This is a genomic window from Nitrososphaera sp. (genome assembly GCF_013388945.1).
Classification (GTDB): Archaea; Thermoproteota; Nitrososphaeria; order Nitrososphaerales; family Nitrososphaeraceae; genus Nitrososphaera.
In genome coordinates this window covers 1-50,502 of the sequence record NZ_JACAEH010000031.1, presented here as the reverse complement: position 1 = coordinate 50,502, position 50,502 = coordinate 1, and the positions used below count along the sequence as shown (strand labels likewise).

The following is a 50,502-nucleotide window of genomic DNA, read 5'->3' as shown; positions in this document are numbered from 1 at the left end:
GTGCAGGATAGTCTCGTACGACCACAGCAAGCCGGGCAAGCACGGCTCTGCAAAGGCCAGGATCAACGCCGTCGGCGTCTTTGACGGCAGCACCCACCCGTTCGTAGGGCCTGTCACCACGAGGGTCGAGGTCCCGCTCATTGACAAGCGCAACGGCCAGATAATCTCAAAGCAGGGCGACACGCTGCAGATAATGGACCTCGAGACCTTTGAGACATTCGAGACGTCGTCTGTAGAGGACGAGATCCGAGAAAAGCTGCAGGACAACGTCCAGGGCCAGGAAGTCGAGTACTGGAAGGTGCTTGACAGGGTAAAAATAGTCCGCGTCAAGGGCTAGCGCGCTACGTTCAATACCCTTGCAAATTGATTATCGCCAGCGGATGCTGATGACGTGAAGGAAGAGCCGTCTGATTTGTGACGAGGATTATGAGTCCTGAGGCATCCGCTACACCTTCTTTGACCGCGGGTTGACAATTGCATCAAGCGCGTTGCCGACAAGCGCAAACGCAAGGCCCGTTATGGCTATCATAAGGCCCGGCGGGACAATCCACCACCACAGCCCCCGGACGGCCGCGCCGGCGGAATTTGCGTCGTGCAGTATCTGGCCCCAGGTCGGAATCGACGGGTCGCCAAGGCCAAGGAAAGACAGCGCGGCTTCTCCAAGGATTGCGGACGGAACAGCAATGGCGATGCTTGCAAAAGTCAGCGGCAGCAGTTGCGGGATTATGTGCCTGAATATTATCCGCACGTCTGACTGGCCCATCAGCTTTGCGGCCTCGACGTACTGCAGGTTCTTTATCTGGAGCGCAAGGCTCCTGCTTATCTTTGCCATGCCCACCCAGCCGAATATCACCAAAAACCCTGTGATGAGAAAGATGCTCCTTCCGACTGTGACTGAGAGAATGACAAGCAGCGGGAGCGTCGGGAGCGAGTAGAAAATGTCGTTTATCCTCATGAGCCCCTCGTCGGTCCTGCGGCCCTTGTAGCCGGCCACTACTCCATAGACAAGGCCTATCAGTATGGACACGATTGACACTGTCAGCCCGATGAAAAGCGCGACCGGCGCCGCCCACAGTATGCCTGTTGCAAGGTCGCGCCTGAGCTCGTCCGTGCCCATAACACCGTACACCTTGCCGCCGAGGATTACGCCGGAATCCTCCACAGAGTCGGCAGGGTCGAAAAGGTAGAACGTCTCCCTGAACACGTACGTGCCTTTGAGCACCTTGCTCTGGGTAGCGTCTGAAAAGATCATCACATGCGGCCTTGCAGGGTCCTGGGGGTACGAAAACGCGCCGGTGTCTCCCCGGAGCGACTCGGCAATAGCCCTGTCTGTCGAAAACACGCGAGACGAGAAGACGTTCTGCCCTCCCTGCGACGGCGGGAGCGACGCAAAGTACACCCTGAACTCCTTGCCGTCGGGCCTGACCACGTCGACCTGCAGGGCAGGCTGCGTCGAGCCATAGCGCGCAGAGTATAGCAGCATGAAATCTGCGGGGTACTGGTCGTAGTTGAACCGCACCGTATAGGAATGAGTCACCGTCCTTACTCCGCCGTCACCTGACTCTGCCACCTGCGCGCTCGGCGAGTGCATGACGATGTGCTCGGGCGCCCTTGCGCCAAAGGCGTTGGTCCAAGCCGGCGCCGCCGACTTGGGCAGGTCTATCCAAAAGTTGGGGTTGTTCCACTGCCTGTACGATTCAAGCGGTATTGCGACCACAGAGTAGATAGTCATGACGATGAGCCCAAGCAGTATCGCTACGCCGGCAAGGCCACTTTTTGAGCGCCTAAACTCGCGGACTATCTCGGACCTTGAGAGGACTGTCGAACTCGCGCTCAGGCCACCTTCACCCTCGGGTCAAAGTAGGCGTAGATGATGTCAGTCAAAAACACGGTGATTACAAAGATGACCGTGGAAACGTAGGTGAGCCCGATGATGACCGGTATGTCAAACATGCCGATTGCGTGGTAGTACAGCTGACCCATGCCGGGCCAGTCAAACACGGCCTCGACTGTGATTGCGCCGCCAAACGAGCCAGCAAGGCTGAGCGCGACCACCGTCACTATGGGCGGCGCGGCGTTTTTGAGCGCGTGCGAGTAGACTATTCTTCTTTCAGGAATTCCGGCCGCCCTTTTGGCCGCGATATAGTCCTCGCCCAGAATCCCGACGACGAAATACCTCACGATGTAGGCCCATGCACCAAACCCGACCAGGACTATCGTGATGAGTGGAAGCAGCATGTGGTACAGCAGGTCGAGCGCATAAGCCGGGTCGTCGGGCGGCGTCAGCGGTGTCGCGCGGGCCGGAAAGATGTGGTAGGCAAACGCAAACGCAAAGATCATGAGCATGCCGACCCACCAGGTGGGAAAAGAGCCCGAGAACACGGCAAAGGCAGAGTTGAGCCTGTCCCACACAGAACCGGCCTTGTTTGCGACAAAAGCCCCCAGGTACAGGCCGATGACGGTCACCACAAGAGTCGACGTGGTGAACAGAAGCACCGTCTTGGGCACCTTTTCCAGGATTATGTCCCGGACGTTTGACGAGCCGCTCTCGCTTGTCAGAAAGTTGGACTTGCCAAGGTCAAGCACCATCACCCTGAGCACAGTGTTGAAGAAGCGCTTGGGCGAGTACCACGGCTCGTCAAGCCCTATGGTCTTGACCTGCTGCTCCACCCGCTCATCGATGAACTGCTGGCGCTCCTGCGCGTTGTCAAATTTCAACTCGCGCAGGTTTATCTCCTCTACGACGTAGAATTTTATCCCGTCAAGCAGTATCCTGTCCATCGTTGGGCCGAGGAGCGCTATTGTAAGCACGAGCGTCGCAAAGAGCACGACCAGCGTGTTTATGGAGCGGACCAGCACAAAGCGGTAGAATCCACCCAACTCGCTAGACCAGAGGGGCTGGCTTTCTTTTAATATTATCTGACTTTGCGCCCGATTGCCCTGCCGACAAGCCTGCCTGCGGCCATGGCCGAGGCGCCTGCCGCAGAGAGCACGAACAGCGAGGTGCCTGCAACAAGCGCCGGCGTGTTTGCGGTGGCAATACCAATTGCTATCGCGATTGCAGACGCTGCAAGCACCGCAAGGGCCATCTTTATCGCAAGCGACGAACGTTTTTGCACGGGCCTTGCAAGGCCTGCGGGCCAGAGGTATACCGCGCCGATGAGCGAGCTTGCCACCGCGCCGGCCGCCACCGCGCCTGCCTCCCCGCCGGCAGCAATCGCATGGACCCTTTCAGCCGCCCCAAGGATGCCAAAGAGCGGGTAGATTGCAGCCTTTACCGTGGCCTGAAGCCATGGCTGATCTCTTTCATAGTCTGCAACCTGCGGGCTGAACGAGTAATAGACTGCATTGAACGCATTCATGAAGGCCGAGCCCGACGCAGTCGAGAGGATATAGTCCTGCCTGAAGCTGCGCAAATACTGCACCTGAGGAGTCAGCTCCGACCCGAACGCCGCGGTCGCTATCAGGCATCCTGACGGCGCCGTTTCAGGCGTGGTGCCGCCTGTCTGGTTGCCTCCGGTCTGCCCGCCGGTCGAGCCCGTAGAGGATGCGAGGATGGTTGTAGTCGAGATGTCGGGGCTGAACGCAAAGTCACTGTTTGCAAATATCTTTAGCTGGTTGGGGCCTGCAGACAGTTTCGATGTCTCTTCTGCCGGTATGTCTATGACAAACCTGCCGGTGTCAGTCGCCTGCGCGCTGCCCCTGACGACTACCCTGCCGTCCTTGTTTGAAATGAAATAGTCCACCTGGGCCTCGCTGCTAGGCTCGCCACCCACCTCTATGTTAAGAGTGGCCTGCGCCGGCTGGCCTATAGTTATGGTCCTTGCAATGTTGGAGCTTGCTATCTTGGCAAGCCGCGGGGTTTCGTAGCCTGACCAGTGGCCCACCTCAAACGGGTACGTCGGGTCGCGGAACGCCTTTACAGTTATGGTCCTGCCTGCCACGTTGTAGCTGTCAAAGTAGAACGCGCCGTTGCCGATGACTGCGTGGTCGTGCTCGTCAATCCAGTCGATGCTTGCATTGTAGCGCGAAATGGCCTCGCTCTCGCTCACCATCCCTTGCAGCGGCGCGGGGACGAACCTCTCGTTTCTCATTTTTACAAGCTCGTCGCGTATAAGCTTGGCGTGGTCAGGTACTACCATGTCCAGCCAGTCCACGTTCTTGACTGTGGCCTCCGCCCTCGAGTACGCTATCTTGCCCGACGTCACAAGCCTTTCAGTCGCCGCCGTTATCTCCCACGGCTCTGTAGCCCACGCGGTAGCAAAGTCGGCTATCTCGCTTGGGTCATAATGCCAAAAGTCAACGTACGAGACCGCGGTGTCGCTGTCGATGAACCTGAGGCCCTTTATGCGCTCAAGCGCTGGCCCTGCAAGCGACGTGAACTCGGGGTCGACTGTCATGTCGCCGGGCCCGAGGTCCGTGCCCCACTCAAACGTGAAATACTGGGCGTACATGACGTCGGCCGCACTCATGGGCTGGCCGTTGTGCCAGTTGGAAAACACGAGGTCAAACGTGACGGCGCTGGTCGCCTCGCCAGCCGGGTTGGCCCACTCCTGGGTTGCAGGGTCCCACGTCACGGCCTCCTCAGGCACCGCAAGCTTGCCGTCGGGGCCTTCAGTCTTGATGTCAGTCCAGTCCGTCCTTATGGGCACTATCTCGCCCGTGTACGGGTCGCGGAATGTGCCGCTGTCAATCACTAGGAAGTAAATGTCGCGGCTGTAAATGTCAGACAGCCCGCCGACGCTGTTCCAGGGCCCCTGGTGGATCTGCTTGACGCCCACGTCAAGCGAGCTCCCCTGCGCTGGCCTTGCGTTTATGAGCGAGTACTTGCTCGTAATCCCTGCGCCAAAGTCGTTGACCAACCCTTGCAGGTCGGCCTTTGCCACGTGCGGGTCGGTCTTTTGGTTGACAAACACCCTGACAGCCTCCTGCATGCCCATGGTGACTGCCTCGTTGACTAGCTCGTTGCGCTCCTCCTCGGATTTAAAGTCTGCAAAGAATATGCGCTGAGTCACCTCGTCAAGCGTCGCGTTCTCGTACTGCCAAAAGCTCGGGTTCTGGAAGCCCGGCATCCTGCCGTACCACGGCGCGTACATCTGCGCCGGTATCACCGGGTTGTATTTCACAAACACGGACGTGCCTGCAAAGCCTTCGGTGTAGGCGTCCCACTGGTGGTCCTGCGGGTCCGTGCCATAAACTACCGTGTTTGCCTTGCTCAGGTCGCCATAGTCCTTCTGGACAGAAAACCCGACGCTCTCGAGTTTTGCCGCAAAGTCGTCGCCTATCAGCCTGCGAACCGTGTCGTCGGACCTTATCAGCACCTTCACCTCTACCTGCTTGCCGCCGTACATCCACCTGCCGTCTTCTTTGGCCGCGCCGGCCTGCGTGAGCGCCTTTGTTATCATGCTGTCTGCCAGCTGCGGGTTGTAGCGCAGCCCCATCGACTCGACTGTCTCGATGATGTTGAGGTACTCTGGCGAGTAGATGCCAAACGGCTCCACCAGCGGGCTGCCGTAGCCCTTGTGGAACTCGTTTACCACAAGGTCGCGGTCTATCAGGTAGTTCATTGCATACCTGACGTCCCTGAACTGGAACGGGTTGAGCCTGTCGTCCTTGTACGGGGCGGGATTGAGCATCATCACGTTAGAGCCGGAAAGCCTGTCATAGATCTTTATCCTCGGGTCGTCCTTGGCGTCGGCAGCCGCTTCGAGTGGTATCTTGAAGTAGTAGGCGTCAAGGCCGCCAGACCTGACCTGCTCCAATGCTACATTTTCATCTTCGTAGTGGATAAAGCGCACCTGGTCGACGTAAGGTCCCTTTGCGGGCTGCGCAAACGCCGGGGCAAAACCTGAAACAAGCAATACAGCCACTGCAATCGAGAGCGCAGCCGCCTTTCGCATTACCTCTTGCATGCGGGGTTCACTAATATATTTTTCAAGCACTCTTTAGACGGGAGTCTGGATCGGGGATCGCCGATATAAGCGCCTGCGTGTAGGGGTGGGCAGGCGACGAGAGCACGCGGTCTATGGGGCCCATCTCGACTATCCTGCCGGCGTTCATGACGGCAAGGTCGTCGCCCACGTACCGTGCAGTGGAAAGGTCGTGGGTGATGTAGATGTAGGCGATGCCGAACTTTTGGCGCAGCTCGTGCATCAGCCCCAGTATCTCGCCCCTCACCGACACGTCGAGCATCGATACCGGCTCGTCGGCGACGATGAGCGCCGGCCTCATCACAAGCGCCCTTGCAAGCGCAACCCTCTGGCGCTGGCCGCCGGAGAGCATGTGCGGAAGCCGCATGGCAATGTCGGAAGGGAGCCGGACTTCTTCAAGCGCCTTTAGCACCTTCTCCTCTTTTTGCTCGCGCGAGCTTGTTCTGTCGTGGATTGAAAGAGGCTCCATGACAATGTCGCGGATCTTCATACGCGGGTTCAAAGATGCGTAGGGGTCCTGGTAGACCATGTGAACCTGCGTGCGGAACTTTTTCAGCTGGCTGCCTGTATAGCGCGTGATGTCCTCGCCGTCAAATATTATCGAGCCCTCGTCAGGGTCTTCGGCTCTGAGCACCAGCCTTGCAACTGTGGTCTTGCCCGAGCCGGACTCGCCGGCCAGCACAAGCACCTTTGCGCGCTCGAGGGAGAAGCTGACGCCGTCTACTGCCTTGACAAACTGCTGGCCCTTCTGGAACATCTGCCTGATGCCCTTTTTCACCGCAAAGTACTTGACCAGCCCCCGTGCCTCAAGCAGAGCGCCCAAAACATGTGCGCTTGCCACCCTTTCAGATATAAACAATTGCGGACGGTTGATATTTGCCGGCGCCGTCGCTAGCCTGTGAGACTGGGGGCGCTCTTTTCTGGCGGCAAGGACAGCACCTACGCCATCTACCTGGCAAAAAAGGCCGGCCACAGGATAGAGTGCCTGATATCGATGTGGCCCGGAGCAGACGACAGCCTGCTCTTCCATTACCCCAACAGCGCCATGACGGAATACCTTGCCGAGGCAATGCAGACGCCGCTTGTAAGCGTGCCTGCCCCGGGCAGGAGTAAAGAAGAGGAGGCAGAGGCGCTCGACCTGGCAGTGTCAGAGGCAAAGAAGCGCTACAGGATAGAGGGCATTGTCCACGGTGGCATTGCAAGCAACTTTCAAAAGCAGGCCTTTGAAGCGGTGTGCAAAAAGCACAACTTGAAAGTCTTTGCGCCGCTGTGGGGCGTTGACCAAGAAAAGTACATGCGCGAGCTTTTGGACAGCAATTTTTCGGTAATGATAGTGGGCATTTCCGCGATGGGGCTTGAAAAAGAGTGGCTCGGCAGGATGATAGACAGGGAGTCGCTTGCGCGCCTTTCAGCGCTTTCAAGAAAGCACGGGTTCAACCTCGCGTTTGAAGGGGGCGAGGCAGAGACACTCGTTTTGGATTGCCCCCTCTACTCAAAGAGGCTGAGCGTGAGAAAGGCAAGGACGCACTGGGACGGCCAGCGGGGAATATTTGAAATACTGGATGCGGAGCTAGTACACCGGGATGTTTGACAACCTCCGTGACGGCCTGCGTAGCGCGCTCAAAAAAATAGTGGGCGCCTCGGACATCAACGAGGAGCTCATTGATTCATTGTGCAAGGACATCCAGCGCTCGCTCTTGCTGTCAGACGTAAAGGCAGCGCTTGTCAAGACGATTACCGACAACCTGAAGCAGCGCGCAATGAACGAGCAGCCGCCAAAAGGCCTCTCGCGAAAGGATCACATCGTCACCATCCTGTACGGAGAGCTGGCAAGGATGCTTGGCTATTCTGGCGAGGTGATAACTACCGTAGACAAAAAGGGCATAGACGACGACCCCGGCGTGACAGCATTTTTCAAGCCCGGCAAACAGAACATCGTGCTACTTCTCGGCATCCAGGGCTCCGGGAAGACCACCGTCACTGCCAAGCTTGCAAGGTGGCTCACAAAGCACGGCTACAGGGTCGGAGTCATTGGCACTGACACCTGGCGCCCCGGCGCGCTGACGCAGCTGAAAATGAACTGCGCCAAGATAAACGTCGAAGTCTACGGCGAAGAGGAAAGCAAGGACGCGGTCGGCATAGCAAGGCACGGCCTCGAGCATTTCAAGCCCCAGAATCTTGACGTGATAATCATAGACACTGCCGGCAGGCACAAGGAAGAGGCGGGCCTCCTGCAGGAAATGGCCGAGATGCACAAGGTGTCGACGCCAGACCTTGCGCTGCTCGTCCTGGACGGCACCATCGGCCAGCAGGCGTACAGCCAGGCCGAGGCGTTCCACAAGACAGCGCCGCTTGGCGGCATAATAGTCACAAAGCTTGACGGCACCGCAAAGGGAGGCGGCGCGCTTGCGGCGTCTGCAGCTACCGGCGCCAAGGTGATGTTCATCGGGACCGGCGAGCGCATCGACGACCTGGAGCAGTTCTCGCCGACGCGCTTTGTTGGCCGGCTGCTTGGCATGGGCGACATCAAGGCGCTTTTGGAGATGGCAAAGGGTCTCGAGATGCAGGCTGACGAGAACCAGGCAAAGCGCGTATTGTCAGGCAAGATGACAATCGAAGATTTCTACGCCCAGATGGAACAGGTGGGCAAGATGGGCTTCCGAAACGTCATAGAGAACATGCCAGGGCTTTCCGGCATGGTAAAGGAGGACCAGCTGGACGCCATGCAGGAGCGCATGGAAAAGTGGCGCTTTATCATCCAGTCCATGACGGCTGACGAAAAGAAGGACCCGGACCTTGTAAACGAGTCAAGGCGCAAGCGCATAGCGCGGGGCTCTGGCATGCCAGAGAGCGAGATAAAGCACATGATACAGCAGTACAACAACTCCAAGGCCATGATGAAGCAGTCAAAGGGCCGGCAGATGCAGGGCCTCATGAGGAGGTTCGGACTTGGTTGATTCTCGCAAAAGCGCCCTTGTCCAGCTGAAAGAATACGGGCTGTGCAGGTACTGCCTTGCAAGGCAGACGGGCCAGGCAAGCAAGAAACATGTGGAAAAATGCCACATCTGCCGCGGGCTGTTTGACAACCTTGACCCGATAGCGGAAAAGGCGCTTGCAGCTGCAGAGCAATACCAATTCGACACATTCCTTGTGGGCGCGACCCTTGCCACGCAGTTCTTTGAGCGGGAAGACTCGCTGAGGGCGCGGCTCAAGATTCGCGGAAAAGAGAGCGTCAAGGGCCAGCTAACACGGGAGCTCGGGCAGAGGCTTGCCAGGATGACTGGCAGGCGCGTCGATTTTTCAAGGCCAGACTTGGCCGTGAACGTGATGATAGACAAGGACGGCAACGCCGAGGCTACAGCGCATGCAAGGCCCATCGCGCTTGAAGGGCGGTACACGAAAAAGGCAAGGGGCTTGCCGCAAAAGCAGGAACGCTGCCCGATGTGTCAGGGCAAGGGCTGCAACCTGTGCGACAACACCGGGTTTTACGGCGACGGAAGCGTCGAGGCCATCCTGGCAAGGCACATCGCCAAGGCAACAGGCGGCCAGGCCCCGCGCTTTTCGTGGGTTGGAAGCGAGGACCAGAGCAGCCTCGTGCTTGGAAAGGGCAGGCCTTTCTACGTCAAGGTGTCAGACCCGCACGTGAGAAAGCCCAAAAAGAGGCGGTTTTCAGAGGCCGGCATTACTGCCACGATAACAGGCGTCCTTGACGACGTGCCTGACACGCAGGCGCGCTTTACAGTCAGGACGAAAATTGCGTGCACCTGTGAGCGCCCTGTAACGGGCGAGGACATTTCCAAGCTAAAGTCGCTTGCAGGAGCAGAGGTGAAATTTGAAAGCAGGGCAAAGGTCGCTTCAAAGAAGGTCTACTCTGCGCAGGCAAAAAAGACCGGCGACAGGGAATTCGAGCTGACAATAAAAGCCGACGGGGGTTTGCCGATAAAGCAGTTTGTTGGAGGCGTCGAGTACATGGAGCCAAACGTGTCCGGCCTGCTCGGCGCAAAGTGCGAGTGCGCGACCTTTGACATTTTATCTGTACAATTTCAGTAATGTTTTTTGCCCACACTACCTTTTCGATGCTGGATGAGCTTTGACCCGCTCTACAAGGTCCACGATGCGCTAGCCGCAGGGCAGATACCTCAAAAGATGCACGACCTTGTTGCAGAAAGGTTCCCGCTCGTCACCGAGGGAATAAGCCGGGTCGAGCAGGCGTCGGGCCTGAGCTACCCGTACTACTACGTCGAGCCCTCGATGGTCGTCTCCACGTCTGCAGTAGAGTTTACGCAGTTTGGAATATTCTTTGCCCGCACCATCCCGGTGGTGGGCGACGACAACTTGCTCCGTGTTGTTGTTCAATTAACGGCGCCGCTAGTCGCGTTCGGGCTGAAGGGAACCATACATGCGATCCTGGCGCACGAGTTCATGCACTACCTGGAACTTGTGAGCAGGATAGTCAAGATGAACGTCGTATCTGATGAACTGTCAGGCACGCTTTTTGAGGGCACCTACGCGGACGCCGGCAGGCTTCTCGAAGAGCGGGCAGTCTTCAAATCCGACCAGACGCTTATTCGACACATCACGAGCCGCTTCCCAGAGGGATTCCGTGATTTAAAACTGGAGGACAAGGCGATAAAGCTGTGGATGGACAAGGGGCTCCCCATGACAAAGGTCCCCATAGACTCTAACGTCATCAAGATACCCGTCGAGGCAATGGCCCGCCTGCAGGTCGAGCAGGTGGTAAAGGACAAGATAGCGCAGTACGAGAGCGTAAAGCTGCGCAAGAGAAAGGGCCAGCCCGGCTATGTCTAGCCTGCCTGACAGGGAAAGACAGGTCCTTCAAGACTGCATGCAAAAGGCGGCTAAAGGTCGCAAGATTTCAGCGGCCTGCGTCTATGGCTCAAAAGTCGCAGGCTATGCAAGGCCTGACAGCGACATCGATCTTTTACTCGTGCTTGAAAACTACCCGTACAAGGTAAAGTACGCCTACATGCAAGAATCCGGCTTGCAAGTCTCAGCGCTTGTAGTCGACAAAGAGGCGCTAGAGCGCGACGCCAGAGGCGCTTACCTGGGCGAGTTCGTGGCAGGCAGGCTCTTGCACGTCTACGAGCCTGTGGAAAATCCCGAGTTTTTGCGAGAGGTCGAGAAAACCTACAAGCGCCGGGTGGTGCTTGAAGAGCTGCAAGAGCTGGTCAGGTCCGCCGGGTTCCTTGCGCCTGACATTTCGTTTCCGCTGGAATACATCGCGTTTTCAAAGATACGGCGCAGGATGTCGCTCTACCCAAATGCGACATACAGCTATTACAGGACGTACGCCGCAGGCGGCAGGAACCTAGAGCTTGCCATGCAGGGCTACAGGGACGCGCTTGCCGACATCGTGGCCCACGACCCTGAGCTGCTTGTCAGCGACAACGGCATGCTCCGGGTGTCTGAAAAGCGCCTGCGGTTTGCAAGGGGCGAGCCGTCGCTCAGGCTTGCAAGGAGGCTTCACGAGTTTGAATCCTATTTCGTCCACTCGTACGCTGGCCGCAAGATGTACCACCTCGCAGTCAACGAGGCGCAGTCAAAGATACGGCGCCACCTGAGGCAGCCGGTCGAGCTGCCACTGTTCATGTCGTGCCCCGCATGCGCCTACTGGAAGCTGCCAGAGGGTTTGATTATAGCGGACAGCCGCAGGCAGGACTGGCTTGATAAAGTTGCAAGGCAGAACGGCATCAGCGACTATTCGGTGTCAAAGCGCAGGCTCGGGAACCAGAACAGCAGGACGATACTGTACGCGCTAGGCGACCTAAAGCTGGCAGTCAAGAAACTTGCCAAAACCAAGGGGATGAAGTGGGCCGCGCTCGGAGTCTGGACTGCTTACCTGAAAAAGTTCCAGACGGATCCGCTCCTCAGGCTCGGCACCGAATACAGGGCGCTGCGCCATCTGCGCGCGCTCGGGCTAAAGACGCCTGCAATAGAGACAGTCGTGCTTGACGAAAGGCTCCTTGTCACCAGATACGTGGAGGGTCCAAGCCTTGCCCAGATAATGAGGGGCGCCCTGAAAGGTCCGGACAGTCCGGAAATTCGCGAGGCGGGCCGGCAGATTGCTCGGGTCCACAAGACAGGCGCGTGCTTTGGCAACATCAAGCCCAAGAACGTCATAGCTGCAGACGGGCTCTGGTTCACCGACCTTGAGCAGTTTGTCTTTGAAAAAGGCGACCCCGCGTGGGACGTGGCGCAGTTTCTGTGCTGGGGTCTAAAGGGCACGGGCAACACGGAAGGTGCAGCCAGAATAACAAAAGAGTTCCTGGAAGGCTACGACAATCCTGATGTCGTGAAAAGGCTCGCAAAGTCAAGGCGCTACATCCAGACCTTTTACCCCGTGCTCTCGCCGCAGGTCGCGCAGGCGATAAGAAAAGAGATGGCCTGACTACTTTTTGCCTTTCTTTGCCGGCTCTTTGCGGGCAAACTCGGTGTAGCCGCACTTGCCGCAGGTGAACCTGTCCTTGTGCTCGGCCATGAACACGCCCTTGCCGCACTTCAGGCACTCGCGCCTGTTCCTCGTGACCTTGTCCTTCTCAACTTTATAGAACTTGTATACCTGGACCTCGCCTTTTGCCGGAGCCTTCTTGTCTGCCATTACTTCTTGCCTCCCTTTTCAGCTGTTGCTGCCTGTTTTGCCTTCAGCTTTTCTGCCTTCTCCTCGTCCAGCAGTTTCTTCCTGTCGGCTTTTGGCATCTTGCGGAGCAGCCTGTAGCGCGGAAGCTGCTTCTTTGCCTCTTCCTCGCTGTCATAGATGTAAAATGTTGCGTGCACGTCGACCATGCCGGTCTCGCACAGCAGGTTTATCGGTATGACGTTTTTCGCGTCGACCCCAAGCTGGCCCGCCAGCTGCTCTGCAGCCTCGGTCTTTTTCAGCTTGCCGGCCGCGCCCTTGAAGACTGCCTTTACCTCCCTCCTTCCAAGGAGCGAGTTCTTGCGGTCCTCGACCATTACTAGTTCTTGCGACAAAGCGGACTGTATCGCCCCCTGAAACCCATTTAAGTATTTGCTTGGAAGATACTGTTCGATTAAGGTACATGGCCCGTTCGTGAGACCTTCCCCGTTATTCATTTCCAAGCGCAAATGATAATAGCTACCCCATAAAGCTTGGAGCTGGCAAGTTGGTAGTATACACCAATGAGGGTAAGCCGGTAGATGGGCCAAATTCCCGAAGGCAGGCCTTTCTTAAGGCATTGGGTCTTGAAGATCTGACTCTGAAAGACCTTGGAATGATGGCTGTTGAAGTAACATATGCCCTCCTCGGTCTCATTATAGTAATCACCTTCGTTCTCACAGGATACACTATCCTGACAAATCCTCTTCCTACAGCACCCCAATTCTATCAAAGCCATCTTAACGAAATAGCCAATCCAGTGGATAGTACACAGATGTTGTCACTTACGATAAATCTCAATTCCACTACTCTGGCCGCAGGAAGTGGCATAACTGTTCTTGCCAGCATCAAACCTGATCCTGATGATGCACTATACAATGATGCAAACAACATTCCCTTGCCTGATTTCTATCGCTTATGGATGGATGGCACTTTTTGCCGTCGTGGTGCAGACTTGTACGAGCATATTCCATCTTGCTTTTTTGACTTGACAAAGAGTTCCGATAATGCGACTTGGACTGATGTCATGTATCGCGGAAATCATACGCTTACCTATGCAACTAGTGGCGTATTCGATATAGCCCTAGGAGCTGGTCCCACAGACGAAGAGGATAGAATCAAAATGGGTCAGCCTTTCATACATGTAGAGGGTATCGAAAGTACCAATAGTTTCATTCTTGGCAGGAATACTCTGTCTATGAGTCAAGCTACCTTGGGTATTGCGAGTCTTGCGTTTGCAACGAGTTTCCTTACCATATACATACCGGGTCTCAAGTACTTACGGAACAAAGGCTTCTACAAAGCGAAGAAACGCCAGCCCCGCCGCTAATCCTATTGCCATCATAATGAATGGCACTATGCTGTTCCTACCTGAAACTGCATCTTGAACAGCAAATAACATTCCAATGGGTCCGAGGAACATCAATACTATGCACGATAATATTACCAGTATATCCCGCGATTGCTTCTGCAAAATTTGTTGAGTTACTTTTTCTGATGAAGTTTTTTCTGAACGCGCTTTTCCCATTCGTTCTGGTCAAGCTGTCCATGCTCCTCTAGGATTTCTGCAAGCGCGGTTATCATGTTGTCGTGGATGTCAAGTTCACCAGCCACTTGATCAACCGTTCCAGTCTTGCTGATGTGTGTTTTTGGCTTTACCAGATATCCCCTTTCTGTCAGGTACGCGATAACGATGTTGCGAATAACCTCTGAGTCACCATCTCCGACCTGCCCCCTAAGCTCCTTGTCTATGACATTCCAGACCCCATCAGGTAGGGAAACAAGCGCCCGCCTCATGCCTTTACCTTTACCTGCATAGCGCTTGCTTCTATCTCTTTCTTTGTCTTTTGCTCGGTTGCCTTTTCGATAATCTGTTTCCAGCCCTTTATTTCCAAGCCCGCTGCCTGCGCGGGCGTCATTTTGATAGACTGGTGCTTTCTGCAAAAGTTGTAGTTGATGATATAGCCGTCAAGCAAGCTCTGCGCGCTTTCAAAGTTCTTTAGTCCGCGCATCGGATAAGTGCGGTCTTTCAGAGTGCCGTGTAAGCGCTCAACTATGTTGTTTGTTTCTCTTGCCCTTATGCCTACGCGCCTAACCCATTCTACCTGATCAACCTTGTAACGACTGTAAAAGACCTTGACTGCATCGTCGTATGCAAAGCTGCCATCGGTGAAAAAGGCGGTTGGCCTCTGCTTCTTGAGGGCCATCGTAAAGACCTTGCGAGCGTCTGCGCTTGTTCTGCCCTCACTCAACAGGCTTGCCACAATAAAGCGGGTATCTTCGTCTATCGTTTCCCAGAAGTATTTGCCGTCACCACCAACCTTGATTTCTGTTTCGTCGTGGTGGTACTTGCCTGAAAGCGCGGGCTTCAATGTTTCCACGTACTCTTTTGCAATTGTCGCGAAACGGTGGACCCAATAGTGTATCGTGGATTGCGATACTGATTCGCCAAAGATGTTTTCCAGCTGCTCTGCAGTCTTGCGCATGGAAAGACCGCCATAGTAAAGGTCGAGCGCGGTCACGATTGCGTGAGTGTTTATCCTCATTCTTGGAAGGCTGTCTGTCTCGTTAAAGTGGTGTTTGCAGTCCTTGCATTGCCAGCGCTGAAGCCCGAAGCGCTTGCCATGCTTGACTACTTGGCTTGAGTGACAAAACTTACACTCCATATCTATCATATATCATATGTATATCACCCTATATAGCTCTATCGGTTCTATATCAGAACTATATCAAATAGCCTTAAAAAAGGCCGGGCATAGCTAGAGGTGACTTTGCACGAGAAATTCGCATTGCTGCTTGCGGGAATCGTTCTTGTAGTCATTTCTTTCATTACCGCAGGTACTGCAGATTTCATCGGTCTTGAAAATGACCTAGGATTGCCGCAGACTGCCTTTATCGTTGGAATAATAGCCATCGTTGGATCAATCATCTGGATTATTCTTGACCGCTAATGCTTTCCTTAACCTGAATACCAAACCTGCTATTCCTGCCATTATTACTGCGCCGATGGTTATTCCAAGCACGATTCTTGTAATGGATTGGCTGCCAAATCCAAGCGCTACGACATAACCCAATGCAAATAGAGTCATTCCTAACGCTCCATAGATTATGGAATTTGGGAGGGAAGTCATCTACGAGAGCTGTTTGCCATGTACCTTAATCGAACAGTATCGCTTGGAAGGTGCGGGAAAATCAAATATACCTCACGCTCGCTTGCAATAGCGAACAAATGAAGACACCTTTCCAGAACTTTTGCGACAAAGCCGTATCGCTTGACCCTGCCATACGCTTTGTGGGGATTGCCGACGGCGACGGCAACCTGGTGGCGACTGCCGAGAGAAAGGGCCTCAAGCCCATCATGACGCCGGAAGAGCGCGCCCAGTACGCCATAACCGCCGCCACGCGCCAGTACACGCGCCTGCGCTGGGAATACCTCCTTGGCAAGATAGGCTACGCCTGCTCGTTCTATGCTAAACTTGTCCGCGCCACCATACCGATATCGCACGAAAACGGCCGGCTGGCATACGTCGTCCTGATGTCCTTTGACGTCAAGCACGGCGACAAGGTGCACGGCATCATCACGAAAAAGGTCCTGCCGCTCGTAAAGAAGAACAAGGCCAGCTTTATGAAGCGCGCCTAGGAACGCTTATCTAATGTCAAAGGCGACACTGCTCCATGCCTTTTGAGGACCTCGGCGAGTACGTTCAGGCGCTCGAGAAAGCAGGCGAGCTCAGGCGCGTCAGGGCAAAGGTAAGCGCCGACCTCGAAGTCGCCGAGATAATGCGCCGGCTCATGTACCAGAAAGACCAGCCGGCGGTGCTCTTTGAAAACGTCGAAGGCACAAGCATGCAGATCCTCGGCAACGCGTTTGGCACCATGAGGCGCCTGCAGATTGCGCTAGAATCCGACGACTTTACCGAGATAGGCACCCGCATCACGGAACTTACTCGCATGAAGATGCCGTCGGGGATGCTAAACAAGCTAAAGATGCTGCCCAAGCTGTCGGAGATCGGCGAGTACGGCCCCAAGTACGTCGACAGCGGGCCCGTCACAGAAATCGTGGAAACAGACAGGGCGTCCCTCAATTCTATGCCCGTGCTGAAATCGTTTGCAGGCGACGCCGGCAGGTTCATCACCTTTGGCATGACTGTCACAAAGCACCCCGAGACCGAGATACGCAACCTGGGCGTCTACAGAATCCAGATAATCGACGATAAACATGCGATAATGCACTGGCAGACCCACAAGCGCGGCGCCCAGCACTTCAAGATGCTAAAGGAGCAGAACAAGAAAATTGAAGTGGCAATTGTCATCGGCGCCGACCCTGCAACCGTGTTTTCTGCAGTCGCGCCGGTGCCGGAAGGCATGGACAAGTACCTTTTTGCCGGCATCGCCCGGAAAAAAGGAGTCAAGCTTGTGAAATGCAAGACCGTCGACCTGGAGGTGCCTGCAAACGCAGAGATTGTCCTTGAAGGATTCGTCGACCCAAACGACATGCGCATGGAAGGCCCCTTTGGCGACCACACCGGCTACTACACGCCGGCAGAGCCCTTCCCCACGTTCACGCTCACAGGCATCATGAGGCGCAAAAACCCCATCTACCTCACGACAGTCGTGGGCAAGCCGGTGCTCGAAGACGCGTACATCGGCAAGGTCATCGAGCGATCATTTCTGCCACTCATCCAGATGTTCCACCCGGAGGTTGTCGACTTTTCGATGCCGGGCGCCGGCTGGTTCCAGGGGCTTGCAATAATATCGATAAAAAAGACGTACCCCGGCCAGGCAAAGAAGGTGATGATGGGCCTGTGGGGCATGGGCCAGCTTGCGCTTACGAAAATGTTTGTCGTAGTCGACAGCGACGTGAACGTGCACGACATGGACGACGTTATCTGGGCGGTCACGACGCGCGCAGACCCGGCGCGGGACACGGTGATAATCGACAACGCGCCGACTGACACGCTTGACCCCGCGTCGCCCCTTGTCAACCTCGGCTCAAAGATGGGCATAGACGCGACCCAAAAGACGAGGGAGGAAGGCTACATGAGAGAGATCCAGCAGCTTGCAATAGTCGACGAAGAGACAAAGGCGCTTGTAGACAGGCGCTGGAAAGAATACTTTAGTGGTACCTGATTATCTGGTAGTTGTTGTCCCGCTCTGCAACCCTGTAGCCTGCCTGCTTGACAGCAGCGACTATCCTGTCTGACGTCAATTCGGTAGAGCGCGCGCCTGTTGCGCTCACCACCTCTTCTCCTATCAGGGTGCCTCCAAAGTCGTCGGCTCCGTGGTTCAATGCCAGCTGCGCCATGCCTATTCCGTTTGTCAGCCACGACGACTGCAAATGATCAATCAGCCCGCTGAGCATTATCCTTGAGATCGCAATCATCTTTAGCAGTTGCAGGCCGCCGGACGGGTATTTTATCAGACCGTCAGACTGCATCTCTGTTTTGTCAGGCTCAAAGCTCCACGGGATGAAGCACAAAAACCCGCCGGTCTTTTCCTGCAGCCTCATTATCTTGATTATGTGCCTTGCGCGCTCTTCCTCGGTCTCGACTGTTCCGTACATCATAGTCGCAACAGACTTCAGCCCGACCTGGTGGGCTTCTTCCATAATCCTGAGCCACTCGTCGCTCCTTATCTTGAGCGGGCTTATCACGTCCTTGACCCTGTCTTCAAGTATCTCGGCGCCTGCGCCGGCAAAGGTGTCCATGCCGGCTGCCTTTAGCCTTGACAATACTTCGCGTGTGCTGCTCCTTTCAACCTTGGCTATCATGTCGACTTCAGACGGCGACAGCCCGTGGATTGCGACTTGCGGCGTCTTTTGCTTTATGGCCCTGAACGCGTCTTCATAGTATTCTATCTTTAAGTTGGGGTTGTGGCCTCCCTGGAAGAGCACCTGCGTTATGCCAAACATCTCCCTCGAAGTCGCGACGCGCCTCACAATCTCTTCCTTTGGAACAGTGTACGATTCTTCGTGGCCGGGCGGCCTGTAAAAGGCGCAGAACTTGCAGTACGTGACGCAGACGTTGGTGTAGTTTAGTATGATGTTGTTGATAAAAGTCACAGTGTCGCCGAAAAGCCTCTGGCGCAGGATGCTTGCTGCAAGCCCCATGGAATACACGTCGTCCGATTTCACGAGCCGGATGCAGTCGTCAAGGCCAAGCCTCTTGCCGGCAAGTGCGCTGTCCAAGACATCTGATATGTCAGACTGTTTCATGAACTGCTGGAGCAGCCTTTCCTGCAAGCAAGGTTCGTGGGATTTTAATGATATTTAATCATTCTCGAGTTATCTTACTACCATGACGGTGCAGGACGCATAAGTGACTACGCCTTGGGCCACGCTCCCAAGCAGCATCTTTTTCAGCCTTGTCCTGCCCCTCGTGCCCATCACTATGAGGTCTGACTTTTTGTCTTCTGCGTAATTTACGATTGCTGCCGCAACCCCGTGCGAGCCGTTGAGCACCTCTGTGCTTATCTTGATGTCACTTTTGGCCGCCCTCTCCTTGACCTTCTCGAGCAGGTCCTTTGCCTCCTTCCTGCTTTCAGACACTATCTTGTCGAAGCCGCCCCCGCCAGGTCCGAGAGGAAGCGCGGTTGGCACCGTGCTGACGCTGACAGCTGTCAGTCTTGCCCTGTCGCTTTTTGCCATCTCTATTGCGACATCAAGCGCCCCTTGCGCCGACGCCGAGCCGTCGTACGCGACCAGGATATTTGAAAACGGCCTGCCTTGAGCCATGAACAAGAGTCCTGAAATTGCGATATAACCCTATTTCAGGTATATCTGCAACAGGTGCATATATCATAAAAATCAAGGACTGCAGATCCAAACCTAAATTTATAACACCATAGGGGGTAGTAACCCCGTTGCAGTCAGTAGACGCCGCCGGCAAAGAGGGCGGGACGGCCGCGCTTGAAAAGGCACTAACTGGAGAGGAGCTGACCTACGACGACGGCGTCCAGCTCATGAAGGAGGAGAACCTCTTTTTGCTGGGCGCAGCAGCAGACAAACTTAGGCGCGACCTGTGCGGCAACACAGTCACTTTTGTTTCATCATACTACCTGAATTACACAAACGTGTGCGCGGCAAGCTGTCCGCTGTGCGCGTTCTACCGCAAGGGCAACGAGGACGACGCGTACACACTCTCTACAGATCAAATAGTCGCAAGGGCAAAGATAGCGATTGAGCAGATGGGCGCGACAGAGCTCCACATAGTAGGAGGCTTTCACCCCAAGCTCGGACTTGACTATTACGAGGACATGATGAGGGCCATAAAATCAGCGTACCCGAAAGTGACGATAAAGGCGTTCACGCCGGCAGAGATATTTTTCATAGCACGCCTGACGCACAACTCTGTCAAGGAAGTTCTCATACGCCTGAAAAGCGCGGGCTTGGACGCGCTGCCGGGAGGCGGCGCCGAGATATTCCACCCAGAGACGCGCAAGAAGATAGTCGTTGGCAAGTGCTCCGGCGACGAGTGGCTCGACACCGCAAGGCAGGCGCACGAGCTTGGAATAAGGAGCAACTGCACGATGCTCTTTGGGCACGTCGAAAAGCCAGAGCACATAGTCGACCACGTCATCAGGATACGCGAGCTCCACAAAAAGACCGGCGGCTTTACCACCTTTATCCCGCTAAAGTTCAGCCTTGAAAACACAGAGCTGGAGCAGAAGGGGCTGATAACTGCAGAGAGCCCATCCACCTACGACCTCCGCGTGATTGCAGTGTCGCGCCTGCTTCTTGGCAACGTGCTCAAGAACCTGTCTGTGTACTGGGTGGCGCTTGGAAAAAAGATAGCGCAGGTCGCTCTCTCGTACGGCGGAAACGACATGGTTGGAACGGCGTATTCTGAGGAGATATTCAAGGCCGCAGGCAAGGAGTCCGGCACCTCGCTGCAGGAGCTGGCAAGCATGGTGAGGGAGATAAAGCGCGTGCCGGCCCAGCGTGACACGTTTTTCAACATCATCCGAAGGTTGGACTGAGCCCGGGATTTTCCGCGATTTTTAATATATGCAATTTTGCCCGTGCAATGTCAACTAAACTTAAAGCGCTCGGCGGCATCGCGTAGTCGTTGGTCCCGCGCAAGGGCAGACCAGTTCTGTGGGAGGAGCTTTCTTGGAAGGATGTCGACAAGCTTACAAAGACCATGAAGATGGCGATAATCCCGACAGCAGCATGCGAGCAGCACGGGCCCCACCTGCCGCTTGCCGTCGACACGATTGACTTCTACGAAGTTGCCAAGCGCGTGTCTGCAAGGACCGGGGTGCCAGTTGTGCCGCCTCTCATTTACGGATGTTCGCAGAGCCACGGCGACTTTCCCGGCACGCTTTCAATCAGGCCCGACACCATGATGTGCATGATATGCGAGATTGCCGAGTGGCTGTACCGGAGCAGGATAAGGAAGGTCCTGATACTGAACGGCCACATGTGGAACTGGGGCCCGATATACTCTGCTAGGGAGAACCTGCGCTACGACCTGCCAGACATGCAGGTGCGCGTGCTCAACTGGTGGGAGACGACGCCGCAGACGATGGCAAAACTTGTGGAAGACTGTCCCGCGTTTCCGTCGTACATCCACGCCAACATAGCCGAGACTGCCTGTGTTCTGGCGGCAAGGCCGGACCTCGTGGACATGAAGCAGGCAGTCGACGAGGACGACTATCCCACGTTTTTCGAGTACAGGATGGACGATTATTCAAAGACAGGCGTGGTGGGCCGAGGCGCGACAAAGGCAACAGCCGAGCTTGGCGAAAAGATCTTTTCAATGGTCGTAGACGCGCTCGTGCCGATGGTCGAAAAGGCGCTTGCCGAAGGGAACCCGCGGAGGAGAAAGAGGTGAGCAAGCGCACACTTGCAATAGTAAATGTTGCAGCGCTTGCTGCAATGCTCGTTGGCGTGCTGAACCTCATCGTGTTTCGGGAGGTCTGGGTTCTGGCAGCCGCCACGGTCTTTATCGTGGCACTTGCGGTGTATTCTGTGAGGGAAAAGCGCAAGCTCTCGGGAAAACCTGCGAACAGCTAGTCTATACTTTTCTGCGCCTGCATATATATGAAATTCAACTTTTCTATGATATATGAAGTGTTTTTGTGTCGAAATGAAATACGCTTATAAGTTTTCAAAGGCACCCTTTTCCAAAATTGGAAAGGCTGGACAAGAAGGGCAACTCCAAGGTGGACAGGCCCAAAAACGCCACAGTGTGCATCGCGGTTCCGTCGCTTCGGCTCTATGAAAAACTCAAGGACGCCAAGAGCGCGCTCGACTCGTTCGGGGTGGAAAGCGACGTGTGCATAGTTGCCGCGCACTGGGCGCCCAAGAAAACATTGCGCTTTATCGCAGAGATAGAGTCCAAGGGGTATGAAGTGATAATAGCAGCCGCCGACGGATCGGCCCATCTGCCTGGTATGATAGCTTCTCTCACCAGCATACCGGTGATAGGCGTGCCTCTGAGCAACGACGCGCTTGACGGCATGGACTCGCTTTTGTCAATAGTCCAGATGCCCCGGGGCGTGCCGGTCGGCACGATGGCGATAAATTCGGCCTTTAATGCAGGCGTGTTTGCCTGCCAGATACTTGCGCTGAAATACCCGTCGCTTCGCGACAGGTTGGCGCGGCACAAGCAGTCGATGGAAGAAGTGGTCGAGTCAGAAGACGCACGCGTAAAGAAATCCATCCCGAGCACGTAGATTCTGCAGGTATTTTCCAAAAAAGCGGCTTCATTCGTCCTTTACGCAGTATATCATAAAATGCAAAAATTGACATAAATGTTGATTCTTGCATTTCTTTATTTATAATTTGAAGGCAAAATTACAAGAAACAGGCTTATATCATTCGTTCAGTTCAAAATCTTTGAGATGGTTGAGCAGGAAGAATATGCTGAACGTCCTGTCCCTGAACACGCCCGGCTCGGATTTGTGAAACCCGCGCTGGTGTGGGCCGGATTCACATACGCGTACATCTGCATTTTCATAGGCAGCCAGATAATGGGCGGCCTTGGCGCGCCGATGGGATACGCCGCGATAATTGCGGGCCAGCTGTTCCTGTTCGTGTACGCCGGATTTATCGGCCACAAGGGCTCGACACTTGGATTGAACTTTTCCATGATGTCAAAAGCCGCGTTTGGAAGGTACGCGTACGCGCTCCCGGTGCTGATGATTGCAGGACTTGTGACCGGCTGGTATGCATTCCAGGCTTGGCTTGCGGCAGACCTGATGGTCGGGTTGTACGGCGGCCAGTCCTTTAACGCGGGCGTCGGCAACGGCGCGCTCGGAGACGGCATATTTGCGACGACCGGATTTTGGGCCGGCGTCTTTGCGATAGTGTTTGGCATGTTTGCAGTATATGGCATAAGGGCCATGGCATGGATGGGCCGGTTCGCCGTGGTGTCGGTCACCATCCTTGCCGGGTGGATGATCTACTCTATCCTCAATGTCGTGGCGGCCGAGACAGGAGGCAACTGGCTGAGCTCATCGCCCATAGGCGAGCCCTGGACGTTTGCGCTTGGATTCACGGCGTCGGTTGGCACGTTCATAGTAAGCGCGACCATGACAAGCGACTTTACCCGGTGGACCAAAAGCGCCAAGCAGTCATGGGGCGTCACCATGGTGGCATTCCCGATAGCAAACCTGCTGATGCTCATGACAGGGGCGATATTCACCGCAGTTGCCGGCGAGCTGGACTTTTTCTTCGGGCTCAGTACGCTTGCGCTTGGCATACCCATCATGATAATCCAGTGGGCAAGCAACGGCTCGACGTGCGACGGGTGCATGTACAACGCGACGCAGGGCTTCAAAAACGTGGCCTACTACCTTTCCGGCAAGAAAGTCTCTATCACTTGGAAGAAGGTCGCGTACGTCGTCATGATAGCCGGGACTGCAGTCGCCGCTGCAAACCTTCTCACAAGCATCGTGCCGTGGCTGCTTTTGCTCGGTACGGTGGTGCCGCTTGTCGGAGGTATCTTGATAGGGCACTTTTGGATAGTCGCCCGCAAGAGCACCCCTGAAGAGATCCTACTTGCAGCTGACAAGAAGATAAACGGACCTGCCGTGGCGGGCTTTATGGTGGGACTTGCCATAGCGGTTGCAATCCAGGTGTATGTGCCGGATCTGCCCGCCGTCCTGGGAGGCCTTATAGGCGGAGTAGGCGTATATCCCGCAGTGGCATACGCGACAGGGTATTGCAAGAACGGCCGGCTCACTCCAAAGGGGCTTGGCACGGAAGCGTCTTCTGGCACTTCTGGCGCCAGGGGCCAGCCGCACACGCCAGAGGCCCCGGGCGGCACCTCGGGCATGCGGGCCAGCAGGGTGGACAAAATAGCCGAGTTCCTCATGCCGTGGTTCTCGTCGCAGAAGGGAGGGGTCTAGGTGACTGCAAAAGGCAGCGTGCCAGAGACCTCTGTGCCGAACAAGGACTTTACCGCGGCTGCAAGAGAAGAGATCCTCCGGCGAGTCGAGCAGGACTACGAGGAGTTCAAGAAGACCAAGACCTTCAAGTTCCCCACGTGGCTCTACGGCCCGCCCCGGGGCAGGCTGTTCAAGGTTGAGGTGGAGGACTGCCCGCGCATGGGCGACAGGGCCTGGGTCGAGTTTGATTCTGCGCGGACAGCCTTTGTCAGCATCGACATGCAGATCGACTTTTGCGGGCCCAAGGGCTACGTCGACGTGATGGGCTACGACCTCGGGCTCACGTCTGCCCCGATAAAGCCCATCCATTATGTCCTGCACAACATACGCAACCGCACGGACATCAAGGTCATTCACACGCGCGAGGGCCACCTTCCGGATCTTTCAGACGCGCCGTACAACAAGGTGCTACGCAGCAAGATAATCGGAAACGGTGTGGGGATAGGCGACCAGCCCAAGGGCGGCCTCGGCAAGCTGCTTGTCAGGGGCGAGAAGAACTGGGACATCATCGACGACCTCTATCCGATACCGGGCGAGTACGTCGTGGACAAGGCCGGCAAGGGGGCGTTTGGGCAGAGCAACATGCCCCTCTTGCTCAAGAACCTGGGCATCACGCACCTTGTTATAACGGGCATAACTACAGACGTGTGCGTCCACACAATAATGCGGGAAGCCAACGATTATGGCTACTGGTGCCTGCTCCTGAAGGACGGGACCGGCGCGACGGACTTTGGCAACTACCAGGCGGCGTTAAAGCAGATCAAGATGCAGGGCGGCGTGTTTGGCTGGGTCTCGGACTCGAAGCGGTTCATCGACGGCGTCATGACCGCGTTCAAGTAATCTGTAAACTACGCACCGGCTGATCATGGCTATATAGCGGAACACTGTTTCGGCTAGAGGGGAACGGGCTTGGCGGAATCTGCGATACTGCACCTGCTGATAACGCTGGCGATGCTGCTCTTTGCCGCCAAGCTGCTTGCAAGCCTGATGCGCAAGATAGGCCAGCCTGTGGTCCTGGGAGAGATAATCGCAGGCATCATAATAAGCCCGTTTGCTCTGGGCGGCATACCGGTCTTTGACGGCCAGCCGCTTGTAGTTCTCGATGAGACGGTGCTCCAGATAGGCGAGATAGCGGCCATTGTCATACTTTTCGTGGCAGGCATGAACACCACACCCCGCGAGTTCATGAGGCTTGGCGCGCCCTCTTTCACGGTGGGAGCGCTCGGCGTGATAGCGCCATTCTTTGTGGGCTACTTTGTGTTCGTGGCGCTCGGCGTAGCAGTTCTCCCTGCCATCATTGTCGCAACCGCGCTCACTGCAACAAGCATAGCCATCTCTGTGCAGGTGCTAAACGAGCTCGGCAGGCTGCAGTCGCGGGAAGGCCGGCTGATACTTGGCGCGGCCGTTGCAGACGACGTGCTTGGCATAGCTGTGCTCTCCGTCGTCCTTACCATGGTAAACACCGGGGAGGTCAGCGCCGACATTGGCAACGTCGTTTTTCTGCTGTTGCAGGTCCTCGGGATATACGCTGCCATCTTGGTTGCGTCGGTCTACGTCGTGCCCCGGTTTCTCAACTCGCGCCTCTGGAAGCCGCACGGAAGCGCCGAAGCGGCTGCAACCGCGGCGTGCTTTGCCATATCAGGCGCAGCAGCCGCGGCCGGACTTTCACCCATTGTCGGCGCATTTGCCGCCGGCATGGCAGTGACTGCGTCTAAAGTGTTCCACAAGATCCGCGAGTTTGCAGAAAAACTGGAGATAGTCTTTGCGCCGCTGTTCTTTGCAATAATCGGCGCGCAGGTCGACCTTCGCGGCGTGAACCAGGAGGTGATGGTACTTGCAGGCGTCGTGATAGCAATAGCCGTCGTCACAAAGCTTGCAGGCTGCGGCCTCCCGTCCATGCTTTTCCTGAAAAATAGGAACAAGGCTATGAAAGTCGGCATCGGCATGATCTCGCGGGGCGAGGTAGGCCTCATTGTTGCAGCTGCAGGCGCGTCTGCCGGCGTGCTTTCGGGCAACCTGTACACCACAGTAGTAATCATGGTTGCAGTCAGCACGATAATCACGCCTGTCTGGCTCAAGATTGCCTACCGGAAGGACCCACCCGAGCCGGCGGCAGCGGTTGAACAGCAGGCCAAATGAAAGGATATTACGTACTTGGCGTACATTACTGAAAAAGCGGGGGATGGTTGCTTACGAAGATAGCGCGAGTGGTCAACGAAGGCAAGGAGACCTACGCCCTTGTCAGCCCCGACGGCATGATGGCCGCCACAAGGGCCGAGCTTGAAAAGCAGTCTGGCCTGAAGCTTCCGGCCTCACTTGAAGATTTTGTCTTTGCCGGACACGCCCAGAAACTGGCGTCGCACAGGATATCCTTCAAGCGCGACCTTGCCTCGCTCAGCCTCCTGCAGCCGATAGCGAGAACCTTCAAGATCATCTGCCTCTCGTTCAACTACTCTGATCAGGCAAGCTGGGTGCGTTTTGGCAAGAGCCCGCCAAAAGATCCTGTCGTGTAGCTGAAGCCAAGGACGAGCCTGTGTGGGCCATACAGCGACATCGCCTGCCCGCGCTTTGTCACGCAGCTTGACTACGAAGGCGAGCTTGCGCTTGTTATCGGCAAAGAGTGCCGCAAGGTCCCGGAGGCAGCCGCGGCCGGCTACGTGGCCGGCTACTTTGTCATAAACGACGTGTCTGCGCGTGACATTCAGTTCATAGACAAGCAGTACACGCGCGCAAAGGGCTTTGACACTTTTGGTCCGTGCGGCCCGTGGCTCACGACTCCAGACGAGATTTCAGACCCGTGCAACCTGCGACTCACTACCAGGGTGAACGGCGAGTTGCGACAGGACTCGTCGACCAGCAACCTCGTCCTGAAAATAGGCAGGATAATAAGCAGCCTGAGCAGGGTGATGACGCTGGAGCCGGGAGACATCATTTCCACCGGCACACCTTCAGGTACCGTGCTTTCGCTCTCGTCGCACGTCAAGTATCTGCAACACGGCGACGTGGTGGAAGTGGAAATAGAAAAGCTGGGGAAGATAAGAAACCGCGTCGTTTTCACGGACTAGGGGCTGCCGGCAAGCTCCGGCCCGAGCCTGAGCTCGAGGCTTTTCCTGAAGCCCTTTTTCAAGGTGATGAACACCGTGTTGCATCTGGCCAGACTGGGAAGCAGTCCTCTCTCTACCCAGATGGGAAAGCCATAGCTGTTGTCCTTTACCACGAAAAGCTCGTTTGGCTCTTTTTCTACAAGTTTCACCTTCGGCTCGAATTTGAGCCTCCTTGTGGTGTAGCTCATCACTATCCCTGATACGTCGCGGTACAGGATCAGGTTTGGCCTCCTCATCTTTTTCCCATTGATATAGTCCATCGCCTCCTGCGAAACGACGATGCTGGCCATCAGAGATTGATTGCCATCGCAATCGTATAAGGGATTCTGGTCATGCCTGTCGCTCAAGTCTTGCCCTGTAGGCAGCAAGGATCGCCTTTACAAGATCGGGCGCGTCCTTTTCATGGTGTTTTAGAGAATCTATGACGCACCTGGCGCCCTCTTTTGTAGGGATAGAGATCTCGCCAAAGTCACCTCCCGGCACAAACTCGACGCCACTGTCGGGACAGAGCTCTTTTGCGCGCTCAGCGACCTTTTGGAGCCAGGCGGATATCGCCGCCGGCACCAAGCTGCCTGTAATGCTTTCCATGTAGTCGCCTATCTGCTCAGGCCTCTCATCTAGCAACGGCACCGGTGAGTGTCTCTTGTATAAAAAATGGGCAGTCACGTTCTAGAAAATGAAGTACGTGGGATTTGCTTAAAAGCGATAACTGCGTTCTAGAGGACAATGGCTACGCAGAGAGGGCTGTACTATGCTGCAGCAGGCGCGACGGCCATAGCCGGGATACTGCACCTGACGCTGGTCCCGAACTTTCTGAACTTCAACCCAAACGGCGCAATACTGTTCCTGGTGGGAGGGATAGCGCAGCTGTTCTGGGTCGTGCCCATGGTAAGGCGCTGGGGCAGGCCGTGGTATGCCGGAGGAATCGGCGGAACGGCAGTGCTCATCGCAATATGGGTCATCACCAGGATGGAAGGCAACCCGATAACCGGCAGGGGCCTCAACGTGAACGAGATGGGAATGGCAGTAGAAGCGCTGCAGGTAGCGTTCATCGGCCTTGCCGCAGCGATACTTGCAATGGAATCAAAGGTAGTGATGAAAAAGCAGGTCTAGACCACTTCGACTTGCACGTCGGAGTGGACAAACCCTTTTTCTTTTGCCATCAAAAACATTTTCTCGATTGCCTTTCTGCCCGACGGCCCCATGTCGCGGGTGATGTCGTTTACGTACATCCTGACAAACCTTGCAATCGTTTCCCGGGGCTGGCCGCGGGCGTACTGCATTGCGTAATCTACGGCGGCGTCCATGTTTTCCAGACCGAATTCAATTGACTGCACAAAAAGATCGCTGAACTCTTTTAATTGATTCGCAGTCATCGTGCGCTTGCTTGCGACATTGATTCCAAGCGGCACGGGAAGACCGCCTGTCTGCGAGTCCCACCAGGGACCTAATTCCAACACGCCGTCAAACTTTGTCCTGTCGTAGGTTATCTGCGCCTCGTGAATGACAAGGCCGGCGTCAACCTTGCCCGAAAGCACAGCATCGGGTATGGTCTCAAACGACACCTCGACCTCCTTAAAGTCGCCGACTGCAAGCTTTAACAAAAGGTTGGCAGAAGTCATCCTGCCCGGTATGGCTACCCTGGCGTTTTTCAGCCTGTCGGCTGTGATGCCGCTGCCCTTTTTCGCAATCACCACCGGCCCGTAGTTCAGCCCAAAGCTCCCGCCGCCCCGCAAAATGACATAGTCTGAAAGATAGGCGTACGCGTGGGCAGACACCGCAGTAACGTCAAGCTCGTGCGCAAGCGCGCGCCTGTTCAACGTTTCAATATCTTCAATCACGTGCTTTATCGTGAAATTGCTAGACGAGACCTTGCCGGAGGCAAACCCGTAGAACATGAACGCGTCGTCGGCGTCCGGCGTGTGCCCGAGGGTTATCTCCATGCGGGAGAAAGCGGGCGTGGGGCACTATTAAATGATGCACGGTGAAAAATATAGTAAACGTTTATAGTCCCCAATCAAATTTTTTCTAAAAGAGAGATGCCCAAGTTCAAGTCGACCCAAGAGATACTCAAAATCATTGGTAACAAGGATCAGATACGCAATTTCGGAGTCATTGCCCACGTTGACCACGGCAAGACTACCATGTCAGACAGTCTCCTTGCCGCCTCGGGCATCATCGCGCCCTCTGTTGCCGGGCAGGCACTTGCACTCGACTCGATGAAGCTAGAGCAGAACAGGCAGATGACCATCAGGGGCGCCAACGTCACGCTGCTGTACGAAAGCGAGGGCAAGGACTATGTCATCAACATGATAGACACACCCGGCCACATCGACTTTACCGGCAGGGTTACACGCGCACTTCGCGCAATCGACGGCGTGGTCGTCGTCTCAGACTCTGTAGAAGGCATCATGACCCAGACAGAGACAGTCACGAGGCAGGCGCTTGAGGAGCGCGTCAGGCCGGTGCTTTACATCAACAAGATAGACAGGCTCGTGAAAGAGCTGAGGCTGGACGCGCCGGCCATGCAAAAGTGGCTGTAAAACATCATTGCCGATTTCAACAGGCTCGTCGACCTCTATGCAGAGCCCGAGTACAAGGACAAGTGGAAGGTTAGCATCCAAAGTAATACTGTGGCGTTTGGGTCTGCAAAGGACAGGTGGGGATTCAACTTCAAGATGGCCCAGAAAAAGGGCGTCAGCTTCAAGGACGTTTACGAAGCCTACACAGCAGAAGGCACGGACAAGATAAAGGCGCTTGCAGAAAAATCACCGCTGCACGACGCGGTCCTTGGCATGGTGGTCGAGCACCACCCGCCGCCCCACGTGGCGCAGAAATACCGTATCCCGAAAATCTGGCCTGGCGACCTCAACTCCGAGATAGGGCAGGCACTGCTGAACTGCGACGAGAAGGGGCCGGCCATGATGATGGTGACGACCATCAACGTCGACCCGCAGGCAGGCAGGGTCGCGACAGGCCGTCTGTATTCGGGCACCATAAAGGACGGCGACGAGGTCTACCTTATAGACGCCAAGAGGCCCGGCAAAGTTCAATCAGTGAACATCTACATGGGCAACACGCGCGAAGTGGTCAGCGTGCTCCCTGCAGGAAACATACCTGCGCTTCTCGGGCTTGACTACGCGGTGTCTGGCGAGTCGATATCGACGGTCAAGACCGCGACAGCGTTTGAGTCGATCAAGTACGTATCTGAACCGGTGGTCACGATAGCAGTAGAGCCCAAGCACCCCAAGGACCTGCCCAAGCTTGTAGAAGGCCTGCGCAGGATAACCGTCGAGGATCCCAACCTCATAGTCAAGATAAACGAGGAAACAGGCGAGACTCTCATGGCAGGCATGGGCGTCCTGCACCTTGAAATCGCTACATCCTTGCTGCAGGAAATGGGGCTTGACATTGTTACAACCCAGCCGTTGATCAACTACCGCGAGACCATCCGCGCAAAGGCTGGGCCAATAATGAGCAAGTCGCCGAACAAGCACAACAAGATATTCCTGCGCGTCGAGCCGCTGCCGGAGGACATTGTCGATCTTATCAGGACTGGCAAGCTCAAGGAAGACATGGACAAGAAGGAGATGGCAAAGATCCTCAGAGAAAAGGGCTGGGGCACCGACGAGTCAAGGAGCGTCCAGGCCATCGACGTATCAGGCAACATGCTAGTCGACGAGACCAAGGGCGTCCAGTTCATCCAGGAGTCGATGGACTCTATCAGGTCAGGCTTTGACGACGTGATAAAGAACGGGCCGATTGCAAAGGAGCAGGTCAGAGGCGTGAAATTTGTCTTGCACCACTTTGTCCCGCACGAGGACCCTGCTCACAGGGGCCTTGCGCAGCTGATGCCAGCGACAAGGCGCGCCATGCTCGGATCGATACTGATTGCAGACCCTGTCCTGCTTGAGCCAATCCTTGGCATCGAGGTCAAGTGCCCGCAGGAGCAGATAGGCGTAGTCGCAGGCATACTGTCTGGCAAGCGCGGAAAACTCCTTAACGTCGAACAGAAGGGCATCATCGCCATCATACAGGGCGAGGTGCCTGCCTCTGAGACATTCGACCTGTCGGAATCCATGAGGGGCGGGACTGCAGGCAAGGCGATGTGGACCACGTTCTTCAAGTCGTGGTCTCCTGTGCCAAACTCGATCTTCAGGACCTTGGTGGCTGACGTGAGGAAGAGGAAGGGACTGAGCCCCGAGCCGTCAAGCCCGGACGAGTTCATAGACAAGGAGTAAAAATAGCCATCCCCCGTCCCACGCTCGCAAATCCGCGTGCTGTCGTAAAATACTTTGTCTGCGGGGCCCCTTAACGGGCCCAGAGCATGACGCTGAAGGGAAAGAAGAATCATTACGGGGTAAAGCTGCTGAGGGGGTACGGGGCCTCAATTCGGCTGAAGGATAACAGGGTTGTATTGAGAGGCGCCTTTCCTAGATAGGTAGTCCCAGTGCTTTGAGCTCCTCTTCAGGCACTTGGATGGGCGAGAATTCGACCTCAAGGGGCCCAGAAAGGGCCTTTGCACATATCTCATGCTGTATGGGCGCGATACGGATAACGCTGACAGGAATCTTGGCAATGCTATCAAGTTCTGCTAGCACTTCCTTTGCCTGAGAGTTGGAAACGAAAAAGTAATCGGGTTTTGATAACATAGGGGCCTCCGGCGTGCTAGGCAAGGCGAAGATTACACCTAGCAGACTGGGGTACATCTCTCCCCTTTCTTTCATAATGTGTGCCAATTCCGCCGCTAATGCAGCCGGATCAAATGGCGCAGCTCTGAAATCCATGACTACAACCTGCCTGTGGTATTCGCTGCTTTGTTGGTATTTGTCTTCGAGTTTTGATATTATCTTTGCTCGGTAACAAGATACATGTTGTCTTGTCCTTAGAAGCGAATAGTTTCCTCTACTCTTCTGCTTCCGTAGAACCTGTATCGATGGTCGGTCCTTGTCGTTGGCGTACATGTATACGAGCCAATCATGGCCCATGTTTTCAGATAGGAATGAACGAATCTCAACTAGCTCCTGAATCTCAGGTGAATACACGTGTACAGCCGTCACTTCAAAGGCTACGTCCTTGGCACCATAGTCTGGCGTCCTACCGGGGCCCCTTGAAATGCGATGCCCCTGCAGTCCCAGGGAAGATAACAATTCTTTTACATCTTTTTCAATTGCCTTCTCCAGCTGGACGCTGGAGATAAGATCGGTCACAGAACCGGACAGAGCGTCAATGAATTTATGGCTTGTGACGAATTAGAATCGAGTATAGTGGGTTAGGTCTCTGGTCATAGCTTTCCACGTAGTGCCGGTAGGAGGTTCTTCAGGGTCCGTCTCTCGCCAGCCCAGAAAACCTTGCCAAAGAGGGATTCCGGGTAGAGGCCCACAATGGGCTGCTCCAGTAGGACACTCTTCTTCTTTAGAAGAAAAGCCATTATCGTTGAACCCTTGTCCCTGCCCATAGCTTGAAAGATCTCAAGAGGTATGCCCGTCTTCAAAAAGTCAACATGGCGCTCTTTGTAGACTTTCCTGTCCTTCTTGTGACCGCGATATGGAAATCGCTTACTGCCGTCTTCAAGGTAGAAGTGCCAGATGTCAAAGTCGTTTATCCCCCATTCTGGATTAAGGTAATGCGTAGCGGCACCTTGGCATAGGCATATGCCGACAAGCTTGTCTTTGAAGTCTTTCAAATGATCATTTCTATCAAAATAGTCATTGTGCTCCTCTAGGCTCATACGCTGCAAGGCTCGCAGCTGCCTCTTGTCGAGTTTGGAGAAGAGCCTGTTTACTTTCTTGTTTGACCGCTTCTTCACCGGCTAGCCAAACTTTGATGATATATGAATATGCCCTTATCGCGATAGGGGCCCAAATTCAAATTCATTGAATTGTTTGCAAAATTCACAAAATCTTAGGGCTCTTTTTATGGAACATATAATATGTTCTCGCCAATGAAACGCATAACCTACGACAAGACAAGGTTCAAACCAATCATGGTGGCCTTGGACGTATACAGGGCGCTGAAAAGTGCCAAGGGGCCCTTGGAGTCTTTCACGGACGTCGTCCGCAGACTAGTCAGGAACGCAGCCGGCAGGGACATCGACTGGTCGGTTGTCAAGCCAGTACAGTCATCTGTCAGGGACTTTTACGGGAGTGACCTCTTTGCCTAGAGAAGTAGTCATTCTGGGCAAGAAGCACGACGACGAAAAGTCAGACAGTGGCGCCGGCATGGCGCACCAGCTAGTACCGGCTGCAGCAAAGGAGCTCGAACCAGTCCGGAAAGCTGTAGACAAGCTTATTGATGACGTTTACAAGTGAACCCACTAGATCGTGCCAAGTCCTCGTAGTAGCTCAGCCAGCATGCATATAGATCAACTATATATCGTCATTTTGTTAATCACTATTAATTGGTAGATAATCTCGGTCGAGATTCCGGTTCGGAAATAAAGAAAGTAGAGACATTGCCTGCCGAGACATCATTATTGATAAAGGAAATTCGAAAGAGTCTTGAAGCAACGTATGAAGCCCACCAAAAATTAGTAGTCGGAATGAATGAGTGGAGCATCAACGACTTCTTCTTTCAAAAAGCTGGATCAAGCAAGTGGAAACAGACTTTATTATTCATGGTAGCGTATCCCGATCAACAACTCCTAAAATTGTCCGAGTACAACAAGCAAAGGTCAAGAAATAGAGTGAATGCTTTCCTTGATAATGTCATTAGCGTCTTGGACGATTACGCTCTATTCAAAGGTGGGGTCGACAATGAAATCACCTCTATCAAGAATTTTGCTGAACAGTATAGGAGGCGTTTCCCTAAATCTCGGCATAAGAGGTCAGTTACACAGATAGCTGCAGTTCTGTCAGCAATATTTTCAGCAATCATGCTCGGTTATACTTTGTTGAATGCAATAGATCCGAGTGGCTTTACTTTTTTCGGCATTCTTATCTCCTTTGGCGGTTTAGCAGTAATGGGCTCGGCAATCTCTGCTATGATATTGTTTGGAATCGATTTACGCCTGTATTTATGGCAAAGAAAACTGCTTAAGCAATTCGATGTAGTGAAAAAGGAGAATGTGACATATGGTAGGCTTCGAAAGCTGACAAGGTTGATGAGTCACGACCTTCATAAGAGCTCATGAAGTCATTTCTTGTATTGAAATTGCTATGACAAGTCCCCCCCCCTATTAACGCCAATTAAGTTGCTGACATAATTGCAAAGGAGAGCGATATTGAATGGAAGGATGAGCATGACGAGAATTATCACCCCGAACAGGAAGGGCAAGTCGCCACTAAACAGATTCGCATGCCACACACTTAGCAAAGTAAGTATTAATTGCACAGATTCCGATATGGCTCTGAGCCTGTTGCAATGAAACGAGAGTGGTTGCAAGATTATAGTCAGAAAGAGCTCCAAGAACTTGACAGGTATTTTAAGAAAGTCCAAACCAGTGGACTGTCAGAAAGTGATAGATTTCCGGAGCCAAGTAGGTTTAGCACTAGACTCATCGAGCCAATTGTGATTGCAGATCGACGAGTCTTCTACTTTGATAATGAGAAGATATGGTCTCAAATCCCATTTGCAGGAACACTCATTATTCCACTGCACCCAGTACCTGAAAAAGACCTTCTAACCGCAACCGCTTTCGACAAAAGCGATATAAACAAATTGATAGACCTTGCAAAAGAAACCGGGCGAGTCCAATTCATGTTGGCAGCTGACCCACTTTTTTATGAGGGCCTTGATTACTTGGATCCAATTTTCGAGCAGCTGAATCCTCCGCTCATGCAGACTGTACCCTACTCAGCATATACCAAAGATGGTGATGTAATCCGTTGGCAAGAAGAATTCCGAGCGTTGGCAAGTATTTCATTCGCCAAGCACGTAGAAGATTCAGTGCGAAAGCAAGTGGGAGACAGCTATGATAACGCGTTTCAGGTAACTATGCTTAACAGGCAATCGACCTATGTCAGGCTAAAAGTCCTTCGTCAAGACGACCTCCTTGAATGGCTTAGTGCCCTAATGATTGATGAGCCTGAGATAGCCGACATTGGTCTTGGCGCAATAGCCCAAGCGACAGATCCGCTATTTAGTGGTCTTAGAGGAAATACAAACTTTAGCCTCAAAAGAGTTAAGGCATTCGGACTTGACGCATTGGGTTTACCTCAGACCAGCTCGATAAAGTACCCCATAGAGATCGGCAAATTCTTAATGCAAAAGATAGCCATCAATCCTTCTAGCTACTATGGTTGCCTTGATGTCATAGAGCATTACGATAAAGAACAATTGTACAAGGTTCTTCAGTCGCTAGACAAGGGGGTAAAGGAACAGATGATGGATAATGTCGTAAGCGACGTAAGGGAGCTTGAAGACATAATGAATAACATATGGAGTACTGCTCAGCGGATTGGCAAAGCAAGCAAGGTCATCCAAGGTGGGTTTAGAATAGCGCTTGGATTAGCGGGGCTTGGATTGAGTTCAATGGTTCTCCCACCCGCTGCAAGCCCGGTTGGATTATTGGCTGCTCTAGGAGTGAACGTCGCTGATCAGTATTTTGAAGGGAAGGGTCTTGGGGAACGCATAGCCAAACTACTCAACAAGAGATACATCGCTACTATCTATGATTTCAGCCAAAAATATTCCTTACCTGCCTCTCCTTCACAATAAAATAGGCAGAGAATTCACACAATAATCGGCCATATCCTGACTGAATATTTTGGCTATCGTAATTTCCTGACACATTGACAATCCATCGCGCCGCTTTATACCATGCTTGAATTTGTACGGCCTTTCTGACTGGAATTTCCTTTCCAATAGTTCCAAGAATCGCCTTATCAAGCCGTCATCCAGTACGATCCTTCCTTCCCTTGTCCATACATAGTCTTTCTTGGTTATGCGATAGTTGTGGTTAGTGTCAGATGCAATTTTGTAAGCAGCGTACTCTACCAACCACCGAAAAGGCTCTATCAGGTCATACACTAGCGCCTGAAAGGAATTATGCATGGTGTGGAAAAAGCCATAGTAAGGGTCAAGGCCAAGGCCGTTGACGTACTTGGCAATCTCTCCGGCAAGCACTGTATAGCCATAGTTTAGCAATCCGTTGATAGGGTCAGACGCGTACCGGTTTCCTGTCTTTATCCCGCCGCCATTGCGTGAGACAAAGCCATACTTCTTGTCAAACAACTTGGCATAATTCCTAAAGTAAAGGTGTCCTGCCCTTGCTTCAATTGTCAAAAGGTCGCGCTTGTCTTTTGCACTCAATTTTCGTAATATACGAAGATAGTCCATCAATTGCCTCCTGCACCTCTGGCCGATGGATTGACTGCAAGAACTGAATCTGGCTTTCTAATTTCGCTTTCAATGTCTGCTTTTGCAGGTACGCGACTTTTTCAGGATTGCGAAAAGTGTCATATTGCGCTATACGGTAATTTGTAGCAGTAGGGCTTGACATGACCTTGTGCATTGCCGTTATCAGGTTTCCGTAAGTGTCTGTCAGGATGATGTTGATGTTGTGGTCTGTCAGCAGCTTGACTGCTTCCGTTGACAAGTAGCCCTTGCCAGAAATTACAATCCTCTCATACGGTATCTGAGTTACAAACCATTCCTCTGTCCCCTGTTCGCCGGTAAAAGGGTCTCTTCCACCTTTCAAGCATATCCGGTTGTCCTTTAGGTTGATTGAAACGCCGTACCCCCTCAGCAGCTTTACCCCGTAATGATTCTTCTTTCCCTTCAGCGTCATGCTCTGGGCCCGTTAAGGGGCCCCGCAGACAAAGTACTTTACGACAGCACGCGGATTTGCGAGCGTGGGACGGGGGATGGCTATTTTTATAGACAAGGAGTAAAATCCTGTCTCACCCTTTTCTTCAGGGTTTTGCACGCAGTGTCTACGTTATGATGCAGGTCAGGGTTGGGTACCGCCGCTCGGCATCAGCCTGTACTTGCGGACGATCTTCCTTCCGGCCTTTTCCCGACGGGCAAGGACGCGACCCTTGAATAATCTGGAAGGCCTGTCCTCGGGCCGGGCCAGCTCTATCTTTATTCTGGACGGCACCCTGCAGGTGAACACCAGCCCCTGAGTCGGGTCTATCTGAATCCTGCCTTGTCCTATTCCCTGCGCGGTGCACTCGACGTTGACTGGAGGCAGGTTCCTGCGCGCCTTGCCCAGCTCAGGATAATTCACCACAAGCTCCGCCTTAGTATTGTTTATCGTGTTTGTAACAGAATAGGTGCCGGGCCGGATGACCAGTGCAGACAGCACGTCACCGTCTTTCAACTCGCGGCTGTCAAACACCTTTGCCTGGACGCCCTTCTCGGACCTGTATACCTCGACCGCGTAGCCGGATCCTGCCGAGACGTGGAACACCGCGTATCCGCCTGCCTTTAGGGTGTAAAGGTCAGGAGCCGTGTCTTTCAGGTTGATGCTGACCTGCGCCGGCTGAAAAGGCTGCGGCGCCTGGGACTGCATGGCCGCACTCGGTCCGCCTTCTGCCACCATGATTGCAAACCTGCGCGACGTGACATCCCGCTGCGTGACTGCACACTCGTAATTGCCCGGCCTGTCGAACCTGTGGACGACTGTGGTCATCATGGAAAGCGACCCGCTGTCGATGTTTACTTGGGCAAACAGGTTGCGGTTTATGTTCAGGTTCATGCCTAGCTCCCCACGTCTCCTTCCACTACCATCTCGTTTGTATTAACCCTGATGCCGAGGAACTCTATCGGTATCTTTACCGGGATAAGGGGGGCGACCGGGTTTGAAGGCGTCGGCGCCGGGTTGGCCGGCAGGATTTCAAGCGGATCCTCAAGCTCAAACAGCGTTATGGCGATGTACTGGCTTATCGCGTCAATGAGCGCCTGGAATATGCCCAAGTTGCCTATCAGATCCAGCAGGAACTCGCCGACGTCGTCGGGTATGTCAAGCACGGTCCGGATTATCCCTTCTATCCCGCCCAGGACAAAGTCGATAAAGTCAATCGCCCACTGATCAAGTCCCAGGGAACCCAGCAGGCTGTCTATGGCGTCCACTATCATGTTGTGGAAGAGGTCTCCGATCGTGTCGGCGATGTCGATTATGTCCAGGTCTATAGGGAGCGTCGGCACGAGGGCTATCTGCCACCTGTTTGGTACGCCGGTGCCAACCCCGTAGAACGCCTTAGGGATCGCGCTGAACGTGATTTCAGACGTGATAACGCCGCTCAGGTTGATGGGAATCGAGATGTCCGGGCTGCCCGTGAACAGGTCTATTGAAGGCGCCGAGACTAGGCATCCTCCAAGCGGGTTGGGGATGATGCAAAAGCCGCCTATAGTTGTTGTCGGGATGTCTATGCCGACGGTCAGCTGCAGAGTGTCCCACTTTACGTCAAGCTCGCTCACCACTATCGAGCCGTTGCTACGCAGGTCGATGGTGCCGCCTTCCAGGTGCGCGGCCACAGAGTACGACGCGGTAAAGATGCCGGCGCTGCCAGAGCCTGACTTGGAAAAACTGAAGCCTTTCAGCACGGCGCCGTAGATCTTTTTGAACGCGCCTTCAGATATTGCGGCTGTCAGGTCAAATGTCCCCGTGCGGGTGCGCGGGCGCACAGTCCTGGTTATCGTGCCTCCGCCCCCTCCCCCTCCGCCGCCACCCGAGCCGCTCGGCGAGACCTGTATTTTCAGGTCCACCTTGTCCAGCTTGACGAACACCTTGAGCTGGTCGTCTTCGATGGCGGGGTTGTTCGGGACAGTCGTCGAAGCCGAGACTTGGATGCCGCCTGAAACCTGCACGTCAGGCGTGCTGGTGGCAAAGTTGAACAGGCCAAACGCCAGCCTTGACGCATAATCCATAACGGGAGGAAGGATTCCATGGTTGAGGACCAGCCGGGCATAGCACTCGATCGAATTTTCCAGCCCCTCCGGTTTCAGGTCCACTATCTCTATGCCGTCGACGCGGGGATCTATCCTCTGGCTCCCGGGCACACCCGTTATCTTGCAGCCGGCGGTAGCGAACAGGTCAAGGCAGAAGCATTCCAGCTTTGTGGTGGGCAGGGTCGTGGTGCTCTCGCGGCCAGGAAGGATGACGTTGGCCGGCAGGGCGTCGCGCAGCGATGACGCGGAATGCAACACACGTTCTTTGACAATGCTTGTATCAAAAGTCGAAAGCCTCCCGGGCAGAACGATGTCCCTCGAGGGGCATCCGATGCCCGCGCAGACCCGGAAATGCACTGCCATGCGCTGGCTGGCAAGTGGGCTGAGCTCTGGAGGAAGCGTAAAGACATTACCCCTGAAAAAGTCTATTTCGCCCTTGGAAAGCTGGACTCCGAAATTAAGCGCCAGACCGGACGAGCCTATCGAGCCAGGGGGAAAGCCTGTCAGCCCGATGACAGGGAGCGGGTCAAGGCTCGTGACGACGGGGTTATGGTTTGCGCCTACCTCTGGCGCTACGTCTATCGGCTCGCAGAGCAGCTGCGGGTTGGACGCCACAAGTGGGGTTCCATAGTTAAAGAGAGACGGCCGCTGGCGCATTATGTGCCTGACAAACCTGTTGATTCCAGCGTCCTGAATTGCTGCATAAATGTCACAATTACTAGTTAAAGACACAGCCTTTGTCCATATAAGGTGTTTTTAAGCATTCTGCAAGCAGATTCGATATCCCACCATAATAATCCCAAAAACATGGTTAGACATTTGACTATTCCGGCCCGATTATTGTCCTCTTGCAACAATCAAACGAATCTAGACATTCCATAAAAAGAGAAACCTTTTTTTCCACACTTTTGTGCCGCTTTTTTTACAACAGAAATGTGATGGGTAACACTGTTGCGATTGGCATAAGAGCGCGTTCTGCGAATAACAGTCGTGTCAGAAAACACACAGCAGATGTACCCTACCTTTACAATAGCCTCGAATGACTTTGAAAAGGACCTGCAAATCATAAAGGTCATGTTCGCAGGTCTTCAAGAAATGACCCATACCAAGGACGGCTTTAGGTTCAGCGAAAGTGCGCAGCTTGCCGCAGGCTGGTGGTTCTACGATGTCTTTGTCACGCAGGATTTTGCAAAAAAGATGTTTGAGACGGTCCTACCGCAAGAGATGCACAACATGAGAGGCGCGACTCTTGGAATTGCAAGCGTGCTGCAAGGCCAGCTCCGCAAGTACGGCTCTGACGCCAGGATAAAGGTACACGGTGACGTTCCGTTTGCAGCTCCGTGGTGGGCGTGGCTCTTTAGTTAAGGGACTTGTGTACATGGCGTAGTACGCCGGTAACAATTGGAATTTTAAAAAATTAAGAAAAGGTGAGAAGGAGCTACGCCGCTTCCACGTATCCTTCCATCGTCAGCTCCCATCCGTTGACCTCGTTCCTGAACATGCCGCTGTTTCCTTCAAACGCCAGGGCGATGTTCTCTCCGCTGTCTTTTGGAAGTTCCGCAGTCTCGTCTGCATTGCCCCTCAAGGACAGCTTGACTATGTCTCCCGTGGCGTCATCTGTCGCAAGAGCGCGCATCCTGAGGACATCGCCATTGTCGGAGTATATGGCATATCCAATCTGGATTGTGTATGCCTTGTCGCCTATGGTCACATTGCCGCCCAAGACGTCAAACAGTACAAGCGACCTGACGGACTTCCATACTCCCAGCGTTGCATTGACGCTGGCGTTTGCTGTTGACGTGCTATTGTCAGCCAAGCCTGTTGCCGAGAGCATGTATCGTGCGCCGGGCTCGTATTCACCCGGACTTGCCGGCTGCGCGCTCGTGTGCCTGTCGTGTATCTCTCTTGCGTCATGGTTTTCGACAATCTCTCTGTCCCTGTCCTCGCGCCTTTCTCTGTCCTGGTCGTCCTCTTCGCCGACTATGGTAAACGAGCCGATGTTCAGGGTCATGTCTGTCTGCTCAAGCTGAAGCTTGCAGTCGGAGTAAGTACCAGCATCCAATTCTATGTCGGATTCAAGCTCTCCTTTGCCGCCTTCCACCTTGAAAGCGTCTTCCAGGTTAAGGTTGACTGCAGGGTTAGTGCATGACAGCAGGGCGCTGTAGGTGCCGTACTCCAAGTCAAGACCTTGGATCTTTAGCTCGATTTCAAGGCCATCGTCTTCGACAGCAATCTTGGTCTTGGATTCAGACTGGTCTCTGTCATGTTCCCTATCACGTTCACTGTCTGTGCTCTGGTCGTTTCTCCTGTCAGCTGATGCTCCTCTGTCGTCATCCTCTTCATCGTCGCTTGCTCCGTCATCTTCAGAATCAGAGGAATCGTCTTCCTGCCCGCGCTCATCGTCTCTCGACTCATCGGTCTGGTCGTCCTCCTGCGCGTTTGCTATGATTGCAGGAGTCAATGTTCCCGCAACTGAAACTGTCAGTATCAGGACCAGAAGCCCTGCTATAATCAACGTTCTTTTCATACCGGAACCACTCTCAATTCATACTTAAATCTAATTATAAGTTTGTACAGATGCCGCCTCTACATCGTCTCCTTTAACGTCTTTTCCGCTCGCCGTGTCTGATACTATGCTGACGCAGTCATAATGCTGTTCCTTATTTTCCTGACAAGCGCCCTGTGGTCGTAAGGGTCTTTTGCAAGGATTACAAGCATCAGCTGCTGTCCCATCGGGAAGTTAAAGTTGTCGAGGTCCCGGAAATTGATCATCACGTACCCCACCGGCCCAAAGTACTTTTCATTCGTCTGCGGTATGCCTACTGCCATCTGGACCTGGGTGATGAATCTGGGTATGTCCTTCTCGTCAGGCGCCCAGCCGCCGGGCCTGATGTACAGGCCCAGGACTTTGTTTATGGAAATCACGCCTGCAAGAATCACGCTCGGGTCGTCCTCTACCACCTTCTTGCAAAAGTCGGTATAGTCCACTGGGGGCTTGAACAAGAGCCTGCTAGAAAAGCGTTTCAGCGGCGCCTCTATTCGAAATTCAGCCCAGCTGCCACAGCCTCGGGTCACTGCACGATTCCAGCTTCAGTATGTTGTTTGAGCACATTTCTTTTAGCAACTCCAGGTCTTCGCACTCGCCAGATTCGGCGCATTTCTGCAGCATCGCACTTGCTTCTTTGTCGATCTCTTGGCGCATGGTGTCCTTCATCTCGTTGTTCTTTGCGGCAAGCGATTTCAAGCCCTGCGCGGACTCGGTCGCGTTGCCAGAGCCGTTGCTTGAAAGAAACGGCGCGGCTCCCCCTGCGATGCCGGGGATCTTGGGCGCCATTCCCATCCCAACTACGCTCATTATGAGTATGACAAACATCGTTATCCCCATACCCATCGCCTTTGCCGGGCCGACCATGTGCAAAAATCGCGCGGCCGGCCTTATATGAAAAAGCACGGCCTTTTTTAGACAGACAGGCAGCGTATGTAACAATCTCTACACCTGCCTGCTTATCGGGCTGGCCCTCGCACATATTGAGGCAATGCGGAGGTTCTTCCGCCTGACAGAGCCGTGCAGGTTCTCTCGCTACTGCGAGTACTACCGAAAGGACAGCATGACCTGCAACGACGACGGCGAGGCCGTACACTATTGCGGCATTTTAAGGCAGGCGGTAACTGCTGTAAGCGTGCCTGACGCCGCATGATGTATGAAGGATCCATAACAGTTTTAGACCTGCCCCGCCCATCGAGTTCGCCAATCGCCTAATGCTCTTGAGAGGTGGTAAAGCTTGGGTTGCAGTCGCCGTTTCGCTCCTTGCAGCAAGCGCCTTTGCTGTACGGCCGGCCTACGCGGCAGGGCCAGGGGACCTTGCCACGGGCTTTATGGGCTTTTTCGAGTACAAACTTGACGTGGACTCTTCTGAGCTGTTCCCAAGCGAGCAGGTCAAAGACGATCTGATTGCGAAAAGCGAGCCGAGCCAATTTGCTATAGCAGAGATAGAGCGGGAGATAGCGGGTTTCAAGGTGAGCGCGCAGGACGTCCTGATGAAGCTTAGCCCGTCAAAGCTGGACCAGTCCACCACGCGAATCGACGTAGACGTACAGGGCAGGATGGTCGAGATAAACGGCATATTTACAAAGACATACAGCAACGTCGATGTCGACGGCATTTACGGCGTCTACAACGCCGCCACGGACAAGGTCACGATACACGTGCCCTTTGCAGTCGCGCTGTCGCTCCTTTTCAGGTAGCAGGTATCGAGAAGTAGAAAGTCGCGCCCTTGCTCTTGTTGTTCTCGGCCCATATCCTGCCGTCGTGGGCCTCCATTATCGCCTTTGAAAGGTAGAGCCCGATCCCTGTGCCGGAATCTGAAGCTGTGACAAACTTTTCAAAGAGCCGGGGCATCACCTTGGGGCTTATGCCGGTGCCCTCGTCGCGCACGCTCACCTCGACCTCTCCGCCAGATTTCTTTGTGGCTACTTTTATCGTGCCTTTCTGGGTGAACTTGAGCGCGTTGTCAAGCAGGTTGTAGACCACCTGCGAGACCCTTGCCTCGTCGGCGTTAACCACTAACTTGCCTGCAGGCTCGAACACCACCCTGACGTTTTTGCTCCTTACCTGGTTCTGCGCGTCCGCGCACGCCTCCTTGAGCAGCGCGTTCATGTCAAACTCGGCCTTTCTTAGTATCAGATTCTTGTTGTCCACCTTTGCCACGTCGAGTATGTCCTGTATGAGCCTCTGCAGTCGCCTCGTGTTCCTGACAATGCCTGCTATCTCGGGCCTCTCGCCCATCTCTTCCCGCAGGCCGTCCACGAAAAGCATGATGGGGGTTATGGGGTTTCGAAGCTCGTGCGCGGCCACGCTTATGAACTCGTCCCTCTGCCTGCCAGTCGAGAGCAGGCTGTCTATTAGCGCTAGCTCGCGCCACTGGATGTCAAAAAGCGTGCGGAACGACCTGACTGCAGGCGGGCTGTTTGTGTAAAGTATGAACCCCCTTGCCTGCTCGTCGCCCTCGCTTTCTTCAACCACGATGCACTTTTTGTCGTCGACGATGAGCAGGCTCATGCTTGATTCCTGGCCGCTCACCACCTTCAGCTTGGGCGCCACGGACGCCAGGTACTCCCTGTCCTCGTCGCCCAGGGGCGATATTATCCTGACTTCTGCGTGCTTTATCCGGGCCTTGTCTGCAAGCGCCTCTATGACGCCGGCTGCCCTTGACTTTGCAAACGACGTCCTGTGCGGCAGGAGGAGCGACACCTTCTTCTCCGCAGACCTTACAAGCTCGGCAAAGGTCTTGCTTGCCTCCGCGTGGTCGGTTATCAATTCCATAAATTCGCGCTCTCTTCCGTCGTGTATCTCCGAGAACCTCTGCTGCGCCGGCCTTGACATTGCCCAGAGCATCTCAAACGTGTAGCGCTGCTGCTCGACGATCTCTTTTGCGCTGCTGTAGATGAGCTGTGGCACCGGCTTTTCCTTGACAAGAAGCGTCGTTGACATGAACGCGTTTTCCGAAATCGCGCTGCCGCCCTTGATATTGTCAAGGTGCCTGACTTCGGCTATCTTGGCAAGCTCCTTTGCAACTTCGACGTTGTCCGGGGTTATCTCCGTCAGGAACCTTATCTTGGCGCCCTTGCTGACTGCGTTGACAAGGCCCATGCTTATCTGCTCTACCTTCATGGCGACGCTTGGCGCTTCAGAGCTTGCGACGACGTCGATGGTCCTGGCGTCGGACAGAAAGCCCAGTATTGTCTTGGTGGTCTCCTCGCCTCCGCTGACTACAAAAGTGGTCTCCCGCACCAGCCGGCTCCGCCATACGGTAGGTTTGATGAAGATAAAAGAGTGTCGCACACTTTTGGATACGGGTAATCAGATGTAGCCGTTTAGGGGTACAATCTGGCTCCTAATGTGGCAACTTTGCAAAACCACCTAGTGCATCCGAAGCCCGCACTTTACATAGTATTTCTGGTGGTACTCTTCTGCCTTCCAGAAAGCCGACGCGGGCGTTATTTCAGTCACTATCTTTCTGCTCACGCGTGGCTGCAGTCGCTCTATCATAGCCTTTGCGGCAGACTCTTGCTCGGGCGAGTGGAAGAATACCGCCGACCTGTACTGCGTGCCCATGTCCGGCCCCTGCCTGTTTGGAGTCGTCGGGTCGTGGTTTGCGAAAAAGACCATGAGCAGCTCTTCAAACGAGACAGCTTCCGGGTCATAGTCCACCTGCACCACTTCCGCGTGGCCGGTCCTGTCGGTGCAGACCTGCTCGTACGTGGGGTTCTCGAGCCTGCCTCCCATGTAGCCGACGGCAGTCGACCTGACCCCCTTTATCTTCATGAAAACGTCCTCGGAGCACCAGAAACATCCCATCCCAAATGTGGCCTTCATGCACTGACTTGCACAGGATGGGAAATTAAGCCTTTTTCCAGTTTGATACCGGATCAGGAGATCCGGCCTTCCCTGCGCAGCTCGTCGAGGATCTGCATGAGGGTTTCGTAGTCTACGTCCACGTTGTTCAGGATGACCGCGTGGTCTGTCGTGTGGTTCTTCCTGATGAACTTGTCGACTGCCGCCTTTTTTTTCTGGTACTTGCGGTCCTGCACCGGTTCTGGCTGCGCGCATTGCCAAATAAACAATCCGCAACAGTTTTGTGCCGTCTGCGCAGAATACCTTCTGTGAAGCTTGCGGCGTTTGACATGGACGGCACGCTCCTTGACGGCCGGCTGGTGTTCGCGCTCTCTGAAAGGATGGGGCTTGACGGCAGGGTCAGGGCCATCCAGTCCGACGAAAAGCTTGCCTCTCATGAAAAGACTGCCATGATAGCCGGCCTGTTTGCGGGCGTGACAAGACGCGACGTCGAGTCTGCAGTAGAGTCCATACCGCTTTCAAAAAACGCCGAACAGGCAGTATCGGCGCTAAAGGGGCGCGACTACAAGACAGGCATAATAAGCGACAGCTACACCGCTGCAGCTGGCGTCGTCGCGTCGCGCCTTGGCATGGACTTTGTCGCGGCAAACGACCTTGTCTTTGAAAACAGCGTCGCAACGGGCAGGGTGAACATGCCGATGGGCTGGGAAAAGATAGGCTGCTTTTGCCATCTGTCTGTGTGCAAGCGCTACCACCTGGAAAAATACGCGGACATGTTTGGCGTCCAGCTTGTGGACACCCTTGCCGTGGGCGACACCCGTGCGGACATCTGCATGATAAGGCGCGCCGGCTTTGGCGTGGCGTTCATGCCTAAAGACGACGACGTGAGAAACGCAAGCGAAAACGTGGTGGCGACGCCGGACATGATGCAGGTCATAAGATTACTTGACGCTGCACCTTGAAATCGACCTTATGCTCCTTGCAAGAAGTAATGGCGCTATCGCAAGCGCAGGCAGGCTTGCTGCTATGAACAGGGTCTGAAACGGCGCAAGGGCACTTGCGCTGGCCCCCGCCCCTATCACGCCAAAGCCGAGCACCGCAGAAAGCAGGCTGCCGGCGCAGGTAGGGCACCCAACAAACAGGCCGGTCGTGGCGCCAAGCCCGCCCACAATCGACATGTTGGTTTGAACCGTTTTCCTCAGCCTGTACGCGTAGGCGCTCAAGGCGATGTTGAAGCCGACCATCATCGAGACCACGGCTGCAAGAATCACGTTTACAGGTATCACGAGGAGCAAAAAGTGGTCGGTGAAGTAGACCGTGAACATGGGCATGTATCCCGGCGCGCCGCAGCACGGGATCATCTCTGCCGACGGGACTGCTATGCCTTGCTCCGAAAAAGACACGTCGGGCCTCAATACAAGTATCTGCGAAAGAAAGCCAAAGAATATGCCGTAGCCTATCGCAGAGACTGCCATCATCTTCCAGTATCTTTTGTCAGAAAACGCGCCGGTGACAAACGACATCAGGCTTGAGCCACCTGCAAGGCGCGCCTGCTCTGCGCGAAATATCCTGTACGCGCCGTAGGTGGCAGCAGCCATAGAGGCTGCCGTAATGGCAAGCGTGGCGTACGCCATGCCCGTCAGGTCCTGCGGCTGCACCGTGCCGGAGGTGCCCGAGAGGCTGGAGTATATGATAAACGCAATCGCAAGTGAGAAGGCGCCTACAAAGAGCGTCCTGAAGCCGCTTTCGCGGCCTGCCTTCCAGGCCATGCGTGCGTATATGCGGGTTTGGGATTAAATCGTATCGCCGGCAAACCCTTAATTCGGAGTAGTGCGGATTTAGCGTCAGATGTCAGAGGAAGCTCCTGACGACTATGTCAACGCCCGGATAAGCTACGTGGGGTTTGTGGACCAGGTCGGACTTGAAGGCGTTGTCATCCTGAAATCCGAGGATGGCAAGGAGTTCCCGATGCGGGCTTTTTCAGGCGAGGTCGCAAGGCACATCTCGCGCTTTCAGGAAGGCGACAAGGGCGCCATACCTACCATCTACAACCTGGTGGAGGAGCTTGCGGCCATGGGCGACCTGCTCCTGACGGAAGTGCGCGTCTACCAGAGCGGGACCGTTCTTCGGGCAAACCTCTACTTCAAGACCCGCAAGGGCGAGCTCATCCTGCGCAACTACCGCGCGTCAGATTCTATTGCGCTTGCGGCCTACTATGACATCCCGATAAAGGTCAGAAAGAGCCTGTTTGAAGAGGCAATAGACGTCAAGTAACGATGTCTGCCAGCCGCCGCTCTTTTGCAGCGTTCTTTATCTCCATCGCAATCCTGCGCCCGACGCCCATCGTGTGGCCGAAGTAGTATTTCGTGTAAGGGCTCGTGGTCGCCATTATGGGATTCCCGGGCACTCTCAGCGAGACGTCGTAGACGACAAAGTCAAGGTCGGTGGTTACCACGCTCTGCAGTGAAATGGGGCCTATTATGCCCGGAGGGTACTCTTTTTTCACCGCGCCTGCAAACTTGTCGCCCATCTCAAACACCTTTTCTAAAAGCGACTCGCGGATGCTCGCTGGCGTGTGGCCGACTTCGATGTTCTGCGTCTGCACGTCCAGCTCCATCTGCTGCTTTGCCGGGATTGAGACAAAGTCGTGGAGGTTGGTCTGCAGGCGCCTCTCTATGCCTAAAAACTCTGTCTCGTCTGTCAAAGGCGAGTGGAAGAAGTTGAGGTTAAAGTATGTTCCAAGCACGTACTCCTCGATTACGGCGTTGTCAAGGTCCTTCTTGCTGACCATGCCCTGTTCTATCTTTTGCTTTGACTTTTTCTTGTAGTCCTCGTACGAAGTCACGATGAAAAACGCGCGCTCGAGCTTGCGCTTTGCCTCCTGCACCTTTACCATCGCCGGGCCGGCGATGTCGGAAGGCTTGCGGTAGATCTTCGGGTGGCGCAGGCCTGCTTTTTCAAGAAGGTAGTACTGGTTGCGCGCGGCTGTGCGCTCTTCTGCGCGCAAAAGCGACCTGTTGCCGAACACCGGAACTTTAAAGTTATTTTCGATGTTGTCGTAGCCCAGGTACGCGGTAAACGCCCTGTGCGCCACCATCACGCAGTTCATGTCGCGAAGTCTTTCCTGGTTCTCCCGGTTCAAGACGTCGGAGAACTTGTCAAGCACGATTATCTCGTCCGCAAGGCGCCCAAACCGCCTGTAGGGAAGGTCGCGGCCCTTCTGGCAGATGCACACCGTCCTCATGCCCTCGTCCTTAGCGCCGTCCATCACCTCAAGGGCAGAGTGGCTGCCTATGGTGCCGATGGTTATGTTCTTTGCATCGTATCTGTTGACAATGCCTGCTATCTGCTGGTGGCCTAGCAACATGAAAGAGAAAAGGAGGTTGTAATAAAAAGCCTACTTTTTGGTCTTGTTGAGCTCGACTTCAATTGCCGCCCTGAGCTCGTCGTCGTTCTTGTTGGTGTAGTTGATGCCAAGGGACTCGGCTATCTCCTCGAGCTTTTCCCTGCCGACAGTCCCGGAGCTCTTTAACTGCTGGAGCTCGCGCTTTGCCTCCATCCGGGCCTTCTCGTACTCGGCGCCGGCCTTGCCAAACGTGCGCGCAAGCTCGGGTATCTTTTTGACCCCAAAGAACACCACCACCACGATGACTATGATGAAAATCCATTCCATTCCAGTAGGTATCTGCATGAGCAGGTTATGCAGTCCCGCGGCCATTTAGGGTAACTTGTCTGCCTTGGGATTTAAGTGTTAGGTAAGGGCGGCCAACTTTTTCGCCCTGCTCTCGACGGCAAGCATGCCTATGAGGTACAGGCCGAGCATGGGCAGAGCCACAAACCACATCGTGACCCCGCTCCCGTCAGGCGTGATTATCGCCCCGAAAACAACTAGGATGATGACTGCGTAGCGCAGGTTGTCGCGCCAGAACTTGGGCGATATGGCGCCGGTCAGAGATATGCCGTACATCAGGACCGGCAGCTCGAACGATATGCCAAATGCAAGCAGGAACTGGAGCACGAACGAGATAAAGTCGGTGATGTTGAAAAGCGGGACGACGTTTATCGCCTCTCCAAACTGGTACAGGAACACCAGCACGTACGGCACGACGACCAGGTACGAGAACACGATGCCGGCCACAAACAGCGCTATCGCCGGCGCAGTCATCCTGGCTATCCCCTTCCTTGCGCCCGGGCTTATCGCCGGCGAGATAAAGCCGGATATCTCCTTGACTATTATCGGCATCGAGCCTATGATGCCTGCAAGAATTGCGACGTAGACCTGCGAAAAGAACGCCTGGCCCGGGGCTATCTGGACAAGGGTCACGTTTTCAGGCAGGAGCGTTTCCTGCATGTAGATCATTATCCTTGCAGAGACGTTGTGCACAGGGTCAGGATACGGGTATGCAAGCTGCACGCCGGCGTACTCGACAGGCCGCAGGTCAAACATCATGCAGAATATTGTGATGACGATGACTGCTACGACGACCCTGATGACCCGCACCCTCAGCTCGTCGAGGTGCTCGCCAAGCGACATCTCTGCGGCCATCAGGGTATGTTAGTCAAATGCTGGATATATTCTAGTCGGGGCCCGGTATCGGGAGCGCCTTGCCGGAGGGGAGCTTCCACGCCTCGGAGTCGATGTCCTCCTTGGTGGCCTTCTCAAACTCTATTGTCAACTCGACGGGCGCGTTGAACTTGAGCGAGATCTCGTTTGCAAGCATGCCTACGGACTTGCCGTCTGCAAATTCTTTGGAGCCCTGCAAGAAACCCCTGTTCTGCCTGTAAAGAAGCTGCCCGCCGAACTTGCCCTGCAAGAATGACGCCAGCTCGTCGACGGTCTTTTTCGGAACGTCGTTAAAGTAAAAGCAGATGCCGTGCACCGGCTCCTTGTCAAAGGGCGTGCCATAGCGGTACCAGAACACCCCAAAGTGCTCGTACTCGCCCTGCATGCACTTTATGTCCCAGTGGTTGGCCTTCTCCGCAGGATACGCTGAATCCAGAAAGTCGGTGATGCCAAGACGCCAGTACCTTACGCGCACAGGGCATCAATGACCCGGGGCATTATAATAACGTCACGAAGGCGCCGGCTTTGTAAAAAAGCCGCCTCTAGATGCCTCTGCCTGCACATTTACAAAGCCAGGCTTGGACCCTGTACCCAATCCGGACAGGTCCCGACCCCTTTTCTACCCAGCAGAAAAAATGTTACATTGTGTAACATTTTGAGCACGAAAAAATGATACAATTTTGCAT

Annotated in this window: 60 protein-coding genes and 1 pseudogene; 30 read left to right on the top strand and 31 right to left on the bottom strand. The window is 54.4% G+C overall.

The features are described from left to right. A partial coding sequence (locus HXY31_RS12295) for a translation initiation factor IF-5A (RefSeq protein ID WP_292643447.1) occupies positions 1 to 337 on the top strand: 337 nt, incomplete at its 5' end. A gap of 108 nt (positions 338 to 445) precedes the next feature. Here HXY31_RS12295 and HXY31_RS12290 read toward each other — a convergent pair. The 4 genes from HXY31_RS12290 to HXY31_RS12275 form a co-directional block, all read right to left on the bottom strand. Further along, a complete protein-coding gene (locus tag HXY31_RS12290; RefSeq protein ID WP_292643445.1) occupies positions 446 to 1,732 on the bottom strand; it encodes an ABC transporter permease in 1,287 nt (428 codons plus the stop codon). Between the two features lie 101 nt (positions 1,733 to 1,833). Continuing rightward, positions 1,834 to 2,880: an ABC transporter permease gene (locus HXY31_RS12285; protein ID WP_292643443.1), complete on the bottom strand. Its 1,047-nt coding sequence runs from the start codon at positions 2,878 to 2,880 to the stop codon at positions 1,834 to 1,836. Between the two features lie 35 nt (positions 2,881 to 2,915). Then, complete coding sequence (locus tag HXY31_RS12280) at positions 2,916 to 5,900, bottom strand: ABC transporter substrate-binding protein (protein ID WP_292643442.1); 2,985 nt, start codon at positions 5,898 to 5,900, stop codon at positions 2,916 to 2,918. Positions 5,901 to 5,934: 34 nt separating this feature from the next. Next, positions 5,935 to 6,753: an ATP-binding cassette domain-containing protein gene (locus tag HXY31_RS12275; protein ID WP_292643440.1), complete on the bottom strand. Its 819-nt coding sequence runs from the start codon at positions 6,751 to 6,753 to the stop codon at positions 5,935 to 5,937. Between the two features lie 75 nt (positions 6,754 to 6,828). Between HXY31_RS12275 and HXY31_RS12270 the strand changes: the two genes are divergently transcribed. Genes HXY31_RS12270 through HXY31_RS12250 form a run of 5 tightly spaced genes read left to right on the top strand, consistent with a single transcriptional unit; the run spans position 6,829 to position 12,339 of the window. Beyond that, positions 6,829 to 7,521, top strand: coding sequence for a diphthine--ammonia ligase (locus HXY31_RS12270; RefSeq protein ID WP_292643438.1), 693 nt, complete (start codon positions 6,829 to 6,831; stop codon positions 7,519 to 7,521). Continuing rightward, complete coding sequence (locus HXY31_RS12265; protein WP_292643436.1) at positions 7,514 to 8,887, top strand: signal recognition particle receptor subunit alpha; 1,374 nt, start codon at positions 7,514 to 7,516, stop codon at positions 8,885 to 8,887. The genes HXY31_RS12270 and HXY31_RS12265 overlap by 8 nt, the downstream gene beginning before the upstream one ends. Continuing rightward, the gene (locus tag HXY31_RS12260) at positions 8,880 to 9,980 is read left to right on the top strand and encodes a tRNA pseudouridine(54/55) synthase Pus10 (protein ID WP_292643434.1); all 1,101 of its coding nucleotides are present in this window, start codon (positions 8,880 to 8,882) and stop codon (positions 9,978 to 9,980) included. Before HXY31_RS12265 ends, HXY31_RS12260 begins: the two co-directional genes overlap by 8 nt. A gap of 33 nt (positions 9,981 to 10,013) precedes the next feature. Further along, positions 10,014 to 10,739, top strand: coding sequence for a hypothetical protein (locus tag HXY31_RS12255; RefSeq protein ID WP_292643432.1), 726 nt, complete (start codon positions 10,014 to 10,016; stop codon positions 10,737 to 10,739). After that, positions 10,732 to 12,339, top strand: coding sequence for a nucleotidyltransferase domain-containing protein (locus HXY31_RS12250; protein WP_292643430.1), 1,608 nt, complete (start codon positions 10,732 to 10,734; stop codon positions 12,337 to 12,339). Before HXY31_RS12255 ends, HXY31_RS12250 begins: the two co-directional genes overlap by 8 nt. Here the strand turns inward: HXY31_RS12250 and HXY31_RS12245 are convergent, their stop codons facing one another. Together HXY31_RS12245 and HXY31_RS12240 are read right to left on the bottom strand one after the other, a co-directional pair. Further along, positions 12,340 to 12,549 (bottom strand): 30S ribosomal protein S27ae, encoded by a 210-nt coding sequence (locus HXY31_RS12245; protein WP_292643428.1) that lies wholly within the window; start codon positions 12,547 to 12,549, stop codon positions 12,340 to 12,342. Beyond that, the gene (locus HXY31_RS12240; protein WP_292643426.1) at positions 12,549 to 12,920 is read right to left on the bottom strand and encodes a hypothetical protein; all 372 of its coding nucleotides are present in this window, start codon (positions 12,918 to 12,920) and stop codon (positions 12,549 to 12,551) included. Before HXY31_RS12240 ends, HXY31_RS12245 begins: the two co-directional genes overlap by 1 nt. Positions 12,921 to 13,072: 152 nt before the next feature. Between HXY31_RS12240 and HXY31_RS12235 the strand changes: the two genes are divergently transcribed. Next, the gene (locus HXY31_RS12235; RefSeq protein WP_292643425.1) at positions 13,073 to 13,894 is read left to right on the top strand and encodes a hypothetical protein; all 822 of its coding nucleotides are present in this window, start codon (positions 13,073 to 13,075) and stop codon (positions 13,892 to 13,894) included. A gap of 155 nt (positions 13,895 to 14,049) precedes the next feature. On the opposite strand, the gene HXY31_RS12230 is transcribed toward HXY31_RS12235, so the two are convergent. Then, the gene (locus tag HXY31_RS12230) at positions 14,050 to 14,361 is read right to left on the bottom strand and encodes a hypothetical protein (protein ID WP_292643423.1); all 312 of its coding nucleotides are present in this window, start codon (positions 14,359 to 14,361) and stop codon (positions 14,050 to 14,052) included. Beyond that, the gene (locus HXY31_RS12225; RefSeq protein WP_292643421.1) at positions 14,358 to 15,110 is read right to left on the bottom strand and encodes an IS6 family transposase; all 753 of its coding nucleotides are present in this window, start codon (positions 15,108 to 15,110) and stop codon (positions 14,358 to 14,360) included. Before HXY31_RS12225 ends, HXY31_RS12230 begins: the two co-directional genes overlap by 4 nt. A 225-nt stretch (positions 15,111 to 15,335) precedes the next feature. Between HXY31_RS12225 and HXY31_RS12220 the strand changes: the two genes are divergently transcribed. Further along, on the top strand, positions 15,336 to 15,515 hold the full coding sequence (locus HXY31_RS12220; RefSeq protein ID WP_292643420.1) for a hypothetical protein: 180 nt from the start codon (positions 15,336 to 15,338) through the stop codon (positions 15,513 to 15,515). Here HXY31_RS12220 and HXY31_RS12215 read toward each other — a convergent pair. After that, positions 15,486 to 15,695 (bottom strand): hypothetical protein, encoded by a 210-nt coding sequence (locus HXY31_RS12215; protein WP_292643418.1) that lies wholly within the window; start codon positions 15,693 to 15,695, stop codon positions 15,486 to 15,488. The two genes, HXY31_RS12220 and HXY31_RS12215, sit on opposite strands and share 30 nt — an antisense overlap. Positions 15,696 to 15,793: 98 nt before the next feature. On the opposite strand from HXY31_RS12215, the gene HXY31_RS12210 reads away from it, so the two are divergent. Continuing rightward, positions 15,794 to 16,204: a PDC sensor domain-containing protein gene (locus HXY31_RS12210; RefSeq protein ID WP_292643416.1), complete on the top strand. Its 411-nt coding sequence runs from the start codon at positions 15,794 to 15,796 to the stop codon at positions 16,202 to 16,204. A 35-nt stretch (positions 16,205 to 16,239) separates the two neighbouring features. Next, positions 16,240 to 17,694 (top strand): menaquinone biosynthesis decarboxylase, encoded by a 1,455-nt coding sequence (locus HXY31_RS12205; RefSeq protein ID WP_292643414.1) that lies wholly within the window; start codon positions 16,240 to 16,242, stop codon positions 17,692 to 17,694. On the opposite strand, the gene mqnC is transcribed toward HXY31_RS12205, so the two are convergent. After that, on the bottom strand, positions 17,681 to 18,778 hold the full coding sequence (gene mqnC / locus HXY31_RS12200) for a cyclic dehypoxanthinyl futalosine synthase (protein WP_342816311.1): 1,098 nt from the start codon (positions 18,776 to 18,778) through the stop codon (positions 17,681 to 17,683). The genes HXY31_RS12205 and mqnC overlap by 14 nt on opposite strands. Before the next feature lie 69 nt (positions 18,779 to 18,847). After that, on the bottom strand, positions 18,848 to 19,297 hold the full coding sequence (locus tag HXY31_RS12195; RefSeq protein ID WP_292643410.1) for a universal stress protein: 450 nt from the start codon (positions 19,295 to 19,297) through the stop codon (positions 18,848 to 18,850). A 128-nt stretch (positions 19,298 to 19,425) separates the two neighbouring features. Here HXY31_RS12195 and HXY31_RS12190 point away from each other — a divergent pair, with 128 nt between their 5' ends. The 9 genes from HXY31_RS12190 (at position 19,426) to HXY31_RS12150 (ending at position 27,023) form a co-directional block, all read left to right on the top strand. Continuing rightward, positions 19,426 to 20,541, top strand: coding sequence for a radical SAM protein (locus HXY31_RS12190; RefSeq protein WP_292643408.1), 1,116 nt, complete (start codon positions 19,426 to 19,428; stop codon positions 20,539 to 20,541). A gap of 89 nt (positions 20,542 to 20,630) precedes the next feature. Further along, on the top strand, positions 20,631 to 21,398 hold the full coding sequence (locus tag HXY31_RS12185; protein ID WP_292643406.1) for a creatininase family protein: 768 nt from the start codon (positions 20,631 to 20,633) through the stop codon (positions 21,396 to 21,398). Continuing rightward, positions 21,395 to 21,580 carry a hypothetical protein gene (locus HXY31_RS12180; RefSeq protein WP_292643404.1) on the top strand — a complete coding sequence of 62 codons (186 nt, stop codon included), beginning with the start codon at positions 21,395 to 21,397 and terminating at the stop codon, positions 21,578 to 21,580. Before HXY31_RS12185 ends, HXY31_RS12180 begins: the two co-directional genes overlap by 4 nt. A 116-nt stretch (positions 21,581 to 21,696) precedes the next feature. Beyond that, positions 21,697 to 22,242 carry a 5-(carboxyamino)imidazole ribonucleotide mutase gene (gene purE, locus HXY31_RS12175; RefSeq protein ID WP_292643402.1) on the top strand — a complete coding sequence of 182 codons (546 nt, stop codon included), beginning with the start codon at positions 21,697 to 21,699 and terminating at the stop codon, positions 22,240 to 22,242. Between the two features lie 168 nt (positions 22,243 to 22,410). Continuing rightward, positions 22,411 to 23,919, top strand: coding sequence for a cytosine permease (locus tag HXY31_RS12170; RefSeq protein WP_292643400.1), 1,509 nt, complete (start codon positions 22,411 to 22,413; stop codon positions 23,917 to 23,919). Positions 23,920 to 24,117: 198 nt separating this feature from the next. Continuing rightward, positions 24,118 to 24,798: an isochorismatase family cysteine hydrolase gene (locus tag HXY31_RS12165; protein ID WP_342816312.1), complete on the top strand. Its 681-nt coding sequence runs from the start codon at positions 24,118 to 24,120 to the stop codon at positions 24,796 to 24,798. Positions 24,799 to 24,867: 69 nt separating this feature from the next. Then, on the top strand, positions 24,868 to 26,097 hold the full coding sequence (locus tag HXY31_RS12160) for a cation:proton antiporter (RefSeq protein ID WP_292643396.1): 1,230 nt from the start codon (positions 24,868 to 24,870) through the stop codon (positions 26,095 to 26,097). Between the two features lie 68 nt (positions 26,098 to 26,165). Further along, positions 26,166 to 26,471, top strand: a complete 306-nt coding sequence (locus tag HXY31_RS12155; protein WP_292643394.1) for a hypothetical protein — start codon at positions 26,166 to 26,168, stop codon at positions 26,469 to 26,471. Then, positions 26,472 to 27,023, top strand: a complete 552-nt coding sequence (locus HXY31_RS12150; RefSeq protein WP_292643449.1) for a fumarylacetoacetate hydrolase family protein — start codon at positions 26,472 to 26,474, stop codon at positions 27,021 to 27,023. It begins immediately after the preceding gene. Here HXY31_RS12150 and HXY31_RS12145 read toward each other — a convergent pair. After that, positions 27,020 to 27,352, bottom strand: a complete 333-nt coding sequence (locus tag HXY31_RS12145; protein WP_292643392.1) for a hypothetical protein — start codon at positions 27,350 to 27,352, stop codon at positions 27,020 to 27,022. The genes HXY31_RS12150 and HXY31_RS12145 overlap by 4 nt on opposite strands. A 40-nt stretch (positions 27,353 to 27,392) precedes the next feature. Further along, entirely contained in the window at positions 27,393 to 27,686 is a 294-nt protein-coding gene (locus HXY31_RS12140) for a hypothetical protein (protein WP_292643389.1), read from the bottom strand. 102 nt (positions 27,687 to 27,788) lie between these two features. Here HXY31_RS12140 and HXY31_RS12135 point away from each other — a divergent pair, with 102 nt between their 5' ends. Then, a complete protein-coding gene (locus tag HXY31_RS12135; protein ID WP_292643387.1) occupies positions 27,789 to 28,175 on the top strand; it encodes a hypothetical protein in 387 nt (128 codons plus the stop codon). Here HXY31_RS12135 and HXY31_RS12130 read toward each other — a convergent pair. After that, a complete protein-coding gene (locus HXY31_RS12130) occupies positions 28,172 to 29,005 on the bottom strand; it encodes an MqnA/MqnD/SBP family protein (protein WP_292643385.1) in 834 nt (277 codons plus the stop codon). The two genes, HXY31_RS12135 and HXY31_RS12130, sit on opposite strands and share 4 nt — an antisense overlap. A 96-nt stretch (positions 29,006 to 29,101) precedes the next feature. On the opposite strand from HXY31_RS12130, the pseudogene HXY31_RS12120 reads away from it, so the two are divergent. Further along, positions 29,102 to 31,303: pseudogene (locus tag HXY31_RS12120) on the top strand (elongation factor EF-2). A gap of 192 nt (positions 31,304 to 31,495) precedes the next feature. Here HXY31_RS12120 and HXY31_RS12115 read toward each other — a convergent pair. Together HXY31_RS12115 and HXY31_RS12110 are read right to left on the bottom strand one after the other, a co-directional pair. Beyond that, positions 31,496 to 32,272 carry a hypothetical protein gene (locus HXY31_RS12115; RefSeq protein WP_292643379.1) on the bottom strand — a complete coding sequence of 259 codons (777 nt, stop codon included), beginning with the start codon at positions 32,270 to 32,272 and terminating at the stop codon, positions 31,496 to 31,498. 74 nt (positions 32,273 to 32,346) lie between these two features. Further along, on the bottom strand, positions 32,347 to 32,871 hold the full coding sequence (locus tag HXY31_RS12110) for a hypothetical protein (RefSeq protein WP_292643377.1): 525 nt from the start codon (positions 32,869 to 32,871) through the stop codon (positions 32,347 to 32,349). A 135-nt stretch (positions 32,872 to 33,006) separates the two neighbouring features. Here HXY31_RS12110 and HXY31_RS12105 point away from each other — a divergent pair, with 135 nt between their 5' ends. The 4 genes from HXY31_RS12105 (at position 33,007) to HXY31_RS12090 (ending at position 35,720) form a co-directional block, all read left to right on the top strand. Further along, entirely contained in the window at positions 33,007 to 33,225 is a 219-nt protein-coding gene (locus tag HXY31_RS12105; RefSeq protein ID WP_292643376.1) for an antitoxin VapB family protein, read from the top strand. Next, entirely contained in the window at positions 33,218 to 33,373 is a 156-nt protein-coding gene (locus HXY31_RS12100; RefSeq protein ID WP_292643374.1) for a hypothetical protein, read from the top strand. The genes HXY31_RS12105 and HXY31_RS12100 overlap by 8 nt, the downstream gene beginning before the upstream one ends. Positions 33,374 to 33,462: 89 nt before the next feature. Continuing rightward, positions 33,463 to 34,194 carry a hypothetical protein gene (locus tag HXY31_RS12095; RefSeq protein ID WP_292643372.1) on the top strand — a complete coding sequence of 244 codons (732 nt, stop codon included), beginning with the start codon at positions 33,463 to 33,465 and terminating at the stop codon, positions 34,192 to 34,194. Between the two features lie 230 nt (positions 34,195 to 34,424). Further along, positions 34,425 to 35,720, top strand: a complete 1,296-nt coding sequence (locus HXY31_RS12090) for a hypothetical protein (RefSeq protein ID WP_292643370.1) — start codon at positions 34,425 to 34,427, stop codon at positions 35,718 to 35,720. Here the strand turns inward: HXY31_RS12090 and cas1 are convergent. The 4 genes from cas1 to HXY31_RS12070 form a co-directional block, all read right to left on the bottom strand. Then, positions 35,712 to 36,287 (bottom strand): CRISPR-associated endonuclease Cas1, encoded by a 576-nt coding sequence (cas1, locus tag HXY31_RS12085; RefSeq protein ID WP_292643368.1) that lies wholly within the window; start codon positions 36,285 to 36,287, stop codon positions 35,712 to 35,714. The two genes, HXY31_RS12090 and cas1, sit on opposite strands and share 9 nt — an antisense overlap. Continuing rightward, on the bottom strand, positions 36,277 to 36,792 hold the full coding sequence (locus HXY31_RS12080; RefSeq protein ID WP_292643366.1) for a CRISPR-associated endonuclease Cas1: 516 nt from the start codon (positions 36,790 to 36,792) through the stop codon (positions 36,277 to 36,279). Before HXY31_RS12080 ends, cas1 begins: the two co-directional genes overlap by 11 nt. A 162-nt stretch (positions 36,793 to 36,954) precedes the next feature. Then, the gene (locus HXY31_RS12075; protein ID WP_292643363.1) at positions 36,955 to 37,704 is read right to left on the bottom strand and encodes a hypothetical protein; all 750 of its coding nucleotides are present in this window, start codon (positions 37,702 to 37,704) and stop codon (positions 36,955 to 36,957) included. A 2-nt stretch (positions 37,705 to 37,706) separates the two neighbouring features. Then, entirely contained in the window at positions 37,707 to 39,629 is a 1,923-nt protein-coding gene (locus HXY31_RS12070) for a hypothetical protein (protein WP_292643361.1), read from the bottom strand. Between the two features lie 258 nt (positions 39,630 to 39,887). On the opposite strand from HXY31_RS12070, the gene HXY31_RS12065 reads away from it, so the two are divergent. Next, positions 39,888 to 40,262, top strand: a complete 375-nt coding sequence (locus HXY31_RS12065) for a hypothetical protein (RefSeq protein WP_292643359.1) — start codon at positions 39,888 to 39,890, stop codon at positions 40,260 to 40,262. A 73-nt stretch (positions 40,263 to 40,335) separates the two neighbouring features. Here HXY31_RS12065 and HXY31_RS12060 read toward each other — a convergent pair whose 3' ends face one another. From HXY31_RS12060 to HXY31_RS12050, 3 genes are all read right to left on the bottom strand, one after another. Beyond that, positions 40,336 to 41,424: a hypothetical protein gene (locus HXY31_RS12060; RefSeq protein WP_292643357.1), complete on the bottom strand. Its 1,089-nt coding sequence runs from the start codon at positions 41,422 to 41,424 to the stop codon at positions 40,336 to 40,338. Positions 41,425 to 41,528: 104 nt separating this feature from the next. Next, positions 41,529 to 41,900: a hypothetical protein gene (locus HXY31_RS12055; RefSeq protein ID WP_292643355.1), complete on the bottom strand. Its 372-nt coding sequence runs from the start codon at positions 41,898 to 41,900 to the stop codon at positions 41,529 to 41,531. A 43-nt stretch (positions 41,901 to 41,943) separates the two neighbouring features. Next, positions 41,944 to 42,309: a hypothetical protein gene (locus HXY31_RS12050; protein WP_292643354.1), complete on the bottom strand. Its 366-nt coding sequence runs from the start codon at positions 42,307 to 42,309 to the stop codon at positions 41,944 to 41,946. A 124-nt stretch (positions 42,310 to 42,433) separates the two neighbouring features. Here HXY31_RS12050 and HXY31_RS12045 point away from each other — a divergent pair, with 124 nt between their 5' ends. Both HXY31_RS12045 and HXY31_RS12040 read left to right on the top strand, forming a co-directional pair. Continuing rightward, positions 42,434 to 42,595, top strand: coding sequence for a hypothetical protein (locus HXY31_RS12045; RefSeq protein ID WP_292643352.1), 162 nt, complete (start codon positions 42,434 to 42,436; stop codon positions 42,593 to 42,595). Between the two features lie 67 nt (positions 42,596 to 42,662). Continuing rightward, positions 42,663 to 43,142, top strand: coding sequence for a hypothetical protein (locus tag HXY31_RS12040; RefSeq protein ID WP_292643350.1), 480 nt, complete (start codon positions 42,663 to 42,665; stop codon positions 43,140 to 43,142). On the opposite strand, the gene HXY31_RS12035 is transcribed toward HXY31_RS12040, so the two are convergent. The 3 genes from HXY31_RS12035 to HXY31_RS12025 form a co-directional block, all read right to left on the bottom strand. Beyond that, positions 43,135 to 44,688 carry a HAMP domain-containing sensor histidine kinase gene (locus tag HXY31_RS12035; protein ID WP_292643348.1) on the bottom strand — a complete coding sequence of 518 codons (1,554 nt, stop codon included), beginning with the start codon at positions 44,686 to 44,688 and terminating at the stop codon, positions 43,135 to 43,137. The genes HXY31_RS12040 and HXY31_RS12035 overlap by 8 nt on opposite strands. A 129-nt stretch (positions 44,689 to 44,817) precedes the next feature. Next, positions 44,818 to 45,273 (bottom strand): peptide-methionine (S)-S-oxide reductase MsrA, encoded by a 456-nt coding sequence (gene msrA / locus HXY31_RS12030; protein WP_292643347.1) that lies wholly within the window; start codon positions 45,271 to 45,273, stop codon positions 44,818 to 44,820. A 53-nt stretch (positions 45,274 to 45,326) separates the two neighbouring features. Next, positions 45,327 to 45,488 carry a hypothetical protein gene (locus HXY31_RS12025; protein ID WP_292643345.1) on the bottom strand — a complete coding sequence of 54 codons (162 nt, stop codon included), beginning with the start codon at positions 45,486 to 45,488 and terminating at the stop codon, positions 45,327 to 45,329. Positions 45,489 to 45,560: 72 nt separating this feature from the next. Between HXY31_RS12025 and HXY31_RS12020 the strand changes: the two genes are divergently transcribed. Continuing rightward, positions 45,561 to 46,214 carry an HAD family phosphatase gene (locus HXY31_RS12020; RefSeq protein ID WP_292643343.1) on the top strand — a complete coding sequence of 218 codons (654 nt, stop codon included), beginning with the start codon at positions 45,561 to 45,563 and terminating at the stop codon, positions 46,212 to 46,214. Here the strand turns inward: HXY31_RS12020 and HXY31_RS12015 are convergent. Next, complete coding sequence (locus HXY31_RS12015) at positions 46,194 to 47,021, bottom strand: hypothetical protein (protein WP_292643341.1); 828 nt, start codon at positions 47,019 to 47,021, stop codon at positions 46,194 to 46,196. The genes HXY31_RS12020 and HXY31_RS12015 overlap by 21 nt on opposite strands. A 79-nt stretch (positions 47,022 to 47,100) precedes the next feature. On the opposite strand from HXY31_RS12015, the gene HXY31_RS12010 reads away from it, so the two are divergent. Continuing rightward, positions 47,101 to 47,526, top strand: a complete 426-nt coding sequence (locus HXY31_RS12010; protein ID WP_292643340.1) for a bifunctional nuclease domain-containing protein — start codon at positions 47,101 to 47,103, stop codon at positions 47,524 to 47,526. On the opposite strand, the gene HXY31_RS12005 is transcribed toward HXY31_RS12010, so the two are convergent. The 4 genes from HXY31_RS12005 to HXY31_RS11990 are packed head-to-tail and all read right to left on the bottom strand — an operon-like array spanning position 47,519 to position 50,291. Then, positions 47,519 to 48,616, bottom strand: a complete 1,098-nt coding sequence (locus tag HXY31_RS12005; protein WP_342816313.1) for a formate--phosphoribosylaminoimidazolecarboxamide ligase family protein — start codon at positions 48,614 to 48,616, stop codon at positions 47,519 to 47,521. The two genes, HXY31_RS12010 and HXY31_RS12005, sit on opposite strands and share 8 nt — an antisense overlap. Before the next feature lie 33 nt (positions 48,617 to 48,649). Continuing rightward, a complete protein-coding gene (locus HXY31_RS12000) occupies positions 48,650 to 48,970 on the bottom strand; it encodes a twin-arginine translocase TatA/TatE family subunit (RefSeq protein WP_292643336.1) in 321 nt (106 codons plus the stop codon). Positions 48,971 to 49,003: 33 nt separating this feature from the next. After that, a complete protein-coding gene (gene tatC / locus HXY31_RS11995) occupies positions 49,004 to 49,798 on the bottom strand; it encodes a twin-arginine translocase subunit TatC (RefSeq protein ID WP_292643335.1) in 795 nt (264 codons plus the stop codon). Positions 49,799 to 49,829: 31 nt separating this feature from the next. Then, positions 49,830 to 50,291 (bottom strand): hypothetical protein, encoded by a 462-nt coding sequence (locus HXY31_RS11990; protein ID WP_292643333.1) that lies wholly within the window; start codon positions 50,289 to 50,291, stop codon positions 49,830 to 49,832. Positions 50,292 to 50,502: the final 211 nt, after the last annotated feature.

What these genes read in the sequence shown, in the direction of transcription:
- HXY31_RS12195 (WP_292643410.1), bottom strand. Translation starts at nt 19,297, where the DNA reads ATGGCTCAAGGCAGGCCGTTTTCAAATATCCTGGTCGCGTACGACGGC.
- HXY31_RS12060 (WP_292643357.1), bottom strand. Translation starts at nt 41,424, where the DNA reads ATGAAAAGAACGTTGATTATAGCAGGGCTTCTGGTCCTGATACTGACA.
- HXY31_RS12290 (WP_292643445.1), bottom strand. Translation starts at nt 1,732, where the DNA reads ATGACTATCTACTCTGTGGTCGCAATACCGCTTGAATCGTACAGGCAG.
- HXY31_RS12015 (WP_292643341.1), bottom strand. Translation starts at nt 47,021, where the DNA reads ATGGCCTGGAAGGCAGGCCGCGAAAGCGGCTTCAGGACGCTCTTTGTA.
- HXY31_RS12250 (WP_292643430.1), top strand. Translation starts at nt 10,732, where the DNA reads ATGTCTAGCCTGCCTGACAGGGAAAGACAGGTCCTTCAAGACTGCATG.
- HXY31_RS12225 (WP_292643421.1), bottom strand. Translation starts at nt 15,110, where the DNA reads ATGAGGATAAACACTCACGCAATCGTGACCGCGCTCGACCTTTACTAT.
- HXY31_RS12080 (WP_292643366.1), bottom strand. Translation starts at nt 36,792, where the DNA reads ATGACGCTGAAGGGAAAGAAGAATCATTACGGGGTAAAGCTGCTGAGG.
- HXY31_RS12230 (WP_292643423.1), bottom strand. Translation starts at nt 14,361, where the DNA reads ATGAGGCGGGCGCTTGTTTCCCTACCTGATGGGGTCTGGAATGTCATA.
- HXY31_RS12205 (WP_292643414.1), top strand. Translation starts at nt 16,240, where the DNA reads ATGCCTTTTGAGGACCTCGGCGAGTACGTTCAGGCGCTCGAGAAAGCA.
- msrA (WP_292643347.1), bottom strand. Translation starts at nt 45,273, where the DNA reads ATGAAGGCCACATTTGGGATGGGATGTTTCTGGTGCTCCGAGGACGTT.
- HXY31_RS12090 (WP_292643370.1), top strand. Translation starts at nt 34,425, where the DNA reads ATGAAACGAGAGTGGTTGCAAGATTATAGTCAGAAAGAGCTCCAAGAA.
- HXY31_RS12165 (WP_342816312.1), top strand. Translation starts at nt 24,118, where the DNA reads ATGGGCGACAGGGCCTGGGTCGAGTTTGATTCTGCGCGGACAGCCTTT.
- HXY31_RS12255 (WP_292643432.1), top strand. Translation starts at nt 10,014, where the DNA reads ATGAGCTTTGACCCGCTCTACAAGGTCCACGATGCGCTAGCCGCAGGG.
- HXY31_RS12215 (WP_292643418.1), bottom strand. Translation starts at nt 15,695, where the DNA reads ATGACTTCCCTCCCAAATTCCATAATCTATGGAGCGTTAGGAATGACT.
- HXY31_RS12170 (WP_292643400.1), top strand. Translation starts at nt 22,411, where the DNA reads ATGGTTGAGCAGGAAGAATATGCTGAACGTCCTGTCCCTGAACACGCC.
- HXY31_RS12245 (WP_292643428.1), bottom strand. Translation starts at nt 12,549, where the DNA reads ATGGCAGACAAGAAGGCTCCGGCAAAAGGCGAGGTCCAGGTATACAAG.
- HXY31_RS12135 (WP_292643387.1), top strand. Translation starts at nt 27,789, where the DNA reads ATGGCTACGCAGAGAGGGCTGTACTATGCTGCAGCAGGCGCGACGGCC.
- HXY31_RS12280 (WP_292643442.1), bottom strand. Translation starts at nt 5,900, where the DNA reads ATGCGAAAGGCGGCTGCGCTCTCGATTGCAGTGGCTGTATTGCTTGTT.
- HXY31_RS12010 (WP_292643340.1), top strand. Translation starts at nt 47,101, where the DNA reads ATGTCAGAGGAAGCTCCTGACGACTATGTCAACGCCCGGATAAGCTAC.
- HXY31_RS12130 (WP_292643385.1), bottom strand. Translation starts at nt 29,005, where the DNA reads ATGGAGATAACCCTCGGGCACACGCCGGACGCCGACGACGCGTTCATG.
- HXY31_RS12045 (WP_292643352.1), top strand. Translation starts at nt 42,434, where the DNA reads ATGCGGAGGTTCTTCCGCCTGACAGAGCCGTGCAGGTTCTCTCGCTAC.
- HXY31_RS12075 (WP_292643363.1), bottom strand. Translation starts at nt 37,704, where the DNA reads ATGAACCTGAACATAAACCGCAACCTGTTTGCCCAAGTAAACATCGAC.
- tatC (WP_292643335.1), bottom strand. Translation starts at nt 49,798, where the DNA reads ATGGCCGCAGAGATGTCGCTTGGCGAGCACCTCGACGAGCTGAGGGTG.
- HXY31_RS12265 (WP_292643436.1), top strand. Translation starts at nt 7,514, where the DNA reads ATGTTTGACAACCTCCGTGACGGCCTGCGTAGCGCGCTCAAAAAAATA.
- mqnC (WP_342816311.1), bottom strand. Translation starts at nt 18,778, where the DNA reads ATGAAACAGTCTGACATATCAGATGTCTTGGACAGCGCACTTGCCGGC.
- HXY31_RS12050 (WP_292643354.1), bottom strand. Translation starts at nt 42,309, where the DNA reads ATGGTCGGCCCGGCAAAGGCGATGGGTATGGGGATAACGATGTTTGTC.
- HXY31_RS12145 (WP_292643392.1), bottom strand. Translation starts at nt 27,352, where the DNA reads ATGGCCAGCATCGTCGTTTCGCAGGAGGCGATGGACTATATCAATGGG.
- HXY31_RS12105 (WP_292643376.1), top strand. Translation starts at nt 33,007, where the DNA reads ATGAAACGCATAACCTACGACAAGACAAGGTTCAAACCAATCATGGTG.
- HXY31_RS12210 (WP_292643416.1), top strand. Translation starts at nt 15,794, where the DNA reads ATGAAGACACCTTTCCAGAACTTTTGCGACAAAGCCGTATCGCTTGAC.
- HXY31_RS12000 (WP_292643336.1), bottom strand. Translation starts at nt 48,970, where the DNA reads ATGGCCGCGGGACTGCATAACCTGCTCATGCAGATACCTACTGGAATG.